The sequence below is a fragment of the Pseudomonas izuensis genome (genome assembly GCF_009861505.1).
In the GTDB taxonomy this organism is placed as follows: Bacteria; Pseudomonadota; Gammaproteobacteria; order Pseudomonadales; family Pseudomonadaceae; genus Aquipseudomonas; species Aquipseudomonas izuensis.
Genome location: NZ_WTFT01000035.1, coordinates 1 through 57,671, shown reverse-complemented (window position 1 = coordinate 57,671; position 57,671 = coordinate 1). Strand labels below are relative to the sequence as shown.

The following is a 57,671-nucleotide window of genomic DNA, read 5'->3' as shown; positions in this document are numbered from 1 at the left end:
CTCAGGGAGTCAACCGCCGTGGCGGCCATGGCGAAACGTTCGGAGCCGTTGCTGGTGCTGATAATGGTGACTGACTTGGCCAGGCGGCGCATGGCCTGGAGCATGTCGGCTTTCAGATTGATGTCGTTCATCGCACGGGGCCTTTTTGTTGTGCATGGAGTGCGATGGATTCTTGCGCTGGTGTCCATCTGGAACATCGTCCGAGGGGACTAGGTCTTGGCGGCTTTTGGGCCGACCAGGTTCTTGGTTGATTGAGTACATATCCGTTGCTGCGGTAACGGCGGCTGGTGGTTTCGCCCTTACGGCGAGGCACTTTTTTCAAACGCCAAAAAAGTACCCAAAAAGGCTCGCCCCGGCGTCCGGCCCCTCGCCAAGGCTCGGGGTTCCTTCGCTCCGGCATCCATCCGGGGACACTGCCCTCCGGTTGGCTTCGCTGCACCTACATGCAGCGTGTTCGACTGCGTCGAACGGCGCTGCGCGCCACTCCCCGGATGAACACCTCCACTCAGCCTTCCGATGGGGCGGGTAGATCAAAATCAAAAGCTTGCAGGCGAGCTAACGCTCGGCCTGTTGAGTGGTGAGAAGCAGGTGTACACCGTCCCCTGTGGGAGCTGGCTTGTCGGGGCGCCGCATTGCAGCGAAGGCGGCCTCACAGCCGACCTGAGTTTGCGGATGAACGCTTTCCACTGTAGGAGCGAGCCTGCTCGCGAAAAACGTCCAGACAACGCGGGCATCCAGGCAGCACGCGTCATCATTCACGTCCATCGCTGGCAAGCCAGCTCCCACAGGGGATTGGGGGTGTCCGCGAAATCAGGTCGGCTGTCAGGCCGCCTCGCTTTGGCTTTTGATCTGGGCGCCCCGTTAAACCACGCTGGCCGAACGCAGGCATTGCTCCGTGGGTAAACCGGCAGGACGCCGGTTTAGCCGCGCTGGGCCAGGGATGGCCCATCGCGGCGACCCACGGAGCAATGCCGGAGTGAGGGCATGCCGAGCCTGGGCGAGGCACCGAGTGGTGGGGCAAGAGCGTTTGGTTACTTTGCGCTTTTCAAAGTAACCCGCTGTAAGAGCGGAACCCTAGGTGGCCGTTACCGCAGCAACGGATATGTGCACCATCAAAATCCACATCGCCTGACACATAGCCATCGCGAGCAAGCTTTGCTCCCACAGGGGAACTGCGGCGAGCGAGCCAATCTCTGATCTTTTCCATTCTCCACCCGGCATGGTCCGTTTGAGGGATGCCCCTCCCGCCGCGCATTGCTTGAATGCCACGCAGGGGGCGCTGTTCGGGCCCCGCTGCACGCGCGCCCCGGCGGATGGGGTGAACAGAGGAGAACAATAACAATGCTCAACCAAGACCTGATTCGCCAGCGTCTGAGCCAACGTGCCCGCGAGCTGGTACCGATCCTGCGTGAACGCGCCCTGAACGCCGCTCAGGCCGGGCAGTTGCCCGAAGAAACCCTGAAGGATTTCCAGGACGCCGGGTTCTTCCGCATCCTCCAGCCCTCGCGCTGGGAAGGTTATGAGCTGGAGCCCAAGGACTTTTTCGACGTGCAGATGACCCTTGCCGAAGGCTGCATGTCGTCGGCCTGGGTGCTGGGGGTGGTGGCGATCCACAACTGGCAACTGGCGTTGTTCGATGACCGCGCTGCGCAGGATGTCTGGGGCGATGATTCCAGCGTGCTGATCTCGTCTTCCTATATGCCGGTGGGCAAGGTCGAGCGGGTCGAGGGTGGTTTCAAGTTGAGCGGGCGCTGGGGCTTTTCGTCCGGCAGCAAGCATTGCGACTGGGTATTCCTCGGTGCACTGGTACCGCCGGAGGAGGCGGGTGGGGCGCCGGATTACCGGACCTTCCTGGTGCCGCGCAGTGACTACCGGATTCTCGACAACTGGAACGTCATGGGCCTGGAAGCCACCGGCTCCCACGACATTCTGGTGGAGAACGCTTTCGTTCCCGAGTACCGCACCCATCGCGCCTTCGACGGCTTCATGCAGAACAGCCCGGGTAATGCGGTGAACACCGCGCCGCTGTTCCGCCTGCCGTTCGGGCAGATTTTCGTACGTGCCGTTTCCTCGTCGGCCATCGGTGCCCTGCAAGGCGCAGTGGATCAGTTTGTCGAGCACAACCGCGCGCGGGTCGGGGTCAATGACGGGCGCAAGATGGTCCAGGACCCGGCTGCGCAATCAGCGCTGGCCAACGCCATGGTCTGCGTCGATGAGTGCAAGACCGTGCTGCATCGCAACTTCGCCCTAATGCTCGATCGTGCGCAGAAGGGCGAGCCATTGAGCATGCCCGAGCGGGTGAAGATGCGTTACGACTCGGCGCTGGTGGCCGACAAGTGCGCCAAGGCTGTCGGCGAGCTGATGTTCAACAGCGGCGCCTCGACGATCTTCCGCAGCCACCCGATCAACCGCGCCTTCCGCGACATTCACACCGGCCGTGCCCACGTCGCCAACAGCCCGGCCAAGTATGCGTGGAACCTGGGCGGGGTGAGCATGGGGCAGGACAGCAATGACTTTTTCCTCTGATGGTTTCTGCTGAATCAGCTAGTCCGTTTGCGTGATTCGAGCGCCCTGCCAATACCCGAGCATGGGCGCAAGGCACAGGTCTCTGGCGCCGACTGCGCACCCAAATAAGCACAAGGATCAACCATGAAATTTTCCCTGATTTACGAAGCCCAGACGGTGGACTCCAGCCGCGAAGGCGACCGCAAGATTTTCCAGGACACCGTTGAGCAGGCGGTGCTGGCCGACAAGCTCGGCTTCGACACCTTCTGGTGCGTGGAACACACCGCACTGAGCAACTACTCGCACATGTCTGCGCCGGAAACCATGCTGGCGTTCGTGGCCGGCAAGACCGAGCGTATCGGCATCGGCCACGGCGTGGTCTGCCTGCCGCCGGCGATGAACCACCCGGTGAAAGTCGCAGAACGCATCGCCACCCTTGACCTGCTGTCCAAGGGCCGTGTGCACTTTGGCGTGGGCAAGGGCGGCACCCAGCAGGAGGCCGGCACCTTCGGCTACGACCTGGCGACCTTGCAGCCGCAGATCGACGAGATGATGTACCTGATCCCGAAAATGTTCGTGCAGGACGAAATCGAGCACAACGGCGACTTCGTGCAGATCCCCAAGCGTCCGATCCATCCAAAGCCGTATCAGGATCCACACCCGCCGATGTACCTGGCGTGCACCAACACCGAGTCGCTGAAAAATGCTGGCGGTCGCGGTATGGGTGCGCTGGTACTGGGCTTTGGTGGTCCGGAAGAAATCGCCAAGAAGGTCGAGGTGTATCACACGGCCTACGACAACCGCGATGAGAAGAAGCAAGTGGGCTTCCGTCCTAACCGTCACATCGCCGCGCTGTGCCCGGCGATCGTGCTGGAGGACAACGAAGAGGCACGGCGTATCGGTATCCGTGGCCAGCGTTACTTCATGGAATCCCTGGGCTACTGGTACGGCGGTGGCGAGCGTCCTGACCCGGAAAAATGGAAGGACGACACCTTCGTCGATGGCAACGGCCAGAGCGTGATCAAGTCGCGCTTCGCCTCGGAAGAAGTCAGCGTCGACTTCTCCGACCCAACCATGGCGATGATGAACCCCAACCACGCCTACGGCACCGTCGAGGATTGCATCGGCTACGTACAACGCCTGATCGATGCTGGCGCCGACGAGATCCTGTTCATCTGCCAGATGGGCACCGTGCCGCAGTGGGCGCAGCTCGAAACCCTGAAGAATATCGGCGAAAAAGTGATTCCGCATTTTCGCAAGGGTTGATGGCGGACATTGATCGTATTCCCTGTGGGAGCGAGCCTGCTCGCGAAGGCACTGTGTCAGACAACATCAATGTCGACTGACACACCGCCATCGCGGGCAAGCCGCGCTCCCACAGGTTTTGTGTTGTTTGCGGACTTTGCATCCGCCACAGGAACCTGTAGGAGCCGGCTTGCCGGCGAAGGCGCCGTGTCAGACAACATCCATGTTGCTTGATGCGCCGCCTTCGCTGGCAAGCCAGCTCCTACAGTTTTTTTATGCGTGGCCAATCATTTTCGCTAGTCCCATTGGACGATGTTGCCCCTCCCCGAACCCGTTTGAATAGGCCCACATAAAGTCTCCCCCGGCAGTCGCCGAAGGGCGGCACGGCCTGAGCAAAACGAGGAGTGCATCCATGGATATCCGTGGTCTGGGTTACGTCACCCTGTTGTCCAGCGACCTGGCGCAGTGGCGTCATTACGCAAGCCAGGTGCTGGGGATGATGGTCACCGGCGACGATAACGGTGAGCATCTGTACCTGAAAATGGACGATCGTCATTACCGCATGCTGGTGCAGAAAAATGCCGAGAACGGCTTCGGTGCCTGCGGCTGGGAAGTGGCCGGAAAGGCGGCGCTCGAACAGGCGATCAGCGAACTGCAGCAAGCCGATGTGCAAGTCACCCGCGGCACAACCGCCGAAGCCGATCTGCGCAAGGTCCAGGAGCTGGTGCACTTCAGCGACCCGGATGGCAATCGGCACGAGCTGTTCTGGGGGCCGTTGCAAGACTTCGCCCGTTTCGTCTCGCCAGTCGGGGTCAAGGGTTTCGTCACCAACGATCTGGGCATGGGCCACGTGGTACTGCCGGCGCCGAGCTTCGAACGCTGCCGGGATTTCTACGAGCAGGTACTCGGCTTCGGCCTGTCGGACCTGATGAAAGTCCGCTTCACCCCGGACCCGGCCGAGCCGCAAAAGCGCATCCACTTCCTGCACTGCAACAACGGCCGGCATCACTCGCTGGCGATTTTCGAATGCCCGATGCCCCACGGTTGCGTGCACATGATGGTCGAGGTCAACGCGCTGGACGAAGTCGGTCGCGCCCTGGACCGGGTGCACGCCAACGGCGTGAAGCTCTCGGCGACTCTCGGTCAGCACACCAACGACCAGATGATTTCCTTCTACATCAAGACGCCGTCCGGGTTCGATCTGGAGTACGGCTGCGATGGCCTGGTGGTCGACTGGGATCGCCATACGCCGTTCGAAAGCACCGTGGTCAGCCACTGGGGCCACGATTTCAGCGTCGGTCGTCAATGAGGAGCATGACCTTGAACAAGCAAATGACCACGGCCGAGATCGTCGGCCAGCTGCGTGACGGCATGACCATCGGCATCGGTGGCTGGGGTCCGCGGCGCAAACCCATGGCCCTGGTGCGCGAGATTCTGCGCTCGGACCTCAAGGACCTCACCGTGGTCGCCTACGGTGGTGCGGATGTCGGCATGCTCTGCGCGGCGGGCAAGATCAAGAAACTGATATTCGCCTTCGTCTCGCTGGATTTCATTCCTCTGGAACCGTACTTCCGCAAGGCACGCCAGGAAGCGGCGCTGGAAGTGATGGAGATCGACGAAGGCATGCTGTTGCTCGGGCTGCGGGCGGCGGCGATGAACGTGCCGTTCATTCCGACGGCGGTGGGCCTGGGCACCGATGTGCTGCGGCACAACCCGCAGATCAAATTGATCGCCTCACCCTATGCCGATGGCAAGGATTGGGTCGCCATGCCCGCACTCAAGCTCGACGCGGCGCTGGTGCACGTCGACCGCGCCGATGCGCGCGGCGTATGCCAGATCAGTGGTCCGGATCACTACATGGACGACCTGTTCGTGCGCGCGGCAACCCACAGCTACGTGACCTGCGATGAGCTGGTGGACAGCGCGTATTTCCACCGCGATCCGGCACTGGCGCATCAGGTGTTCTGGGAACGCAACCTGACCACTGCCGTGGCCCACGTGCCGGGCGGGGCGCATCCGTCGTCCTGCGCGCCGCTGTATGGCTTCGACGTCGCGCACTTCAAGGCTTACAACGCCACGGTCCAGGCGGCCGATGGCTGGCAGGGCTACGTCCGTGACTACGTTGACTGCACCCACGAACAGTACCTGGACAAGGTCGGCGGCCTGGCTGCCATCCGTGAACTGCCGTTGCCGATTTTCTGAGGAAGCCTTTCGATGAACACGACTACTTATAGCCTCGCCGAGTTGATGATCTGCGCGGCCTCTGAAGCCTGGCGCGAAGACGGCGAAGTGTTGGCCAGCGGCATCGGCGTGATCCCGCGCCTGGCCGCGTCACTGGCCATGCTCACCAGCAACCCGCAACTGCTGATGACTGATTCCGAAGCCTACATGGTTGCCGAACCGGTGCCCTTGGGCGCACGCAATGGCTACGAACCCAAGCGCGACAGCTGGATGGGCTTCTCGCGGATTTTCGACAACGTCTGGGGCGGCAAGCGTCATGCACTGGTGGGCCCGACCCAGATCGACCGTTTCGGCCAGGCCAACATTTCCTGCATCGGTGACTACGCCAAGCCCAAGGCGCAGATGCTCGGTGTGCGCGGCTTCCCCGGCAACTCGATCAGCCACGCCAACTCGTTCTGCGTGCCGAGCCATAACCGCCGGGTGTTCGTCGAAGGCGAGGTCGATATGGTCGCTTCGGTCGGCTACAACCCGGCTCGCCTGGCCCGTGGCTGGTCGCTGGACGACATCGACATCCGCCTGATCATCACCGACCTGTGCGTGCTGGATTTCCAGGGCCCGCAGCGGCAGATGCGCATCCGTTCGCTGCACCCCGGCGTGACGGCGGCGCAAGTACAGGACAACACAGGGTTTGAGCTTCACGTACCGGACGACTGCCCGACCACCGCGGCCCCGACGGCCGAGCAGTTGCAACTGATCCAGCGTCTGGACCCGCACAACCTGCGCGCCCTGCAACTTAAAGACAACCCGCCAGGCCAACGCTGAGCAACGCGTTGCGGAGACAAGTGATGGCTGAAGATAACGATAACAATCAGGCCGAGGTGGTGTTGTACGAGGTGCGCGGCGCGGTGGCCCTGGTCACCATGAACCGCCCCGAGTTCCACAACGCGCAGAACTCGCAGATGACTTATGCGCTGGACGCGGCGTTTCGCCGGGCCTGCGATGACGATGAAGTGAAAGTCATTGTGCTGCGTGGCGCCGGCAAGCATTTCTCCGCCGGGCATGACATCGGCACACCCGGTCGAGATGTGGACAAGACCTTCGACCGGGCGAGCCTGTGGTACGACCATGTGAACAAGCCGGGCGGCGAGTTTCTCTACGCCCGTGAGCAGGAGGTTTACCTGGGCATGTGCCGACGCTGGCGCGAGATGCCCAAGCCGACCATCGCCATGGTCCAGGGCGCCTGCATTGCCGGCGGGTTGATGCTGGCCTGGGTCTGCGACCTGATCGTCGCCAGTGAGGATGCTTACTTCGCTGATCCGGTGGTGCGCATGGGTATTCCCGGTGTGGAGTATTTCGCCCATGTGCATGAACTGAACCCGCGCATCGCCAAGGAGTTCCTGTTCCTCGGCGAACGCATGCCGGCCCCGCGTGCCTATCAGATGGGCATGCTCAACCGGGTAGTCGCCCGCGATGAGCTGGAGCAACAGACGCTCGACATCGCCGGGCGCATCGCGCAGATGCCACGCCTGGGCCTGCAATTGAGCAAGCAGGCGGTGAACAACGCTGAAGACCTGATGGGCAAGCGCGCGACCATGGACATGGTCTTTGGCCTGCATCACTTCGCCCACGCGCACAACGAACTGGTGTCCGGTGACCGCCTTGGCGGCTACGACGCCAAGGCCATGGCCAGTTCCCAGCGCAAAGCGGGCGGGGCGTGAGCATGGCGATTTCCTTGAACACTCGACTGACCGAGTTGCTCGGTTGCCGCTACCCGATCATCCAGACCGCCATGGGCTGGGTCGCCGATCCGAAACTGGTGGCGGCCACGGGCAATGCCGGGGGCTTCGGTTTTCTTGCCGGCGCGACCATCGAGCCGCAGCAGATGGAATCGGCGATTCTTGAAACCCGGCGCCTGACGGATCAGCCATTCGGTGTGAACTTCCATATGTATCAAGCCAACGCCGCTGACATCGTCGAGCTGGTGTTGCGCCACAAAGTCCGGGCGGTCAGCTACAGCCGTTCGCCCGGCAAGCAAATGATCAGCCGTCTGAAGGATGCCGGGGTGGTGTGCATTCCTACCGTGGGTGCCCTGAAACACGCACAGAAAGCCGTGGAAATGGGCGCCGATGCGGTGACCGTGCAGGGCGGCGAGGGCGGCGGGCATACCGGCTCGGTGCCGACCTCGATGCTGCTCGATCAGGTGGTCAACGCCGTGTCGGTGCCTGTGGTGGCAGCCGGTGGTTTCAAGGACGGCAAAGGCCTGGTCTCGGCGCTGGCCTACGGCGCCGAAGGCATCGCCATGGGCACGCGGTTTCTGATGTGCGCCGACAGCCCGGTACCACGGGCGACGCTGGCGCGTTACCTGGCGGTCAAGGACCCGGCGGCGATCATCATCAGCCGCGCCATCGACGGCATGCCGCAACGGATGATCCGCAACGAATTGCTCGATCAGCTGGAAAAAAGCGGTGGCCTCAAACGCTTGCTGCTGGCGTTGCAGAGTGGCCTGGCGTATCGCCGCCATACCGGCATGAGCCTGACGCAACTGCTCGGCAGTGCCTTGAAGATGCGCGGCGCCGGTGAACTGACCGCCGCGCAAAGCCTCATGGCCGCCAACGCGCCGATGGTGATCCAGAAAGCCATGGTCGATGGGCAACCGGCCGAGGGTGTTTTGCCTGCCGGGCAGATCGCCGCCTCCATCGACAGCCTGCCCAGCTGCGCCCAATTGATTGAACAGATCGTCCGCGACGCCGAAGCGCGCCTGGGCGAGCTGTGCCGCCGTGTGTCGTGAAGGGAAAAAGTCATGAAACCATTTAGCGTCAGTATCGATAACGGCATTGCCGAACTGGTGTTCGACCGGCCACCGGTCAACGCCTTCAACTGCCAGGGCTGGGCCGACATCGCCAGCGAGATCGAAAATCTGGGCCGTCATTGCGATGTGCGGGTGATCGTGATCCGTGCCGAAGGTCGCGGCTTCTGCGCCGGGGTCGATATCAAGGAACTGGCCGCCGACGGCAACCTGATCGTCGCGGTGAACAAGGGCAACTACGACAGCTTCAAGGCGATCCATCGCAACCCGAAACCGGTGATCGTCGCCGTGCACGGCTTCGTGCTCGGTGGCGGCATCGGCATTTGTGGCGCTGCCGACATCATCGTCGCGTCCGAGTGCGCCACCTTCGGCGTGCCGGAAGTGGATCGCGGTGCCATGGGCGGCGGTGCGCATTTGCAGCGGCTGTTCCCGGTGCAGAAAGTCCGTCACATGTATTTCACCGGCGAGGCCATCGACGCCGCCGAAGCCTGGCGCCTCGGTGCGGTGGAGCAAGTGGTCAAGCGCGAAGACCTGCGCGAAACCGCCCTGCAGATCGCTCGCACCATCGCCGCCAAGAGCCCGGGCATGATCAGCCTGGCCAAGGAAGCGCTGACCGGCATCGAAGACGGCAATCTCGAAGACAAATACCGCTGGGAGCAGGGCTTCACCCTCGAAGCCTATCGCTCACTGGATTCTCAGGAAGCACGCGACTCGTTCGTCGAGAAACGCGATGCCCGATTCAACGGCTGAAGGCACATTCATGGACCTGACCTATACCCCGGCCCAGCAGGCCTTTCGTGCCGAAGCGCGAACCTGGCTGACGGCCAATGTACCGAGTGAACCGCTGCAATCGTTCGACACCGAACAGGGCTTTGCCGAGCACCGTGCCTGGGAAGCCAAACTCAACGAAGGCCGTTGGGGCATGGTGACCTGGCCGACCGAACTGGGCGGGCGCGGCTGCGACTTGATCGAGTGGCTGATTTTCGAAGAGGAATACTACCGTTCCGGGGCGCCGGCACGGGTCAACCAGAACGGCATCTTCCTGCTCGGCCCGACCTTGATGGAGTACGGCAGCGAAGAACAAAAGGCACGTTTTCTGCCGCGCATGGCCACCGGTGAAGACATCTGGGCCCAGGCCTGGTCCGAGCCGGGTGCCGGTTCCGACATGGCGGCGATCCGCTCCCGAGCCGAACGGATCGGCGACCACTACGTGATCAACGGTCAGAAAACCTGGTCGACCCGCGCGGTGTGGGCCGATTGGGCCTTCGGTATTTTTCGCACTGACGGGCAGTCCCAGCGCCATCACGGCCTGACGTTCATTCTGCTGCCGCTGGATACGCCGGGGATCACTGTGCGGCCGATCCCGCAGCTCAACGGTCTGCCGGGGTTCGCCGAGATCTTCTTCGATGACGTCAAAGTGCCAGTGGAAAACGCCCTGGGCGGCGAGGGCATGGGCTGGCATGTGGCGATGTCCACCGCCGGGTTCGAACGGGGATTGCTGCTGCGCTCACCCGCGCGTTTTCAGGAAACCGCGCGACGGCTGGTGCAGTTGTATCAGGCCAACCGCGAGCATGCCGACCGCGACCCGGCCATCGGCGAGGCGGTGATGCGTGCCTGGCTGGACGCCGAGGCCTACACCCTGAGCACCTACATGACCGCCTCGCAATTGGTGCAGGGCGGCAAGATCGGCCCGGAATCTTCGACCAACAAGATCTTCTGGTCGGAACTGGATCAGCGCATGCACGACACCGCCCTGAGCATCCTCGGCCTGCGCGGCGAGCTGCTGCCCGAAGCGCCGGCGGCCGGCGATGTCGGTCATTGGCTGGAAGGTTTCCTGTTTGCCCAGGCCGGGCCGATCTACGCCGGCACCAACGAGATCCAGCGCAACATCATTGCCGAACGCATGCTCGGCATGCCGCGCGCCTGAGGAAGAGACCATGGACTTTAGTTTCAGCCGCGATCAACTGCTGTTTCAGGACAGCGTCAGAAGTTTTCTGATCAATGAAGTCACCCCGGAGCGCATTCGCGAACTGTGGCAGAGCGACAGCGGGCGCAGTGACGAGCTGTGGGCGCAACTGGTGGAGCTGGGCCTGACCGCCCTGACGGTGCCCGAGGCGCACGATGGCATGGGTCTCAATGAACTGGACTTCATTCTGATCGCCCAGGAATGTGGTTATGCTGGGCTGCCCGAGCCGTTGGTGGAGACGATGCTGGTCGGTGTGCCGTTGCTTGCCGCACTCGATGATCGACACGCAGCACTCAAGCAGCACTGGTTGTCGCGGGTTGCGCAGGGCAGTGCGCGACTGGCGATTGGCGAGCCGGGTAACCCGCTGGTCAGCGATGCCCATGTTGCGGATCTGTTGTTGCTGGCCCATGGCGATGAAGTGCATGCGGTTGAGCGTGAAGCAGTGAGCCTGACGCGTAACGTATCGGTCGACCCCAGCCGCCAGTTGTTCCAGGTCCAGTGGACGCCGGCGCCTGCTACCTGCGTTGCCAGCGGTGAACAGGGCCGTCGTTTGTGGGCCGCTGCGGTCAACCGCGGCGCCCTCGGTAGTGCCGCTCAATTGCTGGGGCTGGCCAAGCGCATGGTCGACCTGGCGGTGGACTACACCTTCGAGCGCAAGCAGTTCGGCAAACCAGTCGGTTCGTTCCAGGCGGTCAAGCATTTGATGGCCAATGTCGCGGTGCAGATCGAATTCGCCAAAGGCCCGTTGTATCGCGCCGCTCATGCCGTCGCCGGGCAGCAGGCAGGGCAGGACGTGCTGGTGTCCCACGCCAAACTGGCGACGGCGGAAGCGGCCATGCTGGCCGCGAAAAACACCATCCAGGCCCACGGCGCGATGGGGTACACCTGGGAAGTCGACCTGCATCTGTTCATGAAACGCGCCTGGGCGCTGGACAAGGTCTGGGGTGATCGCGGGTTGCACAAAGGGCGGATTCGCGGGGCGCTGTTCGATGGCAATCGCGCGTTGGGTGCCGGAAATACCTTTTGATCACATCCCCTGTAGGAGCAAGGCTTGCCCGCGATGGCGGAGTGTCAGCCACATCAATGTTGACTGACACTCCGCCATCGCGGGCAAGCCTTGCTCCTACAGGTTATCGGTCGATGTTGATGACCGTGCAAGGCTCCAATTCTTTTCACCGAGGTAAACCATGCCTGAAGCCTACATAGTCGACGCCCTGCGCACGCCCACCGGACGGCGCAAGGGTGGTTTGAGCCAGATTCACGCCGCCGACCTGGGCGCCCATGTGTTGCGCTCGCTGGTTGAGCGCAATGCCATCCCCGACGACGATTACGACGATGTGATTTTCGGCTGTGTCGACACCATCGGCCCGTTGGCCGGGGACATCGCCCGCACCAGTTGGCTGGCTGCCGGCCTGTCGCAATCGGTGCCCGGCACCACCATCGACCGCCAGTGCGGTTCGTCCCAGCAAGCGGTGCACTTCGCGGCGCAGGCGATCATGAGCGGTACCCAGGACGTGGTCGTGGCCGGTGGTGTGCAGACCATGACCCAGATCCCGATCTCTTCGGCGATGATCGCCGCCGAGCCCCTGGGCTTCAGCGATCCGTTCAGCGGTTCCGAAGGCTGGGTCCGCCGTTATGGTGCACAACCACCGACACAGTTTCGTTCGGCGCAGATGATCGCTGAAAAGTGGGACCTGTCCCGGGCCCAGCTGGAAGCCTGGTCGCTGGAGTCCCATCAGCGGGCCTTGCGCGCCATCGAACAAGGCCGGTTCAGCCGCGAAATCGTACCGCTGGCCGGTGTGTTGCACGATGAAACGCCGCGCCAGACCAGCCTGGAAAAAATGGCCGAACTGGAGTTTCTGTTCGGCTGCGACCGGGTGACGGCGGCGGTATCGAGCCAGACCTGCGATGCGGCCAGCGCGATGCTGATCGTTTCCGAAGCGGCGCTCAAGCGTTACGGGCTGACGCCCCGTGCACGCATTCACCACCTGAGCGTGCGCGCCGAAGACCCGATCTGGATGCTCACCGCGCCGATCCCGGCCACCGCCTATGCACTGAAACGCGCCGGCATGCGGCTCGAAGACATCGACCGGGTGGAAATCAACGAAGCCTTCGCCTCGGTGGCCATGGCCTGGCTCAAGGAGACCGGCTATCCCCATGAACAAACCAACGTCAACGGCGGCGCGATTGCCCTCGGCCATCCGTTGGGAGCCACTGGCACGCGGTTGATGTGCAGCCTGTTGCATGAACTGGAACGCAGCGGCGGTCGCTATGGCTTGCAGACCATGTGCGAAGGCGGTGGCCAGGCCAATGTGACGATTATCGAGCGGTTGTAAGCGAACCCGATTTCAAGAAACACCCTGACCCTGTAGGAGCGAGCCTGCTCGCGATGACGGTATGTCTGTCACATGGATGTCGGATGTGCCGCCGTCATCGCGAGCAGGCTCGCTCCTACAGGGAACCCGTCGACCAGGAAGGAATAACAACATGAAAATCTGTGAAAACCGCGTGGTGATCATTACTGGCGCCGGTGGTGGTCTGGGCCGGGCCTATGCGCTGGCCTTTGCCGCCGAGGGCGCCAAAGTGGTGGTCAATGACATCAATCGTGAGGCGGCACTGGCCGTGGTCGGCGAAATCCTCGGTCAGGGCGGCAGCGCCGTGGCCAACAGCGACGACATCACCCGCTATGACTCGGCGGCGCTCATCGTGCGCCAGGCCATCGAAACCTTCGGCGGACTGAATGTAGTGGTCAACAACGCCGGCATCTGCCGCGACCGCATGTTCGCCAGCCTCACAGAGGCCGATTGGGATGCGGTGGTGGCCGTGCATCTGAAAGGCCATTTCTGTATCGCCAGTCATGCCGCCAAGTATTGGCGTGAGCAGGCCAAGGGTGGCGCAAAGGTCAATGCGCGGATTATCAACACCAGTTCCGGCGCCGGGTTGCAGGGTTCCATCGGCCAGTCCAACTATGCGGCGGCCAAGGGTGGGATTGCTTCGTTGACGTTGGTACAGGCGGCGGAACTGGGACGCTACGGGATTACCGTCAACGCCCTCGCTCCGGCGGCGCGAACCGGGATGACCGAGCAGGTGTTTGCCGAGACCATGAAGAAGCCGGAGGAGGGCTTTGATTACTTCGCCCCGGAAAACGTTGCGCCGCTGGTGGTGTGGCTCGGGTCCGAGGCGTCTGCCGATGTCACCGGCCAGATGTTCGAAATCGAGGGCGGCAAGTTGTCGATTGCCGACGGCTGGCGTCGAGGTCCTGAACTGGATCGCAAGGGTCGCTGGGCGGTTGGTGAGATGGGTGACGCGGTCGCTCAACTGCTGACTCAGGCGGTTCCGGCGGCAAAGGTGTACGGCAGCTGAAAAAGAGCAGTCTGGGAAGGGCCATGCATGGCTATAATCGGCCCACTATACGATCCCCTGTAGGAGCGAGCCTGCTCGCGATGGTCGTCAACGATAACGCGGGTTGTCTGATGACCCGTGGTGTCTGGTGGTTCATCGCGAGCAGGCTCGCTCCTACAGGTGGCTGATGTTTCCCTCCGTCACACCATGAGACCTGCCATGACCATTTCCCTGTATGACGCTTCCGTTCCGGTTTTCAAACAGATGCTCAACGCCCTGAGCGATGTGCTGAACAAGGCCGAAGCCCACGCCACCGCCAAGAACATCGACCCGAACGCCTTCCTGCAAGCCCGCCTGTACCCGGACATGTTCCCACTGGTGCGTCAGGTGCAGATCGCCGTTGATTTCGCCAAAGGCGTGTCCGCGCGTCTGGCTGAAGTCGAATTGCCGAAGTACGACGACACCGAAACCACCTTCGCCGAGCTACAAGCGTTGATCGCCAAGGTGCTGGCGTTCATTGGTGAGATCAAACCGGAGCAGATCAACGGCAAGGAAGGCATCGAAATCGTGACCCGTCCGGGCACGCCGAAAGAGAAGCGCTTTTCCGGCCAGGCTTACCTGCTGACCTACGGCCTGCCGCAGTTCTTCTTCCACGTCACCACCACTTATGCGCTGCTGCGTCATAACGGTGTGGAAGTGGGCAAGCGCGATTACATGGGCGCGTTCTAAACCGCCCGGCTACAAAAAAACTGTAGGAGCGAGCCTGCTCGCGATGGAGTGTCAGCCGGGTACGTGTTGGCTGACACACCATCGCGAGCAGGCTCGCTCCTACAGGGTTGGGTGTTAAGCCAATCGTTGGGCTTTTGCCTCTTCACCCAGGCAAGCCGCTGCCGTGAACAATACGTCAGTGGACGAATTCAACGCCGTCTCCGCCGAATCCTGCAGCACACCAATAATGAAGCCGACCGCCACCACCTGCATGGCGATTTCGCTGGGGATGCCGAACAGGCTGCACGCCAGCGGGATCAGCAGCAGCGAACCACCGGCCACGCCCGAGGCGCCACAGGCACAAATAGCCGCGACGACGCTCAGCAGAATGGCCGTGGGAATGTCCACGGCAATGCCCAGGGTGTGCACCGCCGCCAGAGTCAGCACAGTGATAGTGATCGCCGCGCCGGCCATGTTGATGGTGGCGCCGAGCGGGATCGACACCGAGTAAGTGTCTTCATGCAGGCCCAGGCGCTTGCTCAGCTCAAGGTTGACCGGAATGTTCGCCGCCGAACTGCGGGTGAAAAACGCGGTGATGCCGCTTTCGCGCAGGCACATCAGCACCAGTGGATACGGGTTGCGGCGCAGCTTCCAGAACACGATGACCGGGTTCATCACCAAGGCCACGAACAGCATGCAGCCCAGCAACACGGCCAGCAGATGCGCGTAGCCGATCAGGGCGCCGAAACCTGACGTGGCCAGAGTCGAGGCTACGAGGCCAAAAATCCCCAGCGGCGCAAAGCAAATGACCAGGCGCACAATCACTGTCACACCGTTGGAGAGGTCGCCCAGCACTTCGCGCGTGGTATCACCGGCATGGCGAATGGCGATGCCCATGCCGATCGCCCAGGCCAGAATGCCGATGAAATTGGCGTTCATCAGGGCACTGACCGGGTTGTCGACCACGCTGAGCAGCAGGCTTTGCAGCACTTCGCCGATGCCGCCCGGTGCGGTGACGGCAACGTCATGGGTGGACAGGACGAGACTCGACGGGAACATCATGCTGGCAACCACCGCGACCACGGCGGCCGCGAACGTGCCCAGCAGATACAGGAATAGGATCGGCCGGATGTGGGTTTGCTGACCGTGCTTGTGGTTGGCGATCGAGGCCATGACCAGGACGAACACCAGAATCGGCGCGACCGCCTTCAGCGCGGACACGAAGACTTTGCCGATGAAGGCGGTGGACTTGGCCGCTTCAGGCGCAATCAGGGCCAGGGCAATCCCGGCGATCAGGCCGATGATGATCTGCGTGACCAGGCTGGTGCGTTTCAGGCGTTGCAATAGAGAAGGGGATGAAGCGGTCATAAAACGGCATCTCGGATTTTATTGGGTGCGGGGGTGTCGCGACATCGAGGCCGGAAAGCGGCCGGTGAACAGGCTGTACGTTTCGCGGGGCGCGGACTTTATCACAGCGACGTCCCGATCCTTGAGCCTGTGACGATCTGCCACCCAATTGCCTGGCGTGATTTGCAGCTTCGTGCAACCCTGTTCGCAAACACTCTGTTAAGCTTCGCCATCCTCATTTTCATGTCTGCCAGTGAGCCCTCGGGCTATCGCTGGTGTCGTCGTTTTCTGGAGTTCTGCATGCTGTTGCCCATTCTTCTGTTGTCGGCCGCCGGTTTTACGGTGCTGACCACGGAATTCATCATCGTCGGCCTGTTGCCGGCCATCGCCCGTGACCTCGACGTCAGCATCCCCCAAGCGGGTTTGCTGGTGACTCTGTTCGCCTTCACAGTTGCCGCCTTCGGGCCATTCCTCACCGCGTACTTTGCCCGCTTCGAACGCCGCAAGCTGTTCATCTCTGTGCTGATCATGTTCGGCCTGGCCAATACCCTCGCGGCGCTGGCACCGAATATCTGGGTAATGGCGTTTGCCCGGTTGATTCCGGCATTGGGTCTGCCGGTGTTCTGGGCGCTGGCCAGTGAGACGGCGGTGGACATCGTCGGACCGGACTATGCCGGGCGTGCCATTGCCAAGATCGGCTTCGGCATCGTCTGTGCCACGGTGTTCGGCATTCCGGTGGGCACCTTGATTTCCGATGCGTTCGGCTGGCGCAGCGCCTTCGCCATTCTGGCGTTCATCGCCTTTGCCAAGGCTTTGCTGCTGTTTATCTACCTGCCGAAAACCAACCTGCACCAGCATCAGGTCAGCTTCCGCTCGCAGTTCAAGATCCTGCGCAGCCCATTGATGGTGGGACATGTGCTGTTGTCGATCGTGGTGTTCAGCGGCATGTTCACGGCCTACACCTACCTGGCGGATATCCTGGAGCGCCTGGCCGGCTTCAACGGCACAGTGGTCGGCTGGTGCCTGATGGGATTCGGCGCGGTCGGGCTGATCGGCAATTCCCTGGGCGGGCGCGCGGTGGATCGTCATCCGCTGGTGGCCTCGATGATGTTCTGCGCGTTCATGATTGCCGGCCTGGTGACGCTGGTGCCGAACATTCATTCGCCCTTCGGCCTGGCCGCGGCGATGGGCATCTGGGGGGTGACGCAAGCCGCGTTGTTCCTGGTCAGTCATGTGCGCCTGATGAAAGCCGCGCCCGAAGCTCCGGCGTTCGCCGCGTCGCTGAACATCGCCGGGGCCAATCTCGGGATTGGCCTGGGTGCCATGATCGGCGGCCGGGTGATCGACAGCGTCGGCCTGCAAGGCCTGGGTTTTGCCGCCGCCGGATTTATCCTCGCGTCAATTCTGTTGGCCATCGCGTTGATGACCTTCAAGCCCCGCGAAGTCGTCACAGCGCTGTAAACAGCTCGCGTCGGGCACCTTCGGTAATGGCGACAATGCCGGGGTGCTTGACCTTGCGTTCCACCGAGATGGCGTAGAACGACTCGCGCACCGCGTCGGTCTGGCCGATCACCTCCACGCCATATTGGCGCTTCACTTCATCGGCAATCACGCTCGGGCCAATGAAAATCCCGCTGCCGGATTGGCCGAAGGCCTGCATCAAGGCGCTGTCGTCGAACTCGCCGACAATCTGCGGCTGGACCTGCTGTTCGGCGAACCAGCGTTGCAAGCGGCTGCGCACCACGGTTTCCGGCCCGGGAATCAGCAGGGGCGCGCCGTGCAGGCTGCGGGGAAAGTCCTGGCCGTAGCGCGCCGCCAATTCGGTGGTGGCGAAAAAGCTGATCCCGCATTCGCCGAGTTTCTGGCTGTAGCCCTTGATGTCCAGGTGCGAGGGCATCGGGCTGTCGGAAATCACCAGGTCCAGGCGCTGGATCGCCAGGTCGGCCAACAATCGTTCGAGCTTGTCCTCGCGACAGGTGATGCGCAGCGGCTCGCTCAATTCCATGGTCGGGGCGATCAGGCGATAGACGATGGATTTGGGCACCACATCGGCGACGCCTACCCGAAACAGAATCTGCTGTTCATGGGGTTGCGCCCGCAACATCAACTCCAGTTCGCCACCCAGCTGAAACATTTGTTCGGCGTAGGGCAGGGTCTGGCGCCCGGCTTCGGTGAGTTCAAGTTGCCGGCCTACCCGGCGAAACAATTCGATGCCGTAGGTGTGTTCGAGCAGCGATATCTGCCCGCTGATGGTCTGGGGCGTCAGGTTCAACTGCTCGCAGGCGCGTACGATGCTGCCGGTCTTGGCCACCACCCAGAAGTAATGCAATTGCCGATAGTTGAGCATGGTGATCTACAGTTCGTAAAAACCGAAGTATAACCGCTGAAAATACGAATTTTCCTGAAGTGTTCATCTCTCTAGAATGCATCGCTATCAACGGGCCATCGTTGCGGCGCCGTTTGTTCTATCGAGGAAAAGATCATGAAGCTCAAATCCACGGCGCTGCTGATTGCGTCGTTACTGGTTCTGGCCGGTTGCGAACAGGCCGAAAAAAGCGCTCAGCAACTGATGGGCAAGGCTGCCGAAAGTGCCAAACAGGCTATCGACGATACCCACAAAGCCGCCGAACAAGCGCTCAGTGATGCGGCCGGCGGGTTGATCGGCAAAAAGGAATCATCGGAAAAAGACGCGGAAAAAACCGAATCTTCGTCCCAGGAAATCTAAACCGTCTTACAGCGAGTCAGGACTGACCCATGGAATACCTTTTACAGCTAGCCGCCAGCCCCGCAGCGTGGGTCGCCCTGGCCACCCTGGTGGTGATGGAAATCGTGCTCGGCATCGATAACCTGATCTTCATCTCGATTCTGACCAACAAGTTGCCCGAGCAGCACCGGCAGAAGGCTCGTCGTATCGGTATCGGCATGGCGCTGATCCTGCGCCTGGGCCTGTTGAGCACCATCGCGTTCATCGTCCAGTTAACCGAGCCTGTGATTGACATCTTCGGCCAGGCGTTCTCCTGGAAAGACATGATCCTGATTGCCGGCGGTCTGTTCCTGTTGTGGAAGGCAACCACCGAGATTCATCACAGCATGGACCCGGCGCCGGAAGATCCGAAGTCCGCGACCTCAACCGTGACCCTGGGCTTTGCCGCCGCGATCGGCCAGATCCTGATGCTGGACATGGTGTTCTCCATCGACAGCATCATTACCGCTGTCGGCATGACCGAGCATTTGCCGATCATGATCATCGCGGTGGTGGTGTCGGTACTGGTGATGTTGCTGGCCGCTGACCCGCTGGCCAAATTCATCAATGACAACCCGACGGTGGTGATGTTGGCCCTGGGCTTCCTGATCATGATTGGCATGACGCTGATCGCCGAAGGCTTCGGCGCCCACGTACCGAAAGGTTACGTCTATGCGGCCATGGCGTTCTCGGCTGCGATCGAGGTGTTGAACATGATGTCCCGGCGGGCGAAGCAGAAGCGCGTAACCGCTGAAGCCTGACCGGCGCTGAATAAAACGGCCGCCTGAACTCACAAGAGTCCAGGCGGCCGATTTTTTTGTGCGGTGGAAAAATGCCAATCAGTGGGCGGAGGCGTGATGCACGGCGGTTTTATCGGTTTTCGTCAAAGGTGCGGGCTGGGCAGGGTGATGATGACGGCGGGTAATGCGCAGAACCCCCCATAACATGGCGGCGGCAACCGCCAGCCAGCTGGAAATCAACATCACGATTGTCATTGTCAGGCTCATCGGTGCCTCCTCTTTGCCCTGCCGCGGGCACACACGCTTTGCAAGTGACAGTCTAGTCGCTGGCATGTTGCACGCTATTGACCGAAGGTCGATGGCGACCAACCAGTTCGCTCTATCCAACGCAATCAACTACCGGTTAAGGCTATACCGCGGTCGCGCGGCGTCCTATGATCGACAGCCAAGCCGGGAAGCAGATTGCCCGGCGTCTGAACAAGAGAGTGATGATGGTGCGGGTAATTCCTCGAATTCTATCGGCGGCGGTGATCGTGGGTTGCGTCGCTGGCCTGGCCGGTTGCGCCGGCAGCGTTGCACCGCAGATCAAGCGTCTGCCGGAACGTGTCGAACTCAGCGGCCGGTTCTATCGCGGCGTGGCCAATCAGAGCGGGCCGCAAGTGCTGGCGAGCATGTTGGACCAGCAAGGCATCGTGATAACCCCGGGCTTGCTGGATAAGCCGTTGCATTTGCCGGGCGCTGAAGCCCAGCTGCAACAAAACATGCAGAACCTGGCCCGTGAGTACGGGATGATGGTTTATCCGCTGGACAGCAACCTGCCAGCGTTGTTGACCCAGGTGGCGGCCGGTTACCCGGTGATGGTGCGCTTTACCGAAGGCTCCGTGCTCTGGGCCGAACCACGGTATGCGATTCTGTCCGGGTATAATCGCCAGAAGCAGACCGTGTTGTTGCGTGCAGGGATGGATCAGCGATTGCTGATGAGCTTTGGCTCGTTCGAATCGGCATTCAAGGACGCCGGTGGATGGGCGGTGCTGATTCAGGCACCAACGCAGATTCCGGCCGAAGTCGATCAACAGCGTTGGCTCAAGGCGGCCAATGATCTCGCCCAGGCCGGCCAGGAACAGGCGGCGGCGAAGGCCAAGGGCGCTTTGAAGGCGCAGTAAGCCCGTTCGTCATCTGCCGGGCACATCGGTGCGCTGGAGGTATCTGATATTCAAGGCCCGGATGTTTCGGGCCGCGATCAGGAGGCGTCCATGGCACATTCCGATACCCCTTCCGGCCCCCACTCGTCCGAACATTCGTCCGGCGACGAGTTGGGCTTCGATCCCGACTCCCCGGATCTTGCCGACCCTCAGGTCGATCCTGTCGGGCCGGCCAAGGCGCCCAGGGATGTGAAACCGGGTGACAATCCCAAGGCCCCGGCAAAGCCCTATGATCCACTCGGTGATCTGAAACCCTAGGTCTCATGGAGGTGCGTATGTCTACCGATTCGAGTTTCAACGACAAACGTCCGGAAAACGTTCCGACCACCCCTGAAGAAAGTGTCGATCCAGTGATGGATCCGGACAGCCCGTTGCGAGATCCGCTGGCCCGTCCGACGGTGGTGCCGGGCGAACATCCACAGGGATGGAGGGATCCCAGCAAGGGCGATGGTATCCCTGACGACGATCAGATGCCGCTGCCCAACGACTGATCGACGAAAAAAAGCCCCGAATGTTCGGGGCTTTTTCATTGGGTCGCAGCCAGATTACTTCGACGCTTCAACCACGCCGCTCTGGCGGTGCTTGAGGTTCTTGTCCGATTTGTATTGCAAGGCTGCGGACGCTACGTCGGCACTTCTGCCGGTTTCGACCCAATTGCGGATGCGCGTGGCATCGGCAAAATGGGTGAATTTGCCGTAAGCGTCAAGGAGCACCAGGGCAACCGGGCGGTCACCCATCCGGGTCACCAGCACCAGGCAGTGACCGGCTTCGTTGGTGAAACCGGTTTTCGTCAGTTGGATGTCCCAGTCTGCCTTACGGACCAAATGGTCGGTGTTGCGAAAGCCCAGGCTGTAGTTGGGCTTGCGGAACGACACGGTTTTTTCCTTGGTCGTGCTCAGCTCAGTCAGCAACGGATACTTGTGCGCGGCGATCAACAATTTACTCAGGTCGCGGGCAGTGGACACGTTGTGTGGCGAGAGGCCGGTCGGCTCGACGAAGTGGGTGTTGGTCATGCCCAGCGCCTTGGCCTTGGCATTCATTGCAGCGATGAACGCGGCATAACCGCCCGGATAGTGGTGGGCCAGGCTCGCGGCAGCGCGGTTTTCGGAAGACATCAGTGCGATCAGCAGCATTTCCCGGCGCGGCATTTCGCTGTTGAGCTTGACCCGGGAAAACACGCCCTTCATTTCCGGGGTGTCACTGATGTTGATGTTGATGTACTCGTCCATGTTCTGTCTGGCCTCAACCACCACGAGGCCGGTCATCAGCTTACTGACGGAAGCGATGGGTACAACCACGTCAGGGTTGCTGGCGTAGATGACTTTGTTGGTCTGCAGATCCAGCAGCAATGCACTGCCGGAAGCGATCTTGAGATGCGAGGTGTCTCGAGGCGCCGCGGTGGTTTCGCCGGCGCTGGCAATTGGCGTGATGAAAGTCCCTGTAACTGCAAAAAATAGGCTCAGGATAGAAAGACGGATTTTCACGCTGGCAGACTCATAAAGTGTTGATACGCCGTATATGTAACGGGCTATTTCTTAAAAGGCGCGACATTCTGGAGTATGGCTGAATAACTGTCGATGGTTGTTCGAGGGTGGCGTTAAAGTCCTTGGAAACATGAAAAAAAAGTCATTTTCCGGCGGATGGTCGATCCTGTTTCGCGGGCAAAAAAGAACCCCGCCATGGGCGGGGTTCCTTGAGTCGCTGGCTACCTCGGCAGCGAGGTTCAGCCGTGCAGGGTTTCCGCCGCGTAGAGCGTGTTCTCCAGCAGGCAGGCACGGGTCATCGGACCGACGCCGCCCGGTACCGGCGTGATCCAGCCGGCACGGGGCAGGGCAGTTTCGTAGATCACGTCGCCGACCAGTTTGCCGTCTTCCTGGCGGTTGATGCCGACGTCGATCACGATCGCGCCTTCCTTGATCCATTCACCCTTGACCAGACCAGGCTTGCCGGCGGCCACCACGACCAGGTCGGCACGGCCGACGTGGCCGGCCAGGTCCTTGGTGAAGCGGTGGGTGACGGTCACGGTGCAACCGGCCAGCAACAGTTCCATCGCCATTGGACGGCCCACGATGTTGGAGGCACCGACCACCACGGCGTTCATCCCGTACAGATCGGCACCGGTGCTTTCCAGCAGGGTCATGATGCCTTTAGGGGTGCACGGACGCAGCAGCGGAATGCGCTGGGCCAGGCGACCGACGTTGTAAGGATGGAAGCCGTCGACGTCCTTATCCGGGCGAATACGCTCCAGCAATCTGGACGCGTCCAGGTGTTCAGGAAGGGGAAGCTGCAACAGGACGCCGTCAATCGCCGGATCGTCATTGAGGCGATCGATCAGATCGGTGAGCGCTTCTTGAGTGGTGTCGGAAGGCAGGTCATAAGCTTGGGAAAGGAAGCCGACCTCTTCACAGTCTTTACGCTTGTGCGAGACATAAACCTGAGAGGCAGGATCGCTGCCGACCAGGATCACCGCGAGACCCGGTGTGCGCAAGCCTTGCTGGCGACGCTCGGTGACGCGTTGGGCGATCTGCTGGCGCAGGCTGGCGGCGATCGATTTGCCGTCGATTAGTTGTGCAGTCATTGCGCGTGATTAACCATCGAGAGGGGAAAAAAAGAGAGCGCATTCTCGCATGTCGTGCGGTGAGGGCAAAGGCGCTTGGTCTGCAAATTCCCCTAACTCCTTTAATTAAATGAATTTTTTTCAAAAAGGATTTGACGACCTTCGGGGGGCTCTATACTATTCGTCGCACTTGTCGGGCACAGCCTAGCACTGGTTAAGAAGGTCAAGCGGAATCAAGGTTCTGCAAGGCTGGAAAGCATTTAGTTTGTAGTCCTTCAAGGGTACAGATTAATAAGGCGCCCGTAGCTCAGCTGGATAGAGCATCCGCCTTCTAAGCGGATGGTCGCAGGTTCGAGTCCTGCCGGGTGCGCCATTAGGCAGCTTTGGCACAAGTAGCGCAATATGGTGGGCGTAGCTCAGTTGGTAGAGCACGGGATTGTGACTCCCGTTGTCGTGGGTTCGATCCCCATCGTCCACCCCATATTTCGAAAAGGCGCCAGATTAACAGTCTGGCGCCTTTGCTTTAAAGGCTTCATCCGCGGATGTGGTGGAATTGGTAGACACACTGGATTTAGGTTCCAGCGCCGCGAGGCGTAAGAGTTCGAGTCTCTTCATCCGCACCAAATAAAGCGTCATCCATGCCGATTGGCCTGGCTGGGGCTCACAAAGAAGTTGTTTGGCTTCTTTGGCACGCAATATGGTGGGCGTAGCTCAGTTGGTAGAGCACGGGATTGTGACTCCCGTTGTCGTGGGTTCGATCCCCATCGTCCACCCCATATTTCGAAAGGCGCCAGATTTAATAGTCTGGCGCCTTTTTTGTTTCAGTGGTTTGAGTATTCGGCGGCTGCGGTACCGGGCTGCAGGGGCAGGGCGTTTCGTCGTATTTATGTTTCTCGATGATGCTGCGCTGCCCACCGGCCTTGCTCGCAAGATCGGTTGTCAGGGAGATGATTGGCAACCTCTTCTATATATAGAAGGGTTGGCGCAGAGCCTTGGCGTGATTGGCTGTATTTGCCACCGGGGCGAGGTGCATCCGTGCATTCGCACCTATAAATTGCCTGCTGCGTTTTTACCCGTTTTCAGTAGGGTGACTTCTTGAGTTTGACCCACTAGAATGCATGCCCTTGATTCTGGGGTCGGAAACGGCCGGCCAACGTCTGTGCAACGAGGAATATCCATGCAAGTTTCTGTTGAAAATACTTCTGCTCTTGAGCGCCGCATGAGCATCACCGTGCCGGCTGAGCGCATCGAGACTCAGGTCAACAAGCGTCTGCAGCAGACTGCCCAAAAGGCCAAGATCGCAGGCTTCCGTCCAGGCAAAGTGCCAATGAGCGAAATCAAGCGTCGTTTCGGCGCTGAAGCTCGCCAGGAAGCGGTAGGCGACGTGATCCAGTCTTCCTTCTACGAAGCTGTGGTTGAGCAGAAGCTGAACCCGGCTGGTTCGCCTTCGATCGAGCCTAAGTCCTTGGAAGCTGGCAAGGACCTGGAATACGTCGCTGTTTTCGAAGTATTCCCTGAGTTCACCGTTGCCGGTTTCGAAGGTATCACTGTCGAGCGCCTGAGCGCTGACGTGGCTGATGCCGATCTGGACAAGATGCTGGACATCCTGCGCAAGCAGAACACCCGTTTCGAAGTGGCCGATCGTGCTGCTCAAAACGAAGACCAACTGAACATCGATTTCGTCGGCAAGGTCGACGGTGAAGTGTTCGCTGGCGGTTCCGCCAAGGGTACTCAGCTGGTTCTGGGTTCCGGCCGCATGATCCCTGGCTTCGAAGACGGTCTGGTTGGCGCTAAAGCCGGCGAAGAGCGCGTTCTGAACCTGACCTTCCCTGAGGACTATCAGAACCTGGACCTGGCTGGCAAAACCGCTGAGTTCACTGTCACTGTAAACACCGTTTCCGAGCCAAAACTGCCAGAGCTGACCGAAGAGTTCTTCGCTCAATTCGGTATCAAGGAAACCGGTCTGGAAGGCTTCCGCACCGAAGTTCGCAAGAACATGGAGCGCGAGCTGCGCCAGGCGATCAAATCCAAGGTCAAGAATCAGGTAATGGACGGTCTGCTGGCCACCAACCCGATCGAAGTGCCGAAGGCTCTGCTGTCCAACGAAGTTGACCGTCTGCGCGTGCAGGCTGTTCAGCAGTTCGGTGGCAACATCAAGCCTGATCAACTGCCAGCCGAACTGTTCGAAGAGCAAGCCAAGCGCCGCGTTGTCCTGGGTCTGATCGTGGCTGAAGTGGTCAAGCAATTCGACCTCAAGCCTGACGAAGCCCGCGTTCGCGAAATGATTCAGGAAATGGCTTCGGCTTACCAAGAGCCTGAGCAGGTCGTGTCCTGGTACTACAAGAACGACCAGCAACTGAACGAAGTCCGTTCGGTTGTGCTGGAAGAGCAAGTTGTGGATACTGTTCTGCAGAAAGCTAGCGTGACCGACAAATCGGTCTCTTACGAAGAAGCAGTCAAGCCGGTAGAAGCTCCAAAAGCCGACTAAATTGTTTTTGCGTTAGAAGTACACACCATAAGCCAGCCTTCGAGCTGGCTTATGCGTATTCAAGACATAACTATTTGGGAGTGACTGCAGAGCATGTTCCGTAATTCGTATATTCAGCAGAACTCTGATATCCAGGCCGCAGGCGGCCTGGTCCCGATGGTTGTCGAGCAGTCCGCTCGTGGCGAGCGCGCCTACGACATTTACTCGCGCCTTCTCAAGGAGCGAGTGATCTTTCTGGTGGGGCCGGTAGAGGACTACATGGCCAACCTGATTTGTGCGCAACTGCTGTTCCTTGAAGCGGAAAACCCGGACAAGGACATCCATCTCTATATCAACTCCCCGGGCGGTTCGGTGACGGCTGGCATGTCGATCTACGACACCATGCAGTTCATCAAGCCAAACGTGTCGACCACCTGTATCGGTCAGGCGTGCAGCATGGGCGCGTTCCTGCTGACGGCCGGTGCCCCTGGCAAGCGTTACTGCTTGCCGAACTCGCGTGTGATGATTCACCAGCCACTGGGCGGTTTCCAGGGCCAGGCGTCGGATATCGAAATCCATGCCAAGGAAATCCTCTTCATCCGTGAGCGTCTCAACACGCTGATGGCCAAGCACAGCGGGCGTACGCTTGAAGAAATCGAGCGCGATACCAACCGCGATAACTTCATGAGTGCAGAAGCCGCGCGTGAGTATGGGTTGATCGATGAAGTCATCACCCAGCGCCCCGCTTAAAATAAGCAGCTCAAAATAGGCTTGGTCGGCTGGTCTGATCACCGGCGGGCTTGAAAAAGCCCGCAATAGCCTTCATCTTGTGTTGCAAGCCTATCGGATTTGGATCGAACGAATGACTGACACCCGCAACGGCGAGGACAACGGCAAGCTGCTCTATTGCTCCTTCTGTGGCAAAAGCCAGCATGAAGTGCGCAAATTGATTGCCGGCCCCTCGGTCTTTATCTGCGACGAGTGCGTTGACCTGTGCAATGACATCATCCGCGAGGAGGTGCAGGAAGCTCAGGCCGAAAGCAGCGCGCATAAATTGCCTTCGCCTAAAGAAATCAGCGGCATCCTTGATCAGTACGTGATTGGTCAGGAGCGCGCGAAAAAGGTTCTGGCCGTAGCGGTGTACAACCACTACAAGCGCCTGAACCAGCGTGACAAAAAGAATGACGACGTCGAACTCGGCAAGAGCAACATCTTGCTGATCGGCCCGACAGGCTCGGGTAAAACCCTGCTTGCCGAAACACTGGCCCGCTTGCTGAACGTTCCGTTCACCATCGCCGACGCAACCACCCTCACTGAGGCGGGTTACGTGGGTGAAGATGTCGAGAACATCATTCAGAAGCTGCTGCAGAAGTGCGATTACGACGTGGAAAAGGCCCAGATGGGCATTGTCTACATCGATGAGATCGACAAGATCTCGCGCAAGTCTGACAACCCGTCGATCACCCGGGACGTTTCCGGTGAAGGCGTACAGCAGGCCCTGCTCAAGTTGATCGAAGGCACGGTCGCTTCCGTTCCGCCTCAAGGTGGTCGCAAGCATCCGCAGCAGGAATTCCTGCAGGTCGACACCCGTAACATCCTGTTCATCTGCGGTGGTGCATTTTCCGGTCTGGAGAAAGTCATTCAGAACCGTTCCACCAAAGGTGGCATTGGTTTCAACGCGGAAGTTCGCAGCAAGGAAGAAGGCAAGAAAGTCGGTGAATCCCTGCGTGAAGTCGAGCCTGATGATCTGGTCAAGTTCGGTTTGATCCCGGAGTTCGTCGGTCGCCTGCCAGTCCTTGCAACGCTGGACGAGCTGGATGAGGCTGCTTTGATGCAGATTCTCACCGAGCCGAAAAATGCGCTGACCAAGCAGTATGCCAAGTTGTTCGAGATGGAAGGCGTGGACCTGGAATTCCGGGCCGACGCGCTGAAGTCAGTCGCCAAGCGCGCGCTGGAACGCAAAACCGGTGCTCGCGGATTGCGTTCGATTCTCGAAGGTGTGTTGCTCGACACTATGTACGAAATTCCCTCGCAGTCCGAGGTGAGTAAAGTAGTGATCGACGAAAGCGTTATAGAAGGCAAGTCCAAGCCATTGTTTATCTATGAGAACAATGAGCCTGCTGCCAAGGCCGCGCCAGACGCCTAAGCGTCACGCAGCCAGTACTAAAGAAGGGGCCTTCGGGCCCCTTTGCTTTTTGCGGGTTTTTACACAGTCTTTGTGCTTGTTTTTTTTGAAGGCTGCCCCCATCTTGGTTTCAAGCTTACTTTCATCTGTTTCCGGCCTTAAGGCCGCCGTAGAGGCGAAATCATGAAGACAACCATCGAATTGCCTCTCCTGCCATTGCGTGATGTCGTGGTTTATCCGCACATGGTTATCCCGCTGTTCGTGGGGCGCGAGAAATCCATCGAAGCCCTCGAGGCAGCGATGACGGGCGACAAGCAGATCCTTCTGCTGGCTCAGAGAAACCCTGCTGACGACGATCCCGGTGAAGACGCACTTTATCGCGTAGGTACGATAGCTACCGTTCTACAGCTGCTGAAGCTGCCTGACGGCACCGTCAAGGTCCTGGTCGAGGGCGAGCAGCGGGGCGCCGTCGAGCGTTTCAGCGAAGTGGATGGCCACTGCCGTGCCGAAGTCTCGTTGATCGACGAATCCGACGCACCAGAGCGTGAGTCGGAAGTGTTTGTTCGCAGCCTGCTGTCGCAGTTCGAACAATATGTGCAGCTGGGCAAGAAAGTCCCCGCTGAAGTCCTGTCGTCGCTCAACAGCATCGACGAGCCTGGGCGCCTGGTCGATACCATGGCCGCGCACATGGCCCTGAAAATCGAGCAGAAGCAGGAAATCCTCGAAATCATCGATCTATCGGCACGGGTTGAACATGTCCTGGCGTTGCTGGACGCCGAGATCGATCTGCTGCAAGTCGAAAAACGCATTCGCGGTCGCGTCAAAAAGCAAATGGAGCGCAGTCAGCGCGAGTACTACCTGAACGAGCAGATGAAGGCCATTCAGAAAGAGCTCGGCGACAGCGACGAAGGTCACAACGAAGTCGAAGAGCTGAAAAAGCGTATCGATGCCGCCGGCCTGCCAAAAGACGCGCTTGCCAAGGCTCAGGCCGAACTGAACAAGCTCAAACAGATGTCGCCAATGTCCGCGGAAGCGACCGTGGTGCGTTCGTACATCGACTGGCTGGTTCAGGTGCCGTGGAAGGCCCAGAGCAAGGTGCGCCTGGACCTGGCGCGCGCAGAAGACATACTCGATGCCGACCATTATGGTCTGGAAGAAGTCAAAGAGCGGATTCTCGAATACCTCGCCGTGCAAAAGCGCGTGAAGAAAATTCGTGGTCCGGTGTTGTGCCTCGTCGGTCCTCCGGGGGTGGGTAAAACCTCTCTGGCGGAGTCGATCGCGCACGCCACCAACCGCAAGTTCGTGCGCATGGCCCTCGGTGGTGTGCGTGATGAGGCGGAAATTCGTGGTCATCGCCGCACTTACATCGGTTCGATGCCAGGAAGATTGATTCAAAAGATGACAAAGGTGGGCGTCCGTAACCCGCTGTTCCTGCTCGATGAAATCGACAAAATGGGCAGCGACATGCGTGGCGATCCGGCGTCGGCGTTGCTGGAAGTGCTCGATCCCGAGCAGAACCACAACTTCAACGACCACTATCTGGAAGTCGACTACGACCTGTCCGATGTGATGTTCCTGTGCACCTCGAACTCCATGAACATTCCACCGGCGTTGCTGGACCGGATGGAGGTGATTCGTCTGCCGGGCTACACCGAGGACGAGAAGATCAACATCGCCGTCAAATACCTTTCGCCCAAGCAGATTCAGGCCAATGGCTTGAAAAAAGGCGAACTGGAATTCGATGAGGAAGCGATCCGCGACATCATCCGTTACTACACCCGCGAAGCCGGTGTCCGTGGCCTGGAGCGCCAGATTGCCAAGGTTTGCCGCAAGGCGGTCAAAGAACATGCCCTGGAAAAACGCTTCTCGGTGAAGGTCACCGCAGACGATCTGGAACATTTCCTGGGTGTGCGTAAATTCCGTTATGGCCTGGCTGAACAGCAGGACCAGATCGGGCAGGTTACCGGGTTGGCGTGGACCCAGGTGGGCGGCGAATTGCTGACCATCGAAGCCGCTGTCGTACCGGGCAAAGGCCAGTTGATCAAGACCGGTTCCCTGGGCGACGTGATGGTCGAGTCGATCACCGCAGCCTTGACCGTGGTGCGCAGCCGCGCGAAAAGCCTGGGGATTCCCCTGGACTTCCACGAGAAGCGCGACACCCATATCCACATGCCGGAAGGGGCGACGCCGAAAGACGGGCCTAGCGCCGGTGTGGGCATGTGCACGGCGCTGGTATCGGCATTGACCGGCATTCCGGTGCGTGCGGATGTAGCCATGACCGGTGAAATCACATTGCGTGGCCAGGTACTGGCGATCGGCGGTTTGAAAGAAAAACTGCTCGCCGCTCACCGCGGTGGAATCAAGACTGTGATCATTCCTGAAGAGAATGTTCGCGATCTGAAGGAAATTCCTGACAATATCAAGCAAGATCTCCAGATTAAACCGGTTAAATGGATTGACGAGGTCCTGCAAATTGCGCTGCAATACGCGCCGGAGCCCTTGCCGGATGTGGCTCCGGAGATTGTCGCGAAGGATGAAAAGCGCGAGTCCGATTCTAAGGAAAGAATTAGCACGCATTAGTACGTATTTGCCTGGGGGGCTTCCTTGACAGTTTTTTAGAGCCCTTGTTATAAAGCGGCTCTTAAGTGTCTGTAGGCCATTCAGCACTCGTTTTTGCTTTCACCAAAAAACTTAGAATCATACTCAAATAGATATAAGGGGACTTAGAGTGAACAAGTCGGAACTGATTGATGCTATCGCTGCATCCGCTGATATCCCGAAAGCTGCTGCTGGCCGTGCGCTGGACGCTGTAATCGAATCCGTCACTGGCGCTCTCAAGGCTGGCGACTCCGTTGTTCTGGTTGGTTTCGGTACCTTCTCCGTAACTGATCGTCCAGCTCGCATTGGTCGTAACCCACAGACTGGTAAGACACTGGAAATCGCGGCAGCCAAAAAACCAGGTTTCAAAGCCGGTAAAGCACTGAAAGAAGCTGTCAACTAAGTTCGATTCAGGTTTTTGCCTATCCGGGTCGGGGTCATGCCTGACCTGGCAGCGGAGCGGTAGTCCAGTCGGCAAGTCGCCGGTCCGAGACACCGAGGCTCGCAAGTTCGAGTCATCGGTCCGCTCCGCCAGTTACGAGAAGGCGCATCCTCGGATGCGCCTTTCTTCTATCCGGATTCTACCCACGCTCCACGGTTGCCTAATTTTGAAGTTCAACCGTTTATGGGGGACGCATGCTGCAGAATATCAGGGACAATTCACAAGGCTGGATTGCCAAGACCATCATCGGGGTCATCGTTGCACTGATGGCTTTGACCGGTTTCGACGCCATTTTCAAGGCTACGACGCACAAGAATGAGGCGGCGAAGGTCAATGGCGAAGAAATCAGCCAGAATGAGCTGAGCCAGGCGGTCGATATGCAACGCCGTCAACTCATGCAACAGCTGGGCAAGGATTTCGATGCTTCCTTGCTCGACGAAAAAATGCTGCGCGAATCGGCTCTCAAAGGCCTGATCGACCGCAAACTGCTGCTGCAAGGCGCAGAAAGTTCGAAATTCGCTTTCTCCGAAGCGGCCTTGGACCAGGTCATCCTGCAAACACCTGAATTCCAGGTAGATGGCAAATTCAGTCCTGAGCGTTTCGATCAGGTCATTCGCCAACTCGGCTACAGCCGTATGCAATTCCGCCAGATGCTGGCCCAGGAAATGCTGATTGGCCAGTTGCGCGCCGGTGTGGCGGGTAGCGGCTTCGTCACCGATGCACAGGTTCTGGCCTTCGCCCGTCTGGAAAAACAGACCCGCGATTTCGCTTCCCTGAGCATCAAGGTTGACCCGGCGGCCGTTAAGCTGACCGACGATGAGGTCAAAGCCTATTACGACGAACACGCCAAGGAATTCATGACGCCGGATCAGGTGGTCATTGATTACCTGGAGTTGAAGAAGGCTTCCTTCTTTGATCAGGTCAGCGTCAAGGACGAAGACCTGCAGGCGGCCTATCAGAAAGAAATCGCGAACCTGTCCGAGCAACGCCGGGCTGCGCACATTCTGATTGAAGTGAACGACAAGACCACTGAAGCCCAGGCCAAGGCCAAAATCGAAGAGATCCAGGCACGTCTGGCCAAAGGCGATAAGTTCGAAGCCCTGGCCAAGGAGTTCTCGCAGGATCCGGGTTCGGCCAACAATGGCGGCGATCTCGGCTACGCAGGCCCTGGCGTCTATGATCCAGCCTTCGAGAAATCCTTGTACTCGCTGGCCAAGGATCAGGTTTCCGGGCCGGTTCGCACCGACTTCGGTTTCCACCTGATCAAGCTGTTGGGCGTGGAAGCGCCTGAAGTGCCGACACTCGCCAGCCTGAAAGACAAGCTGACCCGCGAATTGAAGGCCCAGCAGGTCGAGCAGCGTTTCGTCGAGGCAACCAAGCAACTGGAAGACTCCACGTTCGAAGCCTCTGATCTGGCCCAGCCGGCACAGGACCTCAAGCTCACCGTTCATACGTCCAAGCCGTTTGGCCGTGAAGGCGGGGAGGGCGTTGCGGCCAACCGTGCCGTGGTCACTGCGGCGTTCAGCCAGGAAGTGCTGGAAGAGGGTGCCAACAGCACGGCCATCGAGCTCGACCCGGAAACCGTGATCGTCTTGCGCGCCAAGGAACACCTCAAGCCTTCGCAGCTGCCGCTGGAAAGTGTGGCTGGTCCGATTCGCGCCCAATTGGCCAAGGAGCACGCCAGTGCTGCTGCCAAGACCAAGGCCGATGAGCTGATTACCAGCCTGCGCGATGGCAAGACCCCGCTGGACAAGGCGATCGACGGGCAGAGCTGGAAAGTGACCGAAGCTGCGACCCGCGCTCAGGAAGGGGTTGACCCGGCTGTGCTGCAGGCGCTGTTCCGCATGCCCAAGCCTGCCGCCAAGGACAAGCCGACCTTCACCAGCGTGACCCTGCCTGATGGCAACCTGATGATCGTACGCCTGAACGGTGTCAACGAGGCCGCAGCACCGACCGAAGAAGAGAAGGCTCAATACCGTCGCTTCCTCGCTTCGCGTGTTGGCCAGCAAGACTTTGCGGCTTACCGCAAGCAGCTGGAGAGCCAGGCCGAGATCAAGCGTTTCTGATGTCGGACTGAGCGATGCGCTACACAAGAACCCCGGCCGAAAGGCCGGGGTTTTTTATTACAGCCGTGCTGACGAGTGTGTGGGACTTTTTGCCTAATATCGGAGTCAACACCCCTGTAACCGTTTTAAGACACAATCGATGCGACGCTAAGCATCGATCTGTTGCACAATACGCCCCGAATCGTTTTCTTCAGGATGTTCAATGTCTAAATCACTTCCCATGCGTGTTGCCGGGCTGGCGCTGGTGCTGGCCGCTGCGGCCGGGTGCTCGTCGAAGAAAGCCGCCATCTATGAGCATGAGAACTTCGACGACTCCGGAACCTTTTCCCGAAATTACCCGGTGACCGACGCGCAAAGCTGCGAAGCCGCTCGTCGGGCCCTGTTGAGCCAGGGCTACATCATCACCAGCAGCGATCCGAAACTGGTCAGCGGGCACAAGAGCTTCCAGCAGACCGGCGAGACCCACATGGAAATCAGTTTCAGTGTGGTCTGTGCCGAAGACGGCAGCGCCGGGCATCACGCCACGGTGTTCGCCAACGCCCTGCAGGACCAGTATGCACTGAAGAAGACCAATAACTCCGCCAGCCTCGGTGTGGGCGTGCTGGGTTCGGTCTCGATGCCGATCGGTTCGTCGGACGACTCGATGGTCAAGATCGCGAGTGAAACCGTATCGTCACACAAGTTCTACGAGCGATTCTTCGCGCTGGTCGAACTGTTCCTGCCCAAGGAAGTGAAAGAAGCGGCGCACATCACCGACAAGCCGAAAACCGAGCTGGGCATGCCGGAACCCGCGCCAGCTGCCTTGGCCCCGCAAACGACATCGGCACCGGTCGAAGCTGCTCCGGTCGCGTCCGAGCCGGTAGCGCCGCCACCTGCAGCCGCTCCGATTACCGCAACCCCGAGCGCCGAGCCGAAGCCTTCCACGGAAACGATCACGCCACCGGCCAACCCGAGCGACATTCCGCCACCTTCAGAGCCGATTCAGGCCATGCCGATCACTGGACAGTGATCGACGTGACGGGGCCGGGCAGAAAAAGCCGGTCCCGTGGTTGCAGCAAAGATTGATCCACGTCAAGCAGACCGCTGTCCTGCGGCCTGCCCGAAAAAAACCTGTGATAAATTCCTGAGTGCCTGCTACGTTTTATTCAGTAGCGACACAGTGTCCTGCCAGCGTCATTTTTCTTTCATTCGGGCACTTTATGCTCAAGGCGCAGGTCATTTATTCAGGCATTTTTTTCAATGAGCCCGTGGGGGATTCAAAATGGACGATTATCAAGAAGAACTGCTCGAGTATCAGGCATTTGAACTGGACTCGCCGGAGCCGGCGGAAGACGCTACCGAGCTGTAATTATTGCTTTAGGGTTTCAAACCTGTAGCGGTTAACTTGCAGCTTCAAGCTGTTTGTCGATGACTTCGGCGAAACTCGCCGGGTGTCTGGCCGGTCCAGCGTTTGAAGGCGCGTTGAAAGGCTTCGGCTGAGGCAAAGCCCAGCAGATAGGCAATTTCTCCGAACGCCAGCTCGGTATCGCGAATGTAGGTCATGGCCAGGTCGCGACGCGTGTCATTAAGAATCGCGCGATACTGCGTGCCTTCTTCGGCCAGTTTGCGGCGCAAGGTCCAGACGGGCAGCTTCAGGCGTGCCGCCACTTCTTCCAGGTCGGGTTCCCGGCCACCATTGAGCAACGGCCCCAGTAACTGAGTGATGCGTTCACGCAGGCTGCGGGTGCGTGTCAGTTGCTCCAGTTCCCGTTCACACAATTTCAGCAAGTGGCGCCAGGTACTCGGGCAGTGCTCCGGATTACGCTGAGCGAGGCTGGCCAGGCTCAGGCGCAGCTGGTTGTGTTCAGCGCCAAACTGAATCGGGCAGTCGCCCAGCACGTCATAGGCTGCGTGGTAGTCAGGTGCTTCGAACTCGATTTCGATGCGCTCGGCGCGTAGCGGGACAGGGCTCACGCTGGATAATTGCTGCAACCAGCCCGCGATGATCGAGTCCACCACGAAGCGGTTGTAGCTGTTGTAAGGGCTGATGGAGTAGAAGCGCAGCCATGCCCCCTGAGGGTCTTCGTGAAAACTCGATTGACCGCGATAGTTGGAGCCGTACAAGGCTTCGAAGCGAATCAGGCAGCGCGCCGCCTCGCGTACTGTCGGCGCCTGGGCGGCGGTGACACCGGCGAGCCCGGCCTGGCTCAGGCGGCTGAACTGACCCATGCGCAAGCCGAGTGCGGGGTTGTTTGTCAACTGAATGGCGCTATGGCCCAGGCGCATGTAGCGCGGAATCGAGAGTCGGGCACCCGCTTCGCCGAGACGGGCTGCATCGAGGCCGTATTGTTCCAGCAGGGGCTGCGGATCCGCCCCGTGGCTGCGCACCGCGTCGGCCAGGCTGTGAACGAAGCCTACCGAAAGATCACCGAGTCGCATCGGCTGCGGTTTCATGGCTTACAACCACAGGTTCAGCAGGCGCGCACCGCGGGCGTCGCCGTCGGAAAAATGCTGACCGTTACTACTGAGAAAGCTTTGGCCGGCGCTGGCTTGATCCCAGAACTGGCCACGCAAAAACACGCTCATGCCGCCTATTGCCTGGCTGGAGGGCGGTTGAGCGGTCAGGGTCAGACGGTGCCAGGCCTGGCCCTCGCTGAGGTCCCCGGCCTTGAGGCTGACGGAGCCCGGCGTCGTCGAGCCCTTGTAGCCGCGCCACGGTTGATCCCAGGTGCCTCGGCCGGCAACGAACGCCGGGACCGCGACGATCCGTACCTGCTGATCGTCGAGCTTGTGATAGTTGTCCGGGTACCAACTGTCGATGCCGATCAGCACGCCCAGGCGCCCGGCCGGGGTATCAACAACGTTGAGTGTGTGCTCGCCATTGGCCTTGATCGCATCCTGCTGTGCAAACACCGGGTGCATCTGCCGCTGGGGTTGGCCGATCGGCACGCCGTCGCGGCCAAACACCACGCTACTGTTGTACAGCGCGCCGCGACCGATTTTCAGCGTGCCGTCGATGACAACGGGCTCGGGCAATACGATGGAACCTGCCACCAGGGTCACACGGAATTCTTTCGCCAAACCGCCGAACAAGGCCTGGTAGTCCTTGGCCATGCCTTTGGCTTTCATGCGCAGGTGGGCGTCATCCAGGCGACTGCCGCCCTCGGCGTTTATCAGCGCACGGACAAACTTCAAGGGATTGCTCACGGCGAGCCAGTTCATGGCTTCCTTGAGGGAGGTGGCCTGGTACAACTCATCCTTTTCACCGCTGACCATCAGCCAGGTGCCGACATGTTCGGGCAGCACGACGATGGTTTTATCGTTCAGCAAGCCTTGTTCCTGGGCCTTTTGCAAATAAGCCGCGAGTTTGCGGTGCAAGCGCTCGGGGCTTTGATAGTCGGTGGGGAACAGTTCGGGCTGGATGCCCAGCAGGTTGCCGCGGTCGGCGGGCGTGCCTTCATCGACGGCGAGATCGATCCGCAGGTCCGAGAGGTAATGGCCCGCCGGGCGATCCGCGGCCCACATGGCGTAGGTCGTCAGGGCGGCGATCAGCGCCATTGAAAAGGTCAGGTACAAAAATTTACGCATGGGAAAACAGTAAACGGCCGTGTGCAGGGCAGGATTTTGCATTCAGATGCCGAGAGAGGCTACGGCAAAACAAACCGTTAGCGACAGATTTTTCACGGTTTTCAGTTTTTGTTGCAGGATGGCCACCGTCGAGCCCGGTGTCGGGCCCGACGGTGGGGGGCGTTGCGGTCACCGTCAGCGTAATGCAGCGACCGTCACGGACACGGTTGCCGGTGATGACATCGCGCCTTTGGCATCGCTGGCCTGATAGGTAAAGCTCGCGGTGAACCGTGGGTGGGCAGTGGCCGGCGGCGTGTAGATCACACGCACACCGTCGGTGCTGACCGTGCCCTGGCCGGAGGCCGGTTGCGTCAGTCCCACCACGGTAAGTGGCACATTCCCATCAGGGTCGTTGTCGTTGGCCAGGACATTGATGGTCAGCGGTTTGCCGTTGCTGCTGGTGGCGCTGTCCGATTTGGCGACCGGTTTTTTGTTTTCGCCTGCGCCATTGCGGAAGGTTGGCAGCGCCGCAGAGTTCACGTAGGTAACGCCGTCCCAGCCAGGCAAGGGTGTTGGCATCAACTGGAACTGACCGGGATGCTCGATATCCCAGCGCAATAGCATGGAATTGTCTTCGTGCTGGGTGTTGTGACAATGCTCCATGTAGGTCCCGGCAAACTCGCGGAAGTGAATCGCCATTTCCACATCCACCGAACTGTCGATGCCTTCGCCGATGCGGTACACATCCTTGCGCGCCCATTTTTCCCATTCCGGCGGTGCCTTGCCGTCGCGGCTGAGGACGATCCCTTCCTCGAAGTGCACGTGCACCGGGTGGTTCCAGCCGGTGCCACCGTTCTTGATTTTCCACACTTCCAGGGTGCCGTCGCCGCTGTAGCCGCCATCGGTCGGGCCGTTGGCCAGTTGCGGTGCGGCACTGAGGCGGCGAGGGTCCATGGTGTAGCCAAATCCCCCATCGGTCTTGATGGTCCATGGCGCTTCGTCGGTGCCATCGGAACGACCGAAGATGAACTCGCGATGCCGCGCCAGTTTCAGTTTGGCCTGCACCGTCGGGTCGTCACGGTTGAGGGTCAGCGGGATCATGATCTTGCCGGCCGCCTTGCCCGGTTTTGCAGGCTCATAGTCCGCCGGGTTCATGCTCACATCCGTGCCGCTGTAAGGCTGCACCACCAATTGCAGGAACTTGCCCACCACCGGGTCGCCCTGGTCCCATTCCAGCCCTTTGCTGCCCAGTTTGAGCACCGCTTTGTACTTCCCTGACATCACGTCGGCCAGGCTCAGGGGTGTCTTCTCCGGCCCCCTGCCGCCCTGGTGCGCCATCAGGTTGACGAAGTACAACTTGTCGCCAACGCTGATCCCGTTTTTCGCGAAGTTGACGATGATGTCGTAGCGTTCGGCGATGCCTTGGGTTGGCAGGATCGCGTTATGGTTTTGCAGGTCGCCGTCACCGTCCAGGTCCATGCTGCCGTCAAACGGCACCGCATGTTCCATGAGGTTGCCGTCATTGCCGACCAGGTGGAACGGCACGCGGACATAAGACACACCGGAACCTGCCGGCCCGGGGAGTTCGCCACCGGTTCCGGCGATTTCACGCACCAGGGCGAACCTGAAGTAACGCGACACCGAGCCATTGAGGATGCGGAAACGATAACTGCGCGCCCGTACTTTCAGTTTCGGCTGGTACTGCCAGTTGACCAGGATCTGATCGCCGAGGAAACCGTCGGTGTTGAACGGGTTGAACCACAGTTGACCGTTCTTATCCCAGGCCTTGTCGGCCACCATCAGATTGACGTCGTAGTCACGGTTGCCCCAGGGCAGCGCCGAGCCGCTGGGCAGGCGCAGGTTGACGCCGTCTTCGATCGCCTCGTTACCGCGATCCAGCGCGCTGTAGTAGTTCATCATCACCGCGTTGCCCTTGTAGACGTTCTGCGCGGTGAAATCGAGCATGTGATCGTGGAACCAGTGGGTGCTCATGGTTTCGCGCCAGTCGCCGCGAATCTTGATGGTGCCGTTCTGGCAGGTCTTCAGGCCTGGCGTGGCATCGTTGACGAACAGGGTTTCGCCCGGCGCGCACGGGAACGCCGCGCGAGGGTCTTCAGCCTTGGTGTTGATGGTGTCGTAGCCGGCCAGTTGCATCGGCCAGCGATAGTCGTAGTACTGCCCCGGAAAGAAAAACGCATTGGTATAGCCGTCGCTTTCGGCCGGGGAGTGGCCGTTGTGTTCGTGGGTGCTGAGGGTGTGCAGGCCGAACCCCATGTTGGCCGAAGGGTCGATCGGCAAGGCATTGTAGTGACGCATCAGCACCGGTTGGCCGTAACGCACCATCAGCAGTTTGACCGGAAAGGTGCCGTCGAAGGTCCAGAGCGCCTTGTGGTTCTGAATCGGCATGTTGGGGTGAAAACGGGTGTCGATGCCTTTGGTGGTACCCGTTGTGGTCGGGATGTCCGAGGTCTGGTAGTAGAGTCCGCCAGGTCCGAACTCACCGGTGGCGTAGTTGTGCATTTGCCGGCGGTCGCGCATGCCGCCGTTGAGTTTGGCGCCCGCTTGTACGGTTTTGAAGGCGACCTGCGGGTAGAACTCGTTCCAGCGCTGGTGCGACCAGCCTTTTCCTGGCGGACGGCCTTCGGCCGGCGAACCTACCGGATGGCGGTTGAGGAAGGCTTCGATCTGCGATTTCCACGGGTTGCGGTCCAGCACGTTGGAGTACTGCGCTGGAAACGGATAAAGCCCCGGCTGGCGCATGAAGGCTTCCAGCGCCGAACTCGACGGGCCGCTGCGAGCGATGTTGTCCGGGTCCTGCTGGGGCGCCGGGCCGGCAAGGGGCACCGGAAATGTCAGTGGCGGCGCGGGCAGGGTCGGGTCGAGTTTTTCCGTGCCGAATTCCTCGAACAGCAGCAGTTGCTGGGTGAACGGCTGGGCCCCGAACAAGGGGCTGGGCTTGCCGTTGGTGGGGATCTTGAACGAGGTTTGCAGGCTTGGCGGCAGTACGTTGTCAGCGCGCGGGGTTTTGCGGTCGCCATACACACCGTTGGGCAGGGCAATCGCACCCTGGTTGGCGGGCGGCATGGTCAACAAGGCATCCAGCGCGACCTTGGGGTCGGCCGGGGGATTGGAGTAGGCGGAGGGGTCTGTCGGTGGTGGCTGGCTGACATCGTCGAGCGGCGCGGCATTGGCGGTGGTCAGGGTAATGAGCATCGCACAAGGCAGGCTTGACCTGCGCAGCAGGGCGATGGAATTGCTTGGTAGTGTCGCGCGTTTCATTTTTCACCCCTCGCGTGATGCCCCGCCGTCTCCATTGTCGGGACGACAGCTGTTGCGGGTACAAGGGGTAGAGCAACTAACGCGCCATAACACCATGACGTAGAAAAAGTTCCAAATAATTAGCGAGTTGTTTAACTAGTACTAATGGGGGATACGGGGGGTGGGGGATATTCCTCAAATCTGGTGATAAATGCCTGGCTGAGTGGGTGTAGTCGCCCGTTTTTGGGGGAGTGGTGGCCCCGTTTTACCGACCGCTTTTGACAGGGTATTTCTGCATTGGTGAGTGTTGCCAGGCGGCCAGAAAGTGGAGGAAAAGCATGACGAGCACCCCGCGAACCAGTTGCTTCGCTGGTCCGTGGTGAGGGTTGAAAATGTCACGGATGTGACAGGGCTTGGGTAACTATCAAAGACATTTACCCTGAGGGAGGAATGCCGGTCAGCCATCATTTGGCTCGACCGGCTGGCAGGTGAAACGTCAGTTGGTGACCAGCAGCTCCGGGCCAAGGTAATCGTTGATCTGGTCGATATCGTCATCACCCAGGCTGCCCACCGAAGAGGCCAGGCGCAGGCGTGACATCAGGTAGCGCAACTTCGCCTCGAACAGATCGTGGCGCGCAACGAAGAGCAACTCTTCGGCGTTGAGGACGTCCGAATTGGTACTGGTGCCTCCCTCCTTGAAGCCCTTGCGTGTCGAAATCAGTGAGCGTTCGTTGGACGCTACTGCCTTCTCCAGTGCGCGAACGCGTTTGGCGCCGCTCTGTACACCGTGATACTCACGGGTGGTTCCGGAGATGACTTCCTGTCGTGTGGCGTCGAGTTCGTCCGTGGCCTTCTCGCTGTTGGCACTGGCCTGGCGTGTCAGTGCACTGACGCCGCCACCGCTGAACAGCGGGATGTTGACTTCCAGCCCGATTGAGCCGTAACGGTTGCGTTGATTCAACTCCGAGATCGATTGGCTTTCGCCCGCGGTGTAGCCGGCAATGAAGTCCAGGGTTGGCCAGTGGCCGGCCTTGGCTCGGTTCACTTCTTCTTCGGCGAGGTCGCGACTGGATCGGCGCGCATGGATCAGCGGGCTATCGGCCTGGGCCTTGACCAACCAGTCCTGCAGGTTGCTCGGTAGCAGCGGTGGTGTATCGAAGTTCGGCTGCAAGGTGGTCAGCGATTCGGGTGTTTCACCGATGTATTCCTCAAGCTTGCGGCGCGCGTTGACCAGGTTGTCCTGGGCTTCGATCAGTTCGGCCTCGGCGAGGTCACGGCGAGCGGCCGACTCGTCGATGTCGGTGACCGTGCCGGCCCCCAGTTCCATGCGCCGTTTTGCCGAAGCGAGTTGTTCTTCGAAGGCGTTGAGCTTGGACTTGGCCAGGACGATGGTTTCGCTGGCCAGGAGCACGTCGAAATAGCTTTCGGCCAGGCGCACCGCGGCGTCCTGACTCTTGGCATCGAACACCGCGACGCTGTAGTCGGCTCGCTGCTGGCCCTGGCGGTATTCGGCCATCTTCTGCTTGTTGAACAGCGGCTGACGCAGGCGCACGTTCGCGCCCTTGGAGTCGTAGTCCAGATCACGGTCGATGCCGTTCTGGCGTTGGGTGCCATTGACCTTGTTGTCGTAGGCCGAGGCACTGATCTGCGGCAGCAGGCCGGCCTTGCCGATGGCGCGGTTTTCCCCGCCGGCCTCTTTTTCATGCACGGCGGCGCGGTAGATGGGGCCTTGGTACTGCAACAGGTCCCAGGCTTGTTTGAGGTCCATGGCGTCGGCCGGCAGGCTCAGCCCCAGCAGGCAGAAGAACAGGCAATGACGGTCCATTTCATTGTTCCTTGAAGGCGCTGTCCACGCGGTCGAGCATCGGTTTGAGCAAGTAGCTCATCATGTTGCGCTCGCCGGTCTTGATGGTGACGCTGGCGGGCATGCCCGGGCGAATGTGATTGCTGCCCAGCAGGCTCATGCCATCGGGCGTGACTTCCACCTGAGCCAGGTAGAACGGTTGCTTGCTTTCCTCGTCGAGCAGGCGGTCGGCGGAGATGGTCTTCACGCGGCCGGGGATGTTCGGCGTCTGGGCATGGTTGAAGGCCGGGAAGGCAATGTCCACGTCCAGTCCGGGAACCATCTTGTCGATGGCCTGCACGGGAATCATCGCGTCCACCTGCAGCGGTTCGTTGACCGGAACGATTTCCATGATCTTGAAGCCCGGCTGAATGATCCCGCCGACGGTGGCAATGCTCAGGGACTGGACCATGCCATCGATGGGCGATCGAATCACCGTGTGGGTCACTTCATAGTCCAGCGCGCGCAAGCGGTCGGCCAGGGTGGTGTTTTCTTTGGCGGTGTCGGTCAGTTGCGATTCGACTTCCTTCAGGTAATCGTGCTGGCGCTGCAGGATGCGCAGCTTGATTTCAGTGGTCTGGCTGCGCACCCGAGCGATGTTGTTGAGGTTCTCGGCCTGGCCGGCGGAGAGGTCGGCGTTGCTGCGTTCCAGCTCCAGCAGGCGGTTGCGCGGCACATAGCCTTCGGCCGCCAGCACGCGGGTGCCTTGCAGTTCCTGGTTGAGGAAGTTGATCTGCGAGGCGCGGGCGCCATAGACCTGCTGCAGGCCCTTGAGCTGCACCTGCGACGCCGCCAGGTTTTCCTGCAGGATGCTGATTTCGCCCGCGAGGCCGGCGCGCCGGGTATCCAGCAGGCGCTGTTGCAGATCCATGGCGGCCACCAGGCGGTGATCATCGCCGAAGCGCTTGAGCAGCTCGGGATCGAAGTTCACCACATCGCGGTTGTCACGTTCTGCTTCCAGGCGGTTTTCCACCGTCTTGCTGACGATGTACTGGGCGCCGACCGCACCCTGTTCGGCAACGGCGCGCAATGAGTCGAGGCGGACCACCTCCTGGCCCTTTTTCACCACATCGCCTTCGCGAACGAGTATGGCCTCCACGGTGCCGCCACTCAGATGCTGCACGGCTTTGCGATTGCTGGTGATCTTGACCGTACCCGTCGCGACCACGCCGGCATCCAGCGGTGCCAGCCAGGACCACAGGAGGAAACCGCCGAAGCCGGCGAGCACCAGCCACACGCCCCACCGCGCGGGTTTGCCGACGTCCAGGTCTACCACGCTCCTGGGATCGTTTTGAATCATCTCGGTGTGTTGGCTCATTTGCATGATCGGTCACTCCCGTGCTTTGACGGAGGTCAGCGGAGTCGGCGCGCCTGCAGGTATCACACTGGCCTTGCGCAGCGCTGCGAATACTTCATCGCGCGTGCCGAGCATCTGCACGCCGCCGTCACGCAGCATCAGCACCTTGTCGACGGCGCAGAGTACGTTGGGACGGTGGGAAATCAGAATGACGGTAGCGCCACGGCCCTTGAGTTCGGCCAACGCATCGACCAGGGCCTTTTCGCCGACATCGTCGAGGTTGGCGTTCGGTTCATCCAGCACGATCAGATTGGGTTCGCCGTACAGGGCGCGGGCCAGGGCGATGCGTTGCTTCTGGCCACCGGAAAGCGGGCTGCCATCGGTGCCCAGACGGGTGTCATAACCTTGCGGAAAACGCAGGATCATCTCGTGCACGCCAGTGCTTCTGGCGGCACGGATGACCGCGTCGCTGTCCACTTCGCCAAAGCGCGCAATGTTGTCGGCAATGCTGCCCTCGAACAGTTCCACATCCTGTGGCAGGTAGCCGAGCCAGGGGCCAAGCTCGCCCTTGTTCCAGGTGAATATGTCCGCGCCGTCCAGGCGCACCTTGCCGGCCTGCGCCGGCCAGACGCCAACCAGCAGGCGGGCGAGGGTGGATTTGCCCGAGGCGGATGGGCCGATGACACCAAGGCTTTCGCCCGGGAGGAGGCTGAAGCTCACCCCGCGCAGAATCGTGTTGTTGGTGCCGGGGGCGCCGGCAAATACGTTCTCCACCGCCAACATGCCCAGCGGTCGTTGCAGGGACATGCTCGGTGGCCGGCGTGGATAGTCATGCAGCATCTCGTTGAGCCGGCCCCAGGCCGAACGGCAGCCAAGCAGTTGCTTCCACGACGCGATGACCTGTTCCACCGGGCCCAGCGCGCGGCCGGTGAGGATCGAGCAGGCAATCATCATCCCCGGGGTAATCTTGCCTTCGATGGCCAGCAGCGCGCCGGCGCCGAGGATCAGCGACTGCAACGTGATGCGCACGAAGCGCCCGGTGCTGCTGATCATGGCGGCGCGGTCGGAGGCCAGGGTCTGCATTTCCAGAATGCGCAAATGGCTTTGGAACCAGCGCTTGCTGATCGACGGCAGCATGCCCATGGCCTCGATGACCTCGGCGTTGCGCAGGTTGTTGTTGGCGTATTGGGCGGAGGAGAGAGCGGCCTGATTGGCTTCGGCCAGCGGCTTCTGCGTGGCCTTTTCGGTGAGATAAGCCAGGCCCATCAGAATCAGCGAGCCGATCAGCGTCACCAGTCCGAGCAGCGGGTGGATCAGGTAGGCGACCAGCAGGTAGATCGGTGTCCACGGCGCATCGAAGAAGGCGAACAGGGCGTTGCCGGTGAGGAACTGGCGAACCTGCGCGAGATCTTGCAGGGCCTGGGCCGGATTACCTCCGGCACGGCTCAGGTTGCGTTCGAATGCGGCAGTGAAAATGCGTCGGTTGAGGTCCATGTCGAGGCAGTTGCCGACCCTGATCAGCACGCGGGTGCGGACCAATTCCAGCGTGGACATCAGCAGGAACAGCCCTATCACCAGCACGGTCAACATCGTCAAAGTCGTGACGTTGCGGCTGACCAAGGCCCGATCATAGACCTGCAGCATGTAAACGGCTGGCGTCAACATCATGACATTGATGACGCCACTGAACCCTGCCAGCGAGTAAAAACTGCGACGCAGGCGAAAGATCGCGTCGGCGAGTTCGGAGCGGGTGCTCGACTGCTTGTGCATTTGGGTAGTCCCCCACCGAAAAGCCGATGGCCCCTTACGGCGCCACAGCTGCCAGTTCACATAGTTGGCTAACAATATGTAGTTGTGTAGGCGGCTCGTCGGCACAAGCTGTAGCTCTCTGGGCCAGTCCCGAATTCTGCCGTGCTTCCACATGCAGGAGCGTAGGTGGCGTTTGTTTCTCTAGCGATACAGTTTCAAATAACATTTCGCACTAGCTGTGCTTAAGAAAATCTATATATCGTTAAATAACAGTTAGTTGGCATGTCTGATGCCGGTCGTCTGCTTTTACGGCGTAATATTGACAGTCAATAGCAATGGAACTTTAGTCATGGGGGAGGGTCGCCCGCCTGAAGCCCGCCATCACTTTGGCAATGCAAGGCACGTTGACTCCTGAAGGAGCAAAACATGTCGATCATTGCGTTCTTTTGCAGAGTGACGGAGCTGTTCAGGAGGTTCGCCTCGACCTCCAGATGCCATGGCCCACCGACAGCCTGGCATCGCTCTGCCTAATCGCTCAGCGAGCCATTCATTTTGCGAATTCCAGGCGCGCATTACCGGGCGCCAGGTGACGGCTTTGCCTGATCCACGCCTGCTCTCGCCTAAAAACTGAACCCACACACTGCGCAAGTCAGCACCTGACTGGGCGCGGGCGGATTCTGTCGTCCCGCGCCTTACCCCCAGATAGATCGAGGACAATGTAAAATGGCCAATTTCAACAAGTCGGACCTGGAATTCATCCTCAAGCAAATCTTCATTGCAGAAGCGCACGCCAATGGCGCCAGCCTCATTGATTTGCTACCCAACAGTCAGGTGCCCTTCGGTCTGCGAACCGTCGATGGCAGCTACAACAACCTGGTCGCCGGGCAAAGCGAGTTTGGCGCCTCGGACAACTCCTTCCTGCGCCTGCTGGATGCCCAATATCGAGCGGCCTATGCCGCGTCAGGGAATGTGGTCGACCCGCAGCCACGGATTATCAGCAACCTGATCGTCGACCAGACCGCCCACAACCCGGCTGCGGTCGCGGCGAACGGCGGTGCCGACCCGGTCATCAGCCCCGGTCTGGATGGGGTATTCGGCACGGCCGATGACAAGGAAGTGTTCTTCATCCCCAACGTGTCACCGGACGTCGGCCTGACCGCCGGCTTCAACTCGTGGATGACCTTCTTCGGCCAGTTCTTTGACCATGGCCTGGACCTGGTCACCAAGAGCAGTACCGATGTCGTGTTTATTCCGCTGCAGCCGGACGATCCATTGTATGTACCGGGCGGCCATACCAACTTCATGGTGCTGCCACGCGCCGTGCATACCCCTGGCGCGGATGGGCAACTCGGCACTGCCGATGATGGCCAGCTCAACACCACCTCGCCGTTCGTAGACCAGAGCCAGACTTACAGCTCGCACCCTTCGCACCAGGTATTCCTGCGCGAGTACGTCCTCAACGCGGCCGGTGACCCTGTGGCAACGGGGCGTTTGATTACCAATCGCGATCTCGGCGCCGATGGCAAGTTCGGCACCGCCGATGATGGCGACGGCGAAAACGGCGGCATGGCGACCTGGGCAGTGGTCAAGGCCCAGGCCCGTGACATTCTCGGTATCAATCTGACCGACGCCGATGTGCACAACGTGCCGCTGCTGGCCACCGATGCGTATGGCAACTTCATCCGTGGCCCGAGCGGCATGCCACAGGTGGTGATGCGCTTCAGTAACGGTGCTGACGGGATTGCCGGGACCGCTGATGACGTTACTCAACTGGTCGAAGGCAACCGGAATGCTCCGATCAGCCTGGCCAACGCCGTCAGCACCGGGCATGGTTTCCTCGACGATATCGCCCACAATGCCGCGCCGGTCATCGTCGGCGGGGTTCTGCAGGCGGATGGCGACAGCGATGTCGGCAATGCGCAGGCCGTTGACGCCGGTGGCAATAACCTGACCTATGACAACGAACTGCTCGACGCCCACTACATTGCCGGCGATGGCCGGGTGAACGAGAACATCGGCCTGACCACCGTGCACCATGTGTTCCACTCCGAGCACAACCGCCTGGTCCAGCAATCCAAGGACACCATTCTTGCCGCCGGCGATCTGGCCTTCCTTAATGAATGGCTGGTGGACGACGTGGCCGCGATACCGACCACACCTGCTGGTATTGCGGCGTTGGTGTGGGACGGCGAACGGCTGTTCCAGGCCGCCAAGTTCGGTACCGAGATGCAGTACCAGCACCTGGTGTTCGAAGAGTTCGCGCGGACCGTTCAACCGCAGGTCGACGAATTCCTGGCCCCCAACGGTTATGATACCTCGATCAACCCGGCCATCCTCGCCGAGTTTGCTCACGTGGTTTACCGCTTCGGTCACTCGATGCTGACCGAGACAGTCGATCGTTTCGACCCCGAGTTCAATCCGCTCCTCACTGATCCGAACAACCCGGATTCGCAACTCGGCCTGATCGCTGCCTTCCTCAACCCGCTGGCGTTCGCCGGCAGCGGGGCGACTGCGGACGAAGCAGCCGGGGCGATCATTCGCGGTGTCACCCGCCAGCTCGGCAACGAGATCGACGAGTTCGTCACCGAAGCGCTGCGCAACAACCTGCTCGGCCTGCCGCTCGATTTGCCGGCGCTGAACCTGGCGCGCGGTCGCGACACCGGCATCCCTACCTTGAACGAAGCGCGCCGTGAGATGTACGCAGCCACCGGCGACAGCCAACTCAAGCCGTACATCAGTTGGGCTGACTTGGTGGATCACCTCAAGCATCCCGAATCGCTGGTCAACTTCATTGCGGCCTTCGGTACGCACGGGGCATTGACGGCGGCCGATGTGGATACGCTGGCCGAGATGCGTGCGGTCGCCGCTGCCCTGGTGTTTGGCGGTAGCGCGGTGATCAACGTCGGCACTGCCGATGAACGTACCTTTACCGCCACTGATGCAGATCGCCTGGACTTTCTGAACAGTAGGGGCATCTACGCCATGGTCAATGGCGTCACCACCACCGGTGTGGACGACATCGACTTCTGGGTCGGTGGCCTCGCCGAGCAGAAAATGCCGTTCGGCGGCATGCTCGGCTCGACGTTCAACTTCGTGTTTGAAACCCAACTGGAAGCGTTGCAGAACGGTGACCGCTTCTACTACCTGTCGCGTACCGCGGGCCTGAACTTCGGCACGGAGTTGGAGAACAACTCCTTTGCCAAGCTGATCATGCTCAACAGCGATGTCACTCACCTGTCGAACACCGTGTTCCTGACGCCTACGTTCACGCTCGAAGTGAATCAGGCCAATCAGTTCACGGGCTTGGGCGCGCACGGTAACGCCGACCCGACGGGCGGCATCATGATCAACGGCGTGGAAATCGTGCCGCTGGTGATCCGCGACAACCCCAACACGCCTGGTGCAGACAGCAATTATCTGCAGTACACCGGTGAAGACCATGTCGTGCTGGGCGGCACTGCCGGCAATGACATCATCATTTCCGGTGACGGCGATGACACGGTTTACGGCGACGGGGGCGACGACATTCTTGAAGGCGGCGCCGGGAACGATGCGGTGCTGGGTGGCGCAGGCGATGACATCATCACCGACTCGTTCGGCGACAACCGCCTGGAAGGCAATGCCGGCAACGATGTGATCATCGCCGGGAGCATGGGGGTGGCAGGCAACCTGATCCTGGGCGGCGACGGCCAGGACTTCATCGTCACCACCGAAGACATCACTACCACCTTCGGCGGCCAGGGCGACGACTTCATCCTCGGTGCCAAGACCAACCTGCCACCGACCGGCAACGAAGGCGATGACTGGATCGAGAAGGGCACCCAGGACGGTGCGCCTGGCGACAACGCCTCGCCGTTGCTCCTTGACGATGTGATCGGCAACGACATCTTTGTCGGTGGCGGCGGCTTCGACGAAATGATCGGCGAGGGCGGCGATGACATCTTTGTCGGCAGCGATGCCCAGGACAAGATGGACGGCATGTCCGGTTTCGACTGGGTGACCTACAAAAATGACAAGGTCGGCGTGACCGTTGACCTGAGCCTGGCCGCGCTGGCACAGCCACACGGCAACGCGCCAAACCAGAACGCCGGGGTGTTCAATCCGGTCGGCGCCTCGCCGGCCTCGATCCTCGACCGCTTTGCCGAGGTCGAAGGTTTGTCCGGTTCGAAATACGGCGATGTGCTCAAAGGCGACGATGTTGACGCTGTCACTATCGTCAACCACGGTGGTGCCACGGGCAGTGCGCTGACCAATGTGGCATTGATCCATGGACTGCAGCAGTTTCTGGCCGATGCCGGTCTGCCGACCACCGGCTTTGCCACCGGTAACATCATCCTCGGTGGCAATGGCAGTGACCTGATTGAGGGCCGCGGTGGCGATGATCTGATCGACGGCGACAAATGGATCAACGTCAGAATTGCGGTGTATGCCCCGGGTGATGTCAACCATACCGGCCCCGAGATCGCCAGCTTCGACAGCATGGTCGACATGATTCCGTTCATGCTGGACCGCACCTATAACCCGGGTCAGCTCAAGGCCGTGCGGGAAATCCTGCCCGGTACCTCGACGGGCGGGAACGCCTTCGACACCGCGATTTTCTCCGGGCGTCAGTCCGAGTATGTGGTGACCCAGGACACCCGTGGCACGGCCGATCTGTCGGACGACGTCTGGACGGTGGCCGATACCGTCGCGGCTCGCGACGGTACCGATACCCTGCTGCATATCGAACGCCTGCAGTTCGCCGATTCCCAGAAAGTGCTGGTGCCGGGGCTCAACGCAGAACCGGTGGGCAGTCCGACCATCACCGATGGAAACGGCGGAGCGATCACGGTGGGCGACACGCTGATCGTCAGCGTGGCCGGGGTGACCGATGCCAACAACATCGCGGCGGGCAATCCACTGGGCTCGATCAACAATTCCTCGGTGTCCTACTACTGGCAGTTCGAGGCCAATCCAGGCAGTGGTGTGTTCGAGGACATCATCCTGTTGCCCGCCGGTGACCTGGCGTTCCAGAGTGCCGACGGCACCCGATTCAAGGTCTCTCCTGACCTCGCCGGTTTGTCGTTGCGGGTCAAGGCGATCTACCAGGATGGCCATGGCACCACTGAAGTGGTGTTCTCGCAGCCGACGGCCGTGGTGGCTCCCGGCGCACCGGTCGTGCCAACGGCGCCGGTACCTGTAGTCGATGCCACGGCGGGTGGCGAAGGCCTGCACATGGTCCGCTCCGACCTCAACTTCATCCTCGACCAGATCAAGATTGCCGAGGCGGACGCGGCCGGACAGGACATCCTCTCGCTGATCCCGAACATCCGCGCGCCGCTGGGCCTGCGTGCGGTCGACGGGTCGAACAACAACCTGATGAACCTCAACGGCAACAACCACACTGAGTATGGTGCCGCCGACAACACCTTCCCGCGCTTGGGTGATCCGGTGTTCAATCCGGCGGAAGGTGCGCCTGCCGGCTTCTTCGGCCCCGGCTCGCCGGCCATCCCGGGGTCGTCCTATGCGCAGAACAGCGGTGCTGTGTTTGACTCGCAACCGCGCACCATCAGTAATCTGATCGTCGACCAGACCTCGCACAACCCGGCGGCCTATGCCACGGCGTACGATCCGGGTGCGAACGGTCATCTCGACTTCGGCGTGGTGGGTTCGGGTAACGACGACGTGCTCAAGGATGGCGTACGGATAGTCGCCAGCCCCGGCCTGGATGGTCAGTTCGGTACTGCCGACGACCACGATGTGTACCTGTTCGAGAACACCACGGCGGATGCGGGATTGTCCGCACCATTCAACGCCTGGATGACCTTCTTCGGGCAGTTCTTCGACCATGGTCTGGACCTGGTCACCAAGGGCGGTTCAGGCACTGTCTATATCCCGCTGCAACCGGATGATCCGCTGTATGTGCCGGGCGGCCACACCAACTTCATGGTGCTGACCCGCGCGACCAACCTGCCAGGGGCGGACGGTGTGCTCGGCACGGCCGACGACATCCATGAGCATACCAACAGCACCACGCCGTTCGTGGATCAGAACCAGACCTACAGCTCGCACCCCTCGCACCAGGTGTTCCTGCGCGGTTATCAGCTGACTGACCACGGCCCCATCGCGACCGGCAAGCTGATCACCAACCGTGACCTGGGCGCCGATGGCAAGTACGGCACCGGCGACGACACCGAGATCGGTGGCATGGCAACCTGGAAGGTGGTCAAGGCGCAGGCCAACGACGTCCTGGGCATTCACCTTACCGATGCCGATGTCGATAACGCGCCACTGTTGGCGACCGACGCATACGGCAACTTCATCAAGGGGCCGCACGGCTTCCCGATGGTCGTGATGAAGGGGCTTGACGGTCTCGCCGGCACGGCGGATGACACCCTGGTCGAAGGCAATCCGCTTGCCCCGATCAGCCTGGCCAATGCGGTGCGCACCGGTCACCAGTTCCTCGTCGACATCAACAACAATGCCGTACCGGTGTTCAGCGGTGGCGTGCTCGCGCCTGACGCCGATCACGATGTCGGCAACGCACAGCCGTTCAATCCGCAGACCGGGGCCAACCTGACCTACGACAACGAGTTGCTGGATGCGCACTACATCGCGGGTGACGGACGGGTCAACGAGAACATCGGCCTGACGGCGGTACATGCGATCTTCCACGCCGAGCACAATCGGCTGGTCGCACAGACCAAGGACACCGTGCTCGATTCGCATGACGTGGCCTTCCTCAACGAGTGGCTGCTCAATCCGGTGAGCGCGTTGCCCGTCAACCAGGCAGAGATCGATGCGCTGGTGTGGAATGGCGAGCGCTTGTTCCAGGCGGCCAAGTTCGGCACCGAGATGCAGTATCAGCACCTGGTGTTCGAGGAGTTTGCGCGGACCATCCAGCCAAGGGTCGACCTGTTCTTCGCACCGACCCAGGTCTATGACGTCGACCTCGATGCCTCGATCGTCGCCGAGTTTGCCCACACCGTGTACCGGTTTGGCCACTCGATGCTGACCGAGACCGTTGATCGTTTCGACACCCATTTCAACGTGGTGGGCGATCCGAACAGCGCTAATCCCAATCAGCAAATCGGCTTGATTGCGGCGTTCCTCAACCCGTTGGCGTATGCCGCCAGTGGGCTGACGCCAGAGGATGCGACCAGTGCAATCATTCGTGGGGTGACACGGCAAGCCGGTAACGAAATCGATGAGTTCGTCACCGAGGCGCTGCGTAATAACCTGCTGGGCCTGCCGCTCGACCTGCCGGCGCTCAACATCGCCCGTGGCCGCGACGTGGGCATTCCCTCGCTCAATGCGATCCGCCGCGACATCTACAGCCAAACCGGTGATTCCCAACTCAAGCCGTACACCAGCTGGGTTGACCTGGTGCAGCACCTCAAGCATCCGGAGTCGTTGATCAACTTCATTGCGGCCTATGGCACGCATCAGTCGATCCTCGCGGCGACCACGATGGAAGCCAAGCGCGATGCAGCCATGTTGCTCGTGTTCGGTGGCACGGGTGCGCCGGCGGACCGCCTGGACTTCCTCAACGGCAGTGCTGAATGGGCCAACGTAACGCGGGCCGGTAAAGACGGGGTGCTGGGGACTGCCGACGACCTGAAGGGTGTGACGATCACGGGTGTCGATGCCATCGATCTCTGGATCGGCGGCCTGGCGGAAGAGAAAACGCCGTTTGGCGGCATGCTCGGCACGACCTTCAACTTCGTGTTCGAGAACCAGCTGGAAAAACTCCAGGACGGCGACCGCTTCTATTACCTGGAACGTACCTCTGGCCTGTCGATGAATGCCGAACTTGAAAGCAACTCGTTCGCCAAGCTGATCATGGCCAACACCTCGGCCACGCACTTGCCAGGCCTGGTGTTCTCGGACCCGACGTTCTATCTGGAAGTGGACCAGAGCAAGCAGTACAACGATGGCGTGGGCAACGCCGATCCGCTGGACGATAACCATCATCAGGTGGTGTTCCGCGACAACCCGCTGACGGTGGGGCCGGACACCAACTACATCCGGTACTCGGGTGATGAGCACATCGTGATGGGCGGCACCAACGGCAAAGACATCCTCGTCTCTGGTGGTGGCGATGACACGGTCTGGGGCGATGCCGGCAACGATCGCATCGAAGGGGGTAACGGCAACGACCAACTGCGTGGTGGCGCCGGCGACGACATCATCACTGACATGGGCGGCGACGATAACATCCAGGGGGGCGACGGCAACGACGTGCTGCACGGAGGCAACGGCATCAACCTGATCATTGGCGGGTTCGGCAACGACTTCATCGTGACCGGTGAGGACGCCTCCGAAGCCATTGGTGGCCAGGGCAACGACTTCATCCTGGGTAGCAAGGCCAACGAGCAGGACATGGGTAACGAAGGCGACGACTGGATCGAGAAGGGCACCTCGGACGGTGCGCCTGGCGACAACTTCGACCCGCTCGGCAACGACCCGGTGATCGGCAACGATGTCTTCATCGGCGGCAACGAGAACGATAAGTTCAACGGCGAAGGCGGCGACGACATCATGGTCGGCAGTCTCGGCTTCGGTGACCGCTATATCGGCGGCTCCGGCTATGACTGGGCGACCTTCAAGGACCTCACCCAGGGCGTGACCATCGATTACAGCGATCGCTTTTTCGATGTACCGCCGGTACCGGGTTCGGGTGCCTCGGCACTGGTGCGTTTCGACATCATGGAAGGCCTGTCGGGTTCCAGGCACGGTGATTTCCTGCGCGGTGATAACGAAGATGCGACATCGCTACCCACCGCGGGGGCAACCGGCAGTGTGCTGACCAACATCAGCCTGATCAACGGCCTGGCGAATCTGCTGCCCGCCGGAGCGACGTTCTACGACGGCGGCAACATCATCCTCGGTGGCAGCGGCAGCGACCTTATCGAAGGCCGCGGTGGTGACGACATCATCGACGGTGACAAGTGGCTGAACGTACGCATCAGCGTACGGGCGAACGCCGATGGCACCGGCCCGGAAATCGCCTCGTTCGACAGCATGGAGCCGATGGTGCCCTTCATGCTCAACGGCACCTACAACCCAGGCCAACTGGTCATCGTGCGGGAGATTCTGACCGGCGAAGACAAATACGACACCGCACTGTTCTCCGGTAATGCGTCGGAATACAGCGTCGTGGTCGAGGGCAACACCGTCATCGTGACCGACCTGGTGGCGGGGCGTGATGGTGTTGATCGCCTGACGGGCATCGAGCGTCTGCAGTTCGCCGACGTTGCGCAGTCGTCCGGCGTGGGCACCGCCCAAAACGCCGGCCCATCGGGGCATCTGGCGATCCTCGATGATGCCACCGGTGCGCGTGACGAAACGCCTGTCGCCGGCCAGCTGCTGCGCGTCAGCGATCAGGCGGTATTCGACGCGGACAACGTGAGTGGGGCCAATCCGACCGGCGCGGTGACCGGTGGGGTGGCTTACTACTGGCAGGTCGAAAACATTCCTGGCTCGGGTGTTTTCGAAGACATCACCTTTGTCGCCGCCGGCGAGGTATCGCGGGCGATCGGCACCACCTACCGGGTGGCGGACGATGTGGCAGGTCTGAACATCCGCGTCCGGGCGGTGTATCAGGATGCCAAGGGCACGCTGGAGATCGTCGACTCGGCGGGGAACAGCGCACCGACCGCAGGGCCGACCGTCACCGGGCTTTTGGCGCAGAACCAAGTGTTGACCGCTAACACATCGAGCATCGTCGATGCCGATGGCCTCAGCAATCCGCAGTTCACCTACCAGTGGCAGGCGACCAACGGGGTCAGCTTCGTCAACATCCCGGGCGCCACCGGCAGCACCTTCACACTGGGGCAGGCTCAGGTCGGCAACCAGGTGCGTGTGGTGGTCAGTTACGTGGATAACTTCGGTGTGGCCGAAAGCATTGCATCCGACCCTTCGGATCCGGTGGCCAACGTCAACGATGCACCGACAGGCGCTTTGCTGATCAGCGATACGACACCGGAACAAGGACAGGTGCTGACCGCGCTGACGGCCGGGATTGCCGATGTGGATGGGCTGGGCACCTTCAGCTTCCAATGGCAGCAAGGTATCGGCACTTCCTTCACCGACATCAACGGTGCGACCGCTGCGACCTTCACCCCTGGGTCGGCGCAGAACAATCTGCAACTGCGGGTGATCGTGCGCTACACCGATGGCTTCGGCACGCTGGAGTCGGTGACCTCTGCGGCAACGGCGGCGGTTGTGCTACCGCCTGGCGTGGTGCTGACGGGTGACGGTGGCCCGAACACCCTGACGGGCGGCGCGGGTAACGATGTGCTGAGTGGTCTGGGCGGGAACGATACGCTCAATGGCCTGGGCGGTATTGACCAGCTGTTGGGCGGCACCGGCAATGACATTCTCAACGGCGGGGACGACAACGACGTCCTCAATGGCGAGGACGGCAACGACACCCTCAACGGTGGGACCGGCGCGGATACCATGAATGGCGGTGCCGGCAATGACACCTTTGTGGTCGACAACGTCGGTGACACCGTGATCGAGGCGGTGGGTGGCGGTACCGATCTGGTGCAAACCAGTCTGACCAGCTATGTGCTCGGTGCCAACGTCGAGAACCTGACCTATACCGGTGCGGCCAGCTTCACCGGTACCGGTAATGCGCTGGACAACATCCTCACCGGCGGGAGCGGTAACGACGTCCTCACTGGCGGGGGCGGCAACGACACCCTCAACGGCGGGCTCGGCGCGGATGCCATGAATGGCGGTGCCGGTAACGACACCTATGTGGTCGACAACGTCGGTGACACCGTGACGGAGGCGGTGGGTGGCGGTACCGATCTGGTGCAAACCAGTCTGACCAGCTACGTGCTGGGTGCCAACGTCGAGAACCTGACCTATACCGGAGCGGCTAACTTCACCGGTACCGGTAATGCGCTGGACAACATCATCACCGGCGGGAGCGGTAACGACGTTCTCAATGGCGGGGACGGCAATGACACCCTCAACGGTGGGCTGGGCGCGGATGTCATGAATGGCGGTGCCGGCAACGACACCTTTGTGGTCGACAACGTTGGTGACACCGTGACCGAGGCGGTGGGTGGCGGTACCGATCTGGTGCAAACCAGTCTGGCCAGCTACCTGCTTGCTGCCAACGTCGAGAACCTGACCTATACCGGTGCGGGTAGCTTCACCGGTACCGGTAATGCGCTGGCCAACACGATCACCGGCGGGGTCGGTAACGACGTCCTCGATGGCGGTGCGGGGGCTGACCAGTTGGTGGGGGGAGTCGGCAACGACACCTACGTCGTCGATACCGCCGCGGACGTGGTGGTCGAGGGGGCAGGTGGCGGTACGGATACCGTGCAGACGGCGCTGGCCAGCTACACACTGGGTGCGAATCTCGAGAACCTGACCTATATCGGCGCCGGTAACTTCACCGGTACCGGTAACGCGCTGGCCAACACCCTCACCGGCGGGGTCGGTAACGACGTCCTCAATGGCGGGGACGGCAACGACATCCTCAATGGTGGGCTGGGCGCGGATGTCATGAATGGCGGTGCCGGCAACGACACCTTTGTGGTCGACAACGTCGGTGACACCGTCACCGAGGCGGTGGGTGGCGGTACCGATCTGGTGCAAACCAGTCTGGCCAGCTACCTGCTCGCTGCCAACGTCGAGAACCTGACCTATACCGGTGCGGGTAACTTCACCGGTACCGGTAACGCGCTGGCCAACACCATCACCGGCGGGGTCGGCAACGACGTCCTCAATGGCGGTGCGGGTGCTGACCGGTTGGTAGGGGGCGCCGGTAACGACACCTACATCGTCGATGCGGCCGCGGACGTGTTGGTCGAGGTGGCGGGTGGCGGTACGGATACTGCGCAGACGGCGCTGGCCAACTACACGCTGGCTGCCAATGTCGAGAATCTGACCTTCACAGGCGTTGGCAACTTCATTGGCAATGGCAACCTGGTGAACAACGTCATCACCGGCGGGGCAGGCAATGACAACCTCAGTGGTGACAACGGCGATGACATCCTCACCGGCAACGGCGGTAATGACACGCTCAATGGTGACGCCGGTAACGACCAACTGTTCGGTGGCATTGGCATCGATACCCTGAACGGCGGCACTGGCGATGACAGCCTCGACGGCGGTGACGGGAATGATACGTTGAATGGTGGGGTAGGCGACGACACGCTGCTCGGCGGGCTGGGGGATGACAGCCTGGATGGGGGTATCGGTAACGATCTGCTCCAGGGTGGCGATGGCAACGACACGCTGCTCGGTGGTGTCGGTAACGACACATTGCTGGGTGGCATCGGCAACGACCAGATCGATGGCGGTACGGGCAACGATACGGTCACTGGCGGTGCCGGCAACGACATCATGGATGCCAGCAATGGCAACGATGTCTTCCTGTTCGCAGCGGGTTTCGGGACCGATCGGATCATCGGCTTCGATGCCAACGCGGCGGGAGGCCAGGATCGGCTCGATATTTCCGCGTTCAACATCACGGCGGCGACCTTTGCCGGCAGCGTCACCATTGCTGATGTCGGGGCGGATACCCTGGTCAGCTTCGGAGGCGCTGACTCCATCCGCCTGGTAGGTGTGGCCGATGCTACAACCGTCACTGCCACGGACTTCATTCTGGCTACTTGAGGTCCTGATCAGTCATGTCGCAGGGAGCGTAAACAGAGGGGGGAGGGCACTGGATGCCCTCCCTTTTTTTATAAAAGCCTGGCCGTTCGTTCGGACTCGGTTTGCAGCTTGCGTGGCATCATCCCATGCGGGCGCGGAAGCGGGCCGGGTCAAGCTGACCTGGCTTTCGCAAATGTACCCAGTACAAATGTAGGAGCGAGCCTGCTCGCGAAGACTTTGTGTCAGACGACATATTTTTTGATGGTGTACATATCCATTCCTGCGGTAACGGCCACTTAGGGTTTCGCCCTTACGGCGAGTCACTTGGAAGAGCC

Annotated in this window: 39 protein-coding genes and 5 tRNA genes (1 of these 44 running past the window's edge); 32 read left to right on the top strand and 12 right to left on the bottom strand. The window is 60.5% G+C overall.

Features of this window, described 5'->3' with window-relative positions:
• Nucleotides 1-131, bottom strand: partial view of a flavin reductase family protein gene (locus GPL81_RS24405; RefSeq protein ID WP_096510010.1) — the 5' portion only. 385 nt of this gene lie to the left of the window's left edge; 131 of the gene's 516 nt are visible here — the first part of the coding sequence; the start codon lies at nt 129-131; its stop codon lies beyond the left edge, outside the window.
• 1,210 nt (nt 132-1,341) lie between these two features.
• Between GPL81_RS24405 and GPL81_RS24400 the strand changes: the two genes are divergently transcribed.
• The 13 genes from GPL81_RS24400 (at nt 1,342) to GPL81_RS24340 (ending at nt 14,774) form a co-directional block, all read left to right on the top strand.
• Nucleotides 1,342-2,526, top strand: a complete 1,185-nt coding sequence (locus GPL81_RS24400; protein WP_160108786.1) for an acyl-CoA dehydrogenase family protein — start codon at nt 1,342-1,344, stop codon at nt 2,524-2,526.
• 123 nt (nt 2,527-2,649) lie between these two features.
• Nucleotides 2,650-3,771, top strand: coding sequence for an LLM class flavin-dependent oxidoreductase (locus GPL81_RS24395; RefSeq protein ID WP_096510012.1), 1,122 nt, complete (start codon nt 2,650-2,652; stop codon nt 3,769-3,771).
• Between the two features lie 391 nt (nt 3,772-4,162).
• Nucleotides 4,163-5,059 (top strand): VOC family protein, encoded by an 897-nt coding sequence (locus GPL81_RS24390; protein WP_160108785.1) that lies wholly within the window; start codon nt 4,163-4,165, stop codon nt 5,057-5,059.
• Between the two features lie 11 nt (nt 5,060-5,070).
• Nucleotides 5,071-5,952: a CoA transferase subunit A gene (locus GPL81_RS24385; protein WP_160108784.1), complete on the top strand. Its 882-nt coding sequence runs from the start codon at nt 5,071-5,073 to the stop codon at nt 5,950-5,952.
• Between the two features lie 12 nt (nt 5,953-5,964).
• A complete protein-coding gene (locus GPL81_RS24380; RefSeq protein ID WP_160108783.1) occupies nt 5,965-6,753 on the top strand; it encodes a CoA-transferase subunit beta in 789 nt (262 codons plus the stop codon).
• Between the two features lie 23 nt (nt 6,754-6,776).
• On the top strand, nt 6,777-7,649 hold the full coding sequence (locus tag GPL81_RS24375) for an enoyl-CoA hydratase (protein WP_160108782.1): 873 nt from the start codon (nt 6,777-6,779) through the stop codon (nt 7,647-7,649).
• A 2-nt stretch (nt 7,650-7,651) separates the two neighbouring features.
• Nucleotides 7,652-8,719 (top strand): NAD(P)H-dependent flavin oxidoreductase, encoded by a 1,068-nt coding sequence (locus GPL81_RS24370; protein WP_160108781.1) that lies wholly within the window; start codon nt 7,652-7,654, stop codon nt 8,717-8,719.
• A gap of 12 nt (nt 8,720-8,731) precedes the next feature.
• Entirely contained in the window at nt 8,732-9,487 is a 756-nt protein-coding gene (locus GPL81_RS24365; protein WP_160108779.1) for an enoyl-CoA hydratase family protein, read from the top strand.
• Nucleotides 9,488-9,497: 10 nt separating this feature from the next.
• On the top strand, nt 9,498-10,664 hold the full coding sequence (locus GPL81_RS24360) for an acyl-CoA dehydrogenase family protein (RefSeq protein WP_160108839.1): 1,167 nt from the start codon (nt 9,498-9,500) through the stop codon (nt 10,662-10,664).
• A gap of 10 nt (nt 10,665-10,674) precedes the next feature.
• Entirely contained in the window at nt 10,675-11,730 is a 1,056-nt protein-coding gene (locus tag GPL81_RS24355) for an acyl-CoA dehydrogenase family protein (protein ID WP_160108778.1), read from the top strand.
• Between the two features lie 160 nt (nt 11,731-11,890).
• On the top strand, nt 11,891-13,039 hold the full coding sequence (locus GPL81_RS24350; RefSeq protein ID WP_160108777.1) for an acetyl-CoA C-acetyltransferase: 1,149 nt from the start codon (nt 11,891-11,893) through the stop codon (nt 13,037-13,039).
• Nucleotides 13,040-13,190: 151 nt separating this feature from the next.
• On the top strand, nt 13,191-14,066 hold the full coding sequence (locus tag GPL81_RS24345; RefSeq protein WP_160108776.1) for an SDR family oxidoreductase: 876 nt from the start codon (nt 13,191-13,193) through the stop codon (nt 14,064-14,066).
• A gap of 198 nt (nt 14,067-14,264) precedes the next feature.
• Nucleotides 14,265-14,774, top strand: coding sequence for a DUF1993 domain-containing protein (locus GPL81_RS24340; protein ID WP_096510021.1), 510 nt, complete (start codon nt 14,265-14,267; stop codon nt 14,772-14,774).
• A gap of 114 nt (nt 14,775-14,888) precedes the next feature.
• On the opposite strand, the gene sstT is transcribed toward GPL81_RS24340, so the two are convergent.
• Nucleotides 14,889-16,121, bottom strand: coding sequence for a serine/threonine transporter SstT (sstT, locus tag GPL81_RS24335; RefSeq protein ID WP_160108774.1), 1,233 nt, complete (start codon nt 16,119-16,121; stop codon nt 14,889-14,891).
• 279 nt (nt 16,122-16,400) lie between these two features.
• Here sstT and GPL81_RS24330 point away from each other — a divergent pair, with 279 nt between their 5' ends.
• Nucleotides 16,401-17,561, top strand: coding sequence for an MFS transporter (locus GPL81_RS24330; protein WP_096510023.1), 1,161 nt, complete (start codon nt 16,401-16,403; stop codon nt 17,559-17,561).
• On the opposite strand, the gene nhaR is transcribed toward GPL81_RS24330, so the two are convergent.
• On the bottom strand, nt 17,548-18,447 hold the full coding sequence (nhaR, locus tag GPL81_RS24325) for a transcriptional activator NhaR (RefSeq protein WP_160108773.1): 900 nt from the start codon (nt 18,445-18,447) through the stop codon (nt 17,548-17,550). The genes GPL81_RS24330 and nhaR overlap by 14 nt on opposite strands.
• Nucleotides 18,448-18,582: 135 nt before the next feature.
• Here nhaR and GPL81_RS24320 point away from each other — a divergent pair, with 135 nt between their 5' ends.
• Together GPL81_RS24320 and GPL81_RS24315 are read left to right on the top strand one after the other, a co-directional pair.
• A complete protein-coding gene (locus GPL81_RS24320) occupies nt 18,583-18,825 on the top strand; it encodes a hypothetical protein (RefSeq protein WP_160108772.1) in 243 nt (80 codons plus the stop codon).
• A 29-nt stretch (nt 18,826-18,854) separates the two neighbouring features.
• Nucleotides 18,855-19,604, top strand: a complete 750-nt coding sequence (locus tag GPL81_RS24315) for a TerC family protein (RefSeq protein WP_096510026.1) — start codon at nt 18,855-18,857, stop codon at nt 19,602-19,604.
• 78 nt (nt 19,605-19,682) lie between these two features.
• Here GPL81_RS24315 and GPL81_RS31150 read toward each other — a convergent pair whose 3' ends face one another.
• Entirely contained in the window at nt 19,683-19,850 is a 168-nt protein-coding gene (locus GPL81_RS31150; RefSeq protein ID WP_178122627.1) for a hypothetical protein, read from the bottom strand.
• A gap of 167 nt (nt 19,851-20,017) precedes the next feature.
• Between GPL81_RS31150 and GPL81_RS24310 the strand changes: the two genes are divergently transcribed.
• The 3 genes from GPL81_RS24310 to GPL81_RS24300 all read left to right on the top strand — a co-directional run bounded on the left by GPL81_RS24310 (nt 20,018) and on the right by GPL81_RS24300 (nt 21,276).
• Nucleotides 20,018-20,746, top strand: coding sequence for a peptidase C39 family protein (locus tag GPL81_RS24310; RefSeq protein WP_096510027.1), 729 nt, complete (start codon nt 20,018-20,020; stop codon nt 20,744-20,746).
• A gap of 90 nt (nt 20,747-20,836) precedes the next feature.
• Nucleotides 20,837-21,043, top strand: a complete 207-nt coding sequence (locus tag GPL81_RS24305; RefSeq protein ID WP_096510028.1) for a DUF6021 family protein — start codon at nt 20,837-20,839, stop codon at nt 21,041-21,043.
• Between the two features lie 17 nt (nt 21,044-21,060).
• Nucleotides 21,061-21,276, top strand: coding sequence for a hypothetical protein (locus GPL81_RS24300; RefSeq protein ID WP_096510029.1), 216 nt, complete (start codon nt 21,061-21,063; stop codon nt 21,274-21,276).
• A gap of 54 nt (nt 21,277-21,330) precedes the next feature.
• Here GPL81_RS24300 and pbpG read toward each other — a convergent pair whose 3' ends face one another.
• Complete coding sequence (pbpG, locus tag GPL81_RS24295; protein ID WP_096510030.1) at nt 21,331-22,269, bottom strand: D-alanyl-D-alanine endopeptidase; 939 nt, start codon at nt 22,267-22,269, stop codon at nt 21,331-21,333.
• A 239-nt stretch (nt 22,270-22,508) separates the two neighbouring features.
• Nucleotides 22,509-23,363: a bifunctional methylenetetrahydrofolate dehydrogenase/methenyltetrahydrofolate cyclohydrolase FolD gene (gene folD / locus GPL81_RS24290; protein WP_096510031.1), complete on the bottom strand. Its 855-nt coding sequence runs from the start codon at nt 23,361-23,363 to the stop codon at nt 22,509-22,511.
• Between the two features lie 275 nt (nt 23,364-23,638).
• On the opposite strand from folD, the gene GPL81_RS24285 reads away from it, so the two are divergent.
• The 12 genes from GPL81_RS24285 to GPL81_RS24230 all read left to right on the top strand — a co-directional run bounded on the left by GPL81_RS24285 (nt 23,639) and on the right by GPL81_RS24230 (nt 34,049).
• Nucleotides 23,639-23,715 (top strand) — tRNA-Arg (locus GPL81_RS24285).
• 32 nt (nt 23,716-23,747) lie between these two features.
• Nucleotides 23,748-23,823 (top strand) — tRNA-His (locus tag GPL81_RS24280).
• 57 nt (nt 23,824-23,880) lie between these two features.
• Nucleotides 23,881-23,965: transfer RNA gene (locus tag GPL81_RS24275), tRNA-Leu, on the top strand.
• A gap of 77 nt (nt 23,966-24,042) precedes the next feature.
• Nucleotides 24,043-24,118 (top strand) — tRNA-His (locus tag GPL81_RS24270).
• A gap of 401 nt (nt 24,119-24,519) precedes the next feature.
• Nucleotides 24,520-25,830: a trigger factor gene (gene tig, locus GPL81_RS24265; protein ID WP_160108771.1), complete on the top strand. Its 1,311-nt coding sequence runs from the start codon at nt 24,520-24,522 to the stop codon at nt 25,828-25,830.
• 93 nt (nt 25,831-25,923) lie between these two features.
• The gene (gene clpP, locus GPL81_RS24260; RefSeq protein WP_008034105.1) at nt 25,924-26,559 is read left to right on the top strand and encodes an ATP-dependent Clp endopeptidase proteolytic subunit ClpP; all 636 of its coding nucleotides are present in this window, start codon (nt 25,924-25,926) and stop codon (nt 26,557-26,559) included.
• A gap of 112 nt (nt 26,560-26,671) precedes the next feature.
• Nucleotides 26,672-27,955 (top strand): ATP-dependent Clp protease ATP-binding subunit ClpX, encoded by a 1,284-nt coding sequence (gene clpX, locus GPL81_RS24255; RefSeq protein ID WP_096510033.1) that lies wholly within the window; start codon nt 26,672-26,674, stop codon nt 27,953-27,955.
• A 162-nt stretch (nt 27,956-28,117) separates the two neighbouring features.
• The gene (gene lon, locus GPL81_RS24250; RefSeq protein ID WP_096510034.1) at nt 28,118-30,514 is read left to right on the top strand and encodes an endopeptidase La; all 2,397 of its coding nucleotides are present in this window, start codon (nt 28,118-28,120) and stop codon (nt 30,512-30,514) included.
• Between the two features lie 148 nt (nt 30,515-30,662).
• On the top strand, nt 30,663-30,935 hold the full coding sequence (locus GPL81_RS24245) for an HU family DNA-binding protein (protein ID WP_002552737.1): 273 nt from the start codon (nt 30,663-30,665) through the stop codon (nt 30,933-30,935).
• 53 nt (nt 30,936-30,988) lie between these two features.
• Nucleotides 30,989-31,066 (top strand) — tRNA-Leu (locus tag GPL81_RS24240).
• A gap of 102 nt (nt 31,067-31,168) precedes the next feature.
• On the top strand, nt 31,169-33,040 hold the full coding sequence (locus tag GPL81_RS24235; protein WP_160108770.1) for a SurA N-terminal domain-containing protein: 1,872 nt from the start codon (nt 31,169-31,171) through the stop codon (nt 33,038-33,040).
• Nucleotides 33,041-33,242: 202 nt separating this feature from the next.
• A complete protein-coding gene (locus tag GPL81_RS24230; RefSeq protein WP_160108769.1) occupies nt 33,243-34,049 on the top strand; it encodes a DUF2242 domain-containing protein in 807 nt (268 codons plus the stop codon).
• A 383-nt stretch (nt 34,050-34,432) separates the two neighbouring features.
• Here GPL81_RS24230 and GPL81_RS24225 read toward each other — a convergent pair whose 3' ends face one another.
• From GPL81_RS24225 to GPL81_RS24200, 6 genes are all read right to left on the bottom strand, one after another.
• Nucleotides 34,433-35,473 (bottom strand): AraC family transcriptional regulator, encoded by a 1,041-nt coding sequence (locus tag GPL81_RS24225; protein WP_160108768.1) that lies wholly within the window; start codon nt 35,471-35,473, stop codon nt 34,433-34,435.
• Between the two features lie 3 nt (nt 35,474-35,476).
• On the bottom strand, nt 35,477-36,607 hold the full coding sequence (locus GPL81_RS24220) for a nitrilase-related carbon-nitrogen hydrolase (RefSeq protein ID WP_160108767.1): 1,131 nt from the start codon (nt 36,605-36,607) through the stop codon (nt 35,477-35,479).
• A gap of 174 nt (nt 36,608-36,781) precedes the next feature.
• On the bottom strand, nt 36,782-39,799 hold the full coding sequence (locus GPL81_RS24215; RefSeq protein WP_425502610.1) for an Ig-like domain-containing protein: 3,018 nt from the start codon (nt 39,797-39,799) through the stop codon (nt 36,782-36,784).
• Nucleotides 39,800-40,340: 541 nt separating this feature from the next.
• Nucleotides 40,341-41,669, bottom strand: coding sequence for a TolC family outer membrane protein (locus GPL81_RS24210; RefSeq protein ID WP_160108766.1), 1,329 nt, complete (start codon nt 41,667-41,669; stop codon nt 40,341-40,343).
• A 1-nt stretch (nt 41,670) separates the two neighbouring features.
• A complete protein-coding gene (locus GPL81_RS24205) occupies nt 41,671-43,011 on the bottom strand; it encodes an HlyD family type I secretion periplasmic adaptor subunit (RefSeq protein WP_160108765.1) in 1,341 nt (446 codons plus the stop codon).
• Nucleotides 43,012-43,017: 6 nt separating this feature from the next.
• Nucleotides 43,018-44,754, bottom strand: coding sequence for a type I secretion system permease/ATPase (locus tag GPL81_RS24200; protein ID WP_160108764.1), 1,737 nt, complete (start codon nt 44,752-44,754; stop codon nt 43,018-43,020).
• Nucleotides 44,755-45,456: 702 nt separating this feature from the next.
• Between GPL81_RS24200 and GPL81_RS24195 the strand changes: the two genes are divergently transcribed.
• Complete coding sequence (locus GPL81_RS24195) at nt 45,457-57,357, top strand: peroxidase family protein (RefSeq protein ID WP_160108763.1); 11,901 nt, start codon at nt 45,457-45,459, stop codon at nt 57,355-57,357.
• Nucleotides 57,358-57,671: the final 314 nt, after the last annotated feature.

What these genes read in the sequence shown, in the direction of transcription:
- GPL81_RS24210 (WP_160108766.1), bottom strand. Translation starts at nt 41,669, where the DNA reads ATGGACCGTCATTGCCTGTTCTTCTGCCTGCTGGGGCTGAGCCTGCCG.
- GPL81_RS24375 (WP_160108782.1), top strand. Translation starts at nt 6,777, where the DNA reads ATGGCTGAAGATAACGATAACAATCAGGCCGAGGTGGTGTTGTACGAG.
- GPL81_RS31150 (WP_178122627.1), bottom strand. Translation starts at nt 19,850, where the DNA reads ATGAGCCTGACAATGACAATCGTGATGTTGATTTCCAGCTGGCTGGCG.
- GPL81_RS24225 (WP_160108768.1), bottom strand. Translation starts at nt 35,473, where the DNA reads ATGAAACCGCAGCCGATGCGACTCGGTGATCTTTCGGTAGGCTTCGTT.
- GPL81_RS24235 (WP_160108770.1), top strand. Translation starts at nt 31,169, where the DNA reads ATGCTGCAGAATATCAGGGACAATTCACAAGGCTGGATTGCCAAGACC.
- GPL81_RS24355 (WP_160108778.1), top strand. Translation starts at nt 10,675, where the DNA reads ATGGACTTTAGTTTCAGCCGCGATCAACTGCTGTTTCAGGACAGCGTC.
- nhaR (WP_160108773.1), bottom strand. Translation starts at nt 18,447, where the DNA reads ATGCTCAACTATCGGCAATTGCATTACTTCTGGGTGGTGGCCAAGACC.
- GPL81_RS24300 (WP_096510029.1), top strand. Translation starts at nt 21,061, where the DNA reads ATGTCTACCGATTCGAGTTTCAACGACAAACGTCCGGAAAACGTTCCG.
- GPL81_RS24320 (WP_160108772.1), top strand. Translation starts at nt 18,583, where the DNA reads ATGAAGCTCAAATCCACGGCGCTGCTGATTGCGTCGTTACTGGTTCTG.
- GPL81_RS24215 (WP_425502610.1), bottom strand. Translation starts at nt 39,799, where the DNA reads ATGCTCATTACCCTGACCACCGCCAATGCCGCGCCGCTCGACGATGTC.
- clpP (WP_008034105.1), top strand. Translation starts at nt 25,924, where the DNA reads ATGTTCCGTAATTCGTATATTCAGCAGAACTCTGATATCCAGGCCGCA.
- GPL81_RS24380 (WP_160108783.1), top strand. Translation starts at nt 5,965, where the DNA reads ATGAACACGACTACTTATAGCCTCGCCGAGTTGATGATCTGCGCGGCC.
- GPL81_RS24395 (WP_096510012.1), top strand. Translation starts at nt 2,650, where the DNA reads ATGAAATTTTCCCTGATTTACGAAGCCCAGACGGTGGACTCCAGCCGC.
- GPL81_RS24200 (WP_160108764.1), bottom strand. Translation starts at nt 44,754, where the DNA reads ATGCACAAGCAGTCGAGCACCCGCTCCGAACTCGCCGACGCGATCTTT.
- GPL81_RS24370 (WP_160108781.1), top strand. Translation starts at nt 7,652, where the DNA reads ATGGCGATTTCCTTGAACACTCGACTGACCGAGTTGCTCGGTTGCCGC.
- tig (WP_160108771.1), top strand. Translation starts at nt 24,520, where the DNA reads ATGCAAGTTTCTGTTGAAAATACTTCTGCTCTTGAGCGCCGCATGAGC.
- GPL81_RS24345 (WP_160108776.1), top strand. Translation starts at nt 13,191, where the DNA reads ATGAAAATCTGTGAAAACCGCGTGGTGATCATTACTGGCGCCGGTGGT.
- clpX (WP_096510033.1), top strand. Translation starts at nt 26,672, where the DNA reads ATGACTGACACCCGCAACGGCGAGGACAACGGCAAGCTGCTCTATTGC.
- GPL81_RS24195 (WP_160108763.1), top strand. Translation starts at nt 45,457, where the DNA reads ATGGCCAATTTCAACAAGTCGGACCTGGAATTCATCCTCAAGCAAATC.
- lon (WP_096510034.1), top strand. Translation starts at nt 28,118, where the DNA reads ATGAAGACAACCATCGAATTGCCTCTCCTGCCATTGCGTGATGTCGTG.
- GPL81_RS24340 (WP_096510021.1), top strand. Translation starts at nt 14,265, where the DNA reads ATGACCATTTCCCTGTATGACGCTTCCGTTCCGGTTTTCAAACAGATG.
- GPL81_RS24330 (WP_096510023.1), top strand. Translation starts at nt 16,401, where the DNA reads ATGCTGTTGCCCATTCTTCTGTTGTCGGCCGCCGGTTTTACGGTGCTG.
- GPL81_RS24305 (WP_096510028.1), top strand. Translation starts at nt 20,837, where the DNA reads ATGGCACATTCCGATACCCCTTCCGGCCCCCACTCGTCCGAACATTCG.
- GPL81_RS24205 (WP_160108765.1), bottom strand. Translation starts at nt 43,011, where the DNA reads ATGCAAATGAGCCAACACACCGAGATGATTCAAAACGATCCCAGGAGC.
- GPL81_RS24400 (WP_160108786.1), top strand. Translation starts at nt 1,342, where the DNA reads ATGCTCAACCAAGACCTGATTCGCCAGCGTCTGAGCCAACGTGCCCGC.
- GPL81_RS24315 (WP_096510026.1), top strand. Translation starts at nt 18,855, where the DNA reads ATGGAATACCTTTTACAGCTAGCCGCCAGCCCCGCAGCGTGGGTCGCC.
- GPL81_RS24365 (WP_160108779.1), top strand. Translation starts at nt 8,732, where the DNA reads ATGAAACCATTTAGCGTCAGTATCGATAACGGCATTGCCGAACTGGTG.
- GPL81_RS24350 (WP_160108777.1), top strand. Translation starts at nt 11,891, where the DNA reads ATGCCTGAAGCCTACATAGTCGACGCCCTGCGCACGCCCACCGGACGG.
- GPL81_RS24230 (WP_160108769.1), top strand. Translation starts at nt 33,243, where the DNA reads ATGTCTAAATCACTTCCCATGCGTGTTGCCGGGCTGGCGCTGGTGCTG.
- GPL81_RS24360 (WP_160108839.1), top strand. Translation starts at nt 9,498, where the DNA reads ATGGACCTGACCTATACCCCGGCCCAGCAGGCCTTTCGTGCCGAAGCG.
- GPL81_RS24390 (WP_160108785.1), top strand. Translation starts at nt 4,163, where the DNA reads ATGGATATCCGTGGTCTGGGTTACGTCACCCTGTTGTCCAGCGACCTG.
- folD (WP_096510031.1), bottom strand. Translation starts at nt 23,363, where the DNA reads ATGACTGCACAACTAATCGACGGCAAATCGATCGCCGCCAGCCTGCGC.
- sstT (WP_160108774.1), bottom strand. Translation starts at nt 16,121, where the DNA reads ATGACCGCTTCATCCCCTTCTCTATTGCAACGCCTGAAACGCACCAGC.
- GPL81_RS24310 (WP_096510027.1), top strand. Translation starts at nt 20,018, where the DNA reads ATGATCGACAGCCAAGCCGGGAAGCAGATTGCCCGGCGTCTGAACAAG.
- GPL81_RS24220 (WP_160108767.1), bottom strand. Translation starts at nt 36,607, where the DNA reads ATGCGTAAATTTTTGTACCTGACCTTTTCAATGGCGCTGATCGCCGCC.